The sequence below is a fragment of the Bacillus sp. JK74 genome, from assembly GCF_053663395.1.
Genome location: NZ_JBSJQB010000003.1, coordinates 1 through 56,200, shown reverse-complemented (window position 1 = coordinate 56,200; position 56,200 = coordinate 1). Strand labels below are relative to the sequence as shown.

55 protein-coding genes, 21 tRNA genes, 1 rRNA gene, 1 riboswitch and 1 other annotated feature (1 of these 79 cut by a window edge) are annotated in these 56,200 nt (G+C 45.7%); of the genes, 17 read left to right on the top strand and 60 right to left on the bottom strand.

Going from position 1 to position 56,200, the window contains the following annotated elements; all coding sequences use genetic code 11:
• Both leuS and ACWJJ5_RS10425 read right to left on the bottom strand, forming a co-directional pair.
• On the bottom strand, positions 1-2,078 hold the 5' portion of the coding sequence (gene leuS, locus ACWJJ5_RS10430) for a leucine--tRNA ligase (protein WP_003152297.1). The gene continues 337 nt to the left of window position 1, outside the view; 2,078 of the gene's 2,415 nt are visible here — the first part of the coding sequence; it begins with the start codon at positions 2,076-2,078; the stop codon falls past the left edge of the window.
• A 109-nt stretch (positions 2,079-2,187) separates the two neighbouring features.
• Positions 2,188-2,401, bottom strand: a binding site (T-box leader).
• A gap of 102 nt (positions 2,402-2,503) precedes the next feature.
• Entirely contained in the window at positions 2,504-2,839 is a 336-nt protein-coding gene (locus ACWJJ5_RS10425; RefSeq protein ID WP_015418038.1) for a DUF4257 domain-containing protein, read from the bottom strand.
• 389 nt (positions 2,840-3,228) lie between these two features.
• Between ACWJJ5_RS10425 and ACWJJ5_RS10420 the strand changes: the two genes are divergently transcribed.
• Complete coding sequence (locus tag ACWJJ5_RS10420) at positions 3,229-4,014, top strand: STAS domain-containing protein (protein WP_070082239.1); 786 nt, start codon at positions 3,229-3,231, stop codon at positions 4,012-4,014.
• A 40-nt stretch (positions 4,015-4,054) separates the two neighbouring features.
• Here the strand turns inward: ACWJJ5_RS10420 and ACWJJ5_RS10415 are convergent, their stop codons facing one another.
• The 15 genes from ACWJJ5_RS10415 to ACWJJ5_RS10345 all read right to left on the bottom strand — a co-directional run bounded on the left by ACWJJ5_RS10415 (position 4,055) and on the right by ACWJJ5_RS10345 (position 19,195).
• The gene (locus ACWJJ5_RS10415; protein ID WP_014305612.1) at positions 4,055-5,239 is read right to left on the bottom strand and encodes an MDR family MFS transporter; all 1,185 of its coding nucleotides are present in this window, start codon (positions 5,237-5,239) and stop codon (positions 4,055-4,057) included.
• 195 nt (positions 5,240-5,434) lie between these two features.
• Positions 5,435-6,145, bottom strand: coding sequence for a YwaF family protein (locus ACWJJ5_RS10410; protein WP_077722726.1), 711 nt, complete (start codon positions 6,143-6,145; stop codon positions 5,435-5,437).
• A gap of 107 nt (positions 6,146-6,252) precedes the next feature.
• Entirely contained in the window at positions 6,253-8,193 is a 1,941-nt protein-coding gene (locus tag ACWJJ5_RS10405; RefSeq protein WP_015418041.1) for an FtsX-like permease family protein, read from the bottom strand.
• Positions 8,190-8,945, bottom strand: a complete 756-nt coding sequence (locus ACWJJ5_RS10400; RefSeq protein WP_015387828.1) for an ABC transporter ATP-binding protein — start codon at positions 8,943-8,945, stop codon at positions 8,190-8,192. Before ACWJJ5_RS10400 ends, ACWJJ5_RS10405 begins: the two co-directional genes overlap by 4 nt.
• 102 nt (positions 8,946-9,047) lie before the next feature.
• Positions 9,048-10,052 carry a sensor histidine kinase gene (locus ACWJJ5_RS10395; RefSeq protein WP_015418042.1) on the bottom strand — a complete coding sequence of 335 codons (1,005 nt, stop codon included), beginning with the start codon at positions 10,050-10,052 and terminating at the stop codon, positions 9,048-9,050.
• Entirely contained in the window at positions 10,045-10,740 is a 696-nt protein-coding gene (locus ACWJJ5_RS10390; protein ID WP_014305616.1) for a response regulator transcription factor, read from the bottom strand. Before ACWJJ5_RS10390 ends, ACWJJ5_RS10395 begins: the two co-directional genes overlap by 8 nt.
• A gap of 63 nt (positions 10,741-10,803) precedes the next feature.
• Positions 10,804-12,114 (bottom strand): ABC transporter permease, encoded by a 1,311-nt coding sequence (locus tag ACWJJ5_RS10385; RefSeq protein ID WP_077722727.1) that lies wholly within the window; start codon positions 12,112-12,114, stop codon positions 10,804-10,806.
• Positions 12,104-12,799, bottom strand: a complete 696-nt coding sequence (locus ACWJJ5_RS10380; RefSeq protein WP_003152281.1) for an ABC transporter ATP-binding protein — start codon at positions 12,797-12,799, stop codon at positions 12,104-12,106. Before ACWJJ5_RS10380 ends, ACWJJ5_RS10385 begins: the two co-directional genes overlap by 11 nt.
• Before the next feature lie 15 nt (positions 12,800-12,814).
• A complete protein-coding gene (locus ACWJJ5_RS10375; protein ID WP_454021490.1) occupies positions 12,815-13,798 on the bottom strand; it encodes an ABC transporter permease in 984 nt (327 codons plus the stop codon).
• 36 nt (positions 13,799-13,834) lie between these two features.
• Positions 13,835-14,821 carry an ABC-2 transporter permease gene (locus ACWJJ5_RS10370; protein ID WP_167860362.1) on the bottom strand — a complete coding sequence of 329 codons (987 nt, stop codon included), beginning with the start codon at positions 14,819-14,821 and terminating at the stop codon, positions 13,835-13,837.
• A gap of 15 nt (positions 14,822-14,836) precedes the next feature.
• Entirely contained in the window at positions 14,837-15,823 is a 987-nt protein-coding gene (locus tag ACWJJ5_RS10365) for an ABC transporter permease subunit (protein WP_052586459.1), read from the bottom strand.
• Positions 15,817-16,695, bottom strand: coding sequence for an ABC transporter ATP-binding protein (locus tag ACWJJ5_RS10360; RefSeq protein WP_003152276.1), 879 nt, complete (start codon positions 16,693-16,695; stop codon positions 15,817-15,819). The genes ACWJJ5_RS10365 and ACWJJ5_RS10360 overlap by 7 nt, the downstream gene beginning before the upstream one ends.
• Positions 16,688-17,080, bottom strand: coding sequence for a GntR family transcriptional regulator YtrA (gene ytrA, locus ACWJJ5_RS10355; RefSeq protein ID WP_003152275.1), 393 nt, complete (start codon positions 17,078-17,080; stop codon positions 16,688-16,690). Before ytrA ends, ACWJJ5_RS10360 begins: the two co-directional genes overlap by 8 nt.
• Before the next feature lie 347 nt (positions 17,081-17,427).
• Positions 17,428-17,700 (bottom strand): YtzC family protein, encoded by a 273-nt coding sequence (locus ACWJJ5_RS10350; protein WP_003152272.1) that lies wholly within the window; start codon positions 17,698-17,700, stop codon positions 17,428-17,430.
• 382 nt (positions 17,701-18,082) lie between these two features.
• Positions 18,083-19,195 carry an ArsR/SmtB family transcription factor gene (locus tag ACWJJ5_RS10345; RefSeq protein ID WP_237587088.1) on the bottom strand — a complete coding sequence of 371 codons (1,113 nt, stop codon included), beginning with the start codon at positions 19,193-19,195 and terminating at the stop codon, positions 18,083-18,085.
• A 423-nt stretch (positions 19,196-19,618) separates the two neighbouring features.
• On the opposite strand from ACWJJ5_RS10345, the gene ACWJJ5_RS10340 reads away from it, so the two are divergent.
• The 4 genes from ACWJJ5_RS10340 (at position 19,619) to ACWJJ5_RS10325 (ending at position 23,236) form a co-directional block, all read left to right on the top strand.
• Positions 19,619-21,286, top strand: a complete 1,668-nt coding sequence (locus ACWJJ5_RS10340; protein ID WP_454022389.1) for a DHA2 family efflux MFS transporter permease subunit — start codon at positions 19,619-19,621, stop codon at positions 21,284-21,286.
• A gap of 86 nt (positions 21,287-21,372) precedes the next feature.
• A complete protein-coding gene (locus ACWJJ5_RS10335; protein WP_003152268.1) occupies positions 21,373-22,341 on the top strand; it encodes a TIGR01212 family radical SAM protein in 969 nt (322 codons plus the stop codon).
• Positions 22,338-22,919, top strand: a complete 582-nt coding sequence (locus ACWJJ5_RS10330) for a tRNA (mnm(5)s(2)U34)-methyltransferase (protein WP_007613246.1) — start codon at positions 22,338-22,340, stop codon at positions 22,917-22,919. Before ACWJJ5_RS10335 ends, ACWJJ5_RS10330 begins: the two co-directional genes overlap by 4 nt.
• A gap of 122 nt (positions 22,920-23,041) precedes the next feature.
• Positions 23,042-23,236 carry a hypothetical protein gene (locus tag ACWJJ5_RS10325; protein WP_021494493.1) on the top strand — a complete coding sequence of 65 codons (195 nt, stop codon included), beginning with the start codon at positions 23,042-23,044 and terminating at the stop codon, positions 23,234-23,236.
• A gap of 17 nt (positions 23,237-23,253) precedes the next feature.
• On the opposite strand, the gene ACWJJ5_RS10320 is transcribed toward ACWJJ5_RS10325, so the two are convergent.
• The 3 genes from ACWJJ5_RS10320 to ACWJJ5_RS10310 form a co-directional block, all read right to left on the bottom strand.
• Positions 23,254-24,063, bottom strand: a complete 810-nt coding sequence (locus ACWJJ5_RS10320) for a glycerophosphodiester phosphodiesterase family protein (RefSeq protein ID WP_436335136.1) — start codon at positions 24,061-24,063, stop codon at positions 23,254-23,256.
• Between the two features lie 103 nt (positions 24,064-24,166).
• Positions 24,167-25,246: a tetraprenyl-beta-curcumene synthase family protein gene (locus ACWJJ5_RS10315; RefSeq protein ID WP_278071947.1), complete on the bottom strand. Its 1,080-nt coding sequence runs from the start codon at positions 25,244-25,246 to the stop codon at positions 24,167-24,169.
• Between the two features lie 20 nt (positions 25,247-25,266).
• Positions 25,267-26,046 carry an alpha/beta hydrolase gene (locus ACWJJ5_RS10310; protein WP_003152261.1) on the bottom strand — a complete coding sequence of 260 codons (780 nt, stop codon included), beginning with the start codon at positions 26,044-26,046 and terminating at the stop codon, positions 25,267-25,269.
• 46 nt (positions 26,047-26,092) lie between these two features.
• Here ACWJJ5_RS10310 and ACWJJ5_RS10305 point away from each other — a divergent pair, with 46 nt between their 5' ends.
• The gene (locus tag ACWJJ5_RS10305) at positions 26,093-26,608 is read left to right on the top strand and encodes a gamma carbonic anhydrase (RefSeq protein ID WP_025853382.1); all 516 of its coding nucleotides are present in this window, start codon (positions 26,093-26,095) and stop codon (positions 26,606-26,608) included.
• Positions 26,609-26,783: 175 nt separating this feature from the next.
• On the opposite strand, the gene alaP is transcribed toward ACWJJ5_RS10305, so the two are convergent.
• The 3 genes from alaP to metK all read right to left on the bottom strand — a co-directional run bounded on the left by alaP (position 26,784) and on the right by metK (position 31,636).
• The gene (gene alaP / locus ACWJJ5_RS10300) at positions 26,784-28,187 is read right to left on the bottom strand and encodes an alanine permease AlaP (RefSeq protein ID WP_014418695.1); all 1,404 of its coding nucleotides are present in this window, start codon (positions 28,185-28,187) and stop codon (positions 26,784-26,786) included.
• A gap of 204 nt (positions 28,188-28,391) precedes the next feature.
• Positions 28,392-30,290: an asparagine synthase (glutamine-hydrolyzing) gene (gene asnB / locus ACWJJ5_RS10295; RefSeq protein ID WP_003152255.1), complete on the bottom strand. Its 1,899-nt coding sequence runs from the start codon at positions 30,288-30,290 to the stop codon at positions 28,392-28,394.
• Positions 30,291-30,433: 143 nt separating this feature from the next.
• Positions 30,434-31,636, bottom strand: a complete 1,203-nt coding sequence (gene metK, locus ACWJJ5_RS10290; protein ID WP_003152253.1) for a methionine adenosyltransferase — start codon at positions 31,634-31,636, stop codon at positions 30,434-30,436.
• A gap of 169 nt (positions 31,637-31,805) precedes the next feature.
• A riboswitch (SAM riboswitch) is annotated at positions 31,806-31,945 on the bottom strand.
• A gap of 197 nt (positions 31,946-32,142) precedes the next feature.
• Between metK and pckA the strand changes: the two genes are divergently transcribed.
• Positions 32,143-33,726, top strand: a complete 1,584-nt coding sequence (gene pckA / locus ACWJJ5_RS10285) for a phosphoenolpyruvate carboxykinase (ATP) (RefSeq protein WP_077722730.1) — start codon at positions 32,143-32,145, stop codon at positions 33,724-33,726.
• A 42-nt stretch (positions 33,727-33,768) separates the two neighbouring features.
• Here pckA and ACWJJ5_RS10280 read toward each other — a convergent pair whose 3' ends face one another.
• Positions 33,769-34,011 carry a DUF2584 domain-containing protein gene (locus ACWJJ5_RS10280; RefSeq protein WP_003152249.1) on the bottom strand — a complete coding sequence of 81 codons (243 nt, stop codon included), beginning with the start codon at positions 34,009-34,011 and terminating at the stop codon, positions 33,769-33,771.
• A 57-nt stretch (positions 34,012-34,068) separates the two neighbouring features.
• Positions 34,069-34,842, bottom strand: a complete 774-nt coding sequence (locus tag ACWJJ5_RS10275) for an alpha/beta hydrolase family protein (protein WP_015418056.1) — start codon at positions 34,840-34,842, stop codon at positions 34,069-34,071.
• A gap of 138 nt (positions 34,843-34,980) precedes the next feature.
• On the opposite strand from ACWJJ5_RS10275, the gene ACWJJ5_RS10270 reads away from it, so the two are divergent.
• Genes ACWJJ5_RS10270 through ACWJJ5_RS10260 form a run of 3 tightly spaced genes read left to right on the top strand, consistent with a single transcriptional unit; the run spans position 34,981 to position 37,566 of the window.
• Positions 34,981-35,985, top strand: coding sequence for an ABC transporter substrate-binding protein (locus ACWJJ5_RS10270; protein ID WP_077722731.1), 1,005 nt, complete (start codon positions 34,981-34,983; stop codon positions 35,983-35,985).
• An 11-nt stretch (positions 35,986-35,996) separates the two neighbouring features.
• Positions 35,997-36,779: an ABC transporter ATP-binding protein gene (locus tag ACWJJ5_RS10265; protein ID WP_003152246.1), complete on the top strand. Its 783-nt coding sequence runs from the start codon at positions 35,997-35,999 to the stop codon at positions 36,777-36,779.
• Positions 36,754-37,566 (top strand): ABC transporter permease, encoded by an 813-nt coding sequence (locus tag ACWJJ5_RS10260; RefSeq protein ID WP_014418698.1) that lies wholly within the window; start codon positions 36,754-36,756, stop codon positions 37,564-37,566. Before ACWJJ5_RS10265 ends, ACWJJ5_RS10260 begins: the two co-directional genes overlap by 26 nt.
• A gap of 35 nt (positions 37,567-37,601) precedes the next feature.
• On the opposite strand, the gene ytkD is transcribed toward ACWJJ5_RS10260, so the two are convergent.
• The 3 genes from ytkD to ACWJJ5_RS10245 form a co-directional block, all read right to left on the bottom strand.
• Entirely contained in the window at positions 37,602-38,081 is a 480-nt protein-coding gene (gene ytkD, locus ACWJJ5_RS10255; protein ID WP_003152244.1) for an RNA deprotection pyrophosphohydrolase, read from the bottom strand.
• Positions 38,082-38,213: 132 nt separating this feature from the next.
• On the bottom strand, positions 38,214-38,618 hold the full coding sequence (locus ACWJJ5_RS10250; protein WP_003152243.1) for a phage holin family protein: 405 nt from the start codon (positions 38,616-38,618) through the stop codon (positions 38,214-38,216).
• A gap of 151 nt (positions 38,619-38,769) precedes the next feature.
• Entirely contained in the window at positions 38,770-39,207 is a 438-nt protein-coding gene (locus ACWJJ5_RS10245) for a Dps family protein (RefSeq protein WP_003152242.1), read from the bottom strand.
• A gap of 124 nt (positions 39,208-39,331) precedes the next feature.
• Between ACWJJ5_RS10245 and ytzI the strand changes: the two genes are divergently transcribed.
• The gene (gene ytzI, locus ACWJJ5_RS10240) at positions 39,332-39,481 is read left to right on the top strand and encodes a YtzI protein (protein ID WP_003152241.1); all 150 of its coding nucleotides are present in this window, start codon (positions 39,332-39,334) and stop codon (positions 39,479-39,481) included.
• Here ytzI and ACWJJ5_RS10235 read toward each other — a convergent pair.
• The gene (locus ACWJJ5_RS10235; RefSeq protein ID WP_070082248.1) at positions 39,478-39,921 is read right to left on the bottom strand and encodes a FixH family protein; all 444 of its coding nucleotides are present in this window, start codon (positions 39,919-39,921) and stop codon (positions 39,478-39,480) included. The genes ytzI and ACWJJ5_RS10235 overlap by 4 nt on opposite strands.
• A gap of 114 nt (positions 39,922-40,035) precedes the next feature.
• Complete coding sequence (locus ACWJJ5_RS10230; protein WP_003152237.1) at positions 40,036-40,509, bottom strand: S-ribosylhomocysteine lyase; 474 nt, start codon at positions 40,507-40,509, stop codon at positions 40,036-40,038.
• A gap of 124 nt (positions 40,510-40,633) precedes the next feature.
• Between ACWJJ5_RS10230 and yidD the strand changes: the two genes are divergently transcribed.
• Positions 40,634-40,861: a membrane protein insertion efficiency factor YidD gene (yidD, locus tag ACWJJ5_RS10225; protein WP_003152235.1), complete on the top strand. Its 228-nt coding sequence runs from the start codon at positions 40,634-40,636 to the stop codon at positions 40,859-40,861.
• Here yidD and ACWJJ5_RS10220 read toward each other — a convergent pair.
• A complete protein-coding gene (locus ACWJJ5_RS10220; RefSeq protein WP_003152233.1) occupies positions 40,858-41,427 on the bottom strand; it encodes a beta-class carbonic anhydrase in 570 nt (189 codons plus the stop codon). The genes yidD and ACWJJ5_RS10220 overlap by 4 nt on opposite strands.
• A gap of 118 nt (positions 41,428-41,545) precedes the next feature.
• Positions 41,546-41,794, bottom strand: a complete 249-nt coding sequence (locus tag ACWJJ5_RS10215) for a type B 50S ribosomal protein L31 (RefSeq protein ID WP_003152229.1) — start codon at positions 41,792-41,794, stop codon at positions 41,546-41,548.
• A 197-nt stretch (positions 41,795-41,991) separates the two neighbouring features.
• Between ACWJJ5_RS10215 and ACWJJ5_RS10210 the strand changes: the two genes are divergently transcribed.
• From ACWJJ5_RS10210 to ACWJJ5_RS10200, 3 genes are read left to right on the top strand one after another with little or no spacing between them, the layout of a single operon-like run.
• A complete protein-coding gene (locus tag ACWJJ5_RS10210; protein ID WP_102422720.1) occupies positions 41,992-43,323 on the top strand; it encodes a cytochrome ubiquinol oxidase subunit I in 1,332 nt (443 codons plus the stop codon).
• 21 nt (positions 43,324-43,344) lie between these two features.
• On the top strand, positions 43,345-44,385 hold the full coding sequence (locus tag ACWJJ5_RS10205; protein WP_102422715.1) for a cytochrome d ubiquinol oxidase subunit II: 1,041 nt from the start codon (positions 43,345-43,347) through the stop codon (positions 44,383-44,385).
• 57 nt (positions 44,386-44,442) lie between these two features.
• Positions 44,443-44,601, top strand: coding sequence for a DUF1540 domain-containing protein (locus ACWJJ5_RS10200; RefSeq protein ID WP_007408842.1), 159 nt, complete (start codon positions 44,443-44,445; stop codon positions 44,599-44,601).
• 373 nt (positions 44,602-44,974) lie between these two features.
• Here the strand turns inward: ACWJJ5_RS10200 and menC are convergent, their stop codons facing one another.
• The 6 genes from menC to ACWJJ5_RS10170 all read right to left on the bottom strand — a co-directional run bounded on the left by menC (position 44,975) and on the right by ACWJJ5_RS10170 (position 52,475).
• Complete coding sequence (menC, locus tag ACWJJ5_RS10195) at positions 44,975-46,090, bottom strand: o-succinylbenzoate synthase (protein WP_353575200.1); 1,116 nt, start codon at positions 46,088-46,090, stop codon at positions 44,975-44,977.
• The gene (locus tag ACWJJ5_RS10190; protein WP_094247628.1) at positions 46,087-47,550 is read right to left on the bottom strand and encodes an o-succinylbenzoate--CoA ligase; all 1,464 of its coding nucleotides are present in this window, start codon (positions 47,548-47,550) and stop codon (positions 46,087-46,089) included. Before ACWJJ5_RS10190 ends, menC begins: the two co-directional genes overlap by 4 nt.
• 87 nt (positions 47,551-47,637) lie before the next feature.
• Entirely contained in the window at positions 47,638-48,456 is an 819-nt protein-coding gene (menB, locus tag ACWJJ5_RS10185) for a 1,4-dihydroxy-2-naphthoyl-CoA synthase (RefSeq protein ID WP_003152221.1), read from the bottom strand.
• A gap of 58 nt (positions 48,457-48,514) precedes the next feature.
• Positions 48,515-49,339, bottom strand: a complete 825-nt coding sequence (gene menH, locus ACWJJ5_RS10180; protein ID WP_071391457.1) for a 2-succinyl-6-hydroxy-2,4-cyclohexadiene-1-carboxylate synthase — start codon at positions 49,337-49,339, stop codon at positions 48,515-48,517.
• Entirely contained in the window at positions 49,327-51,063 is a 1,737-nt protein-coding gene (gene menD / locus ACWJJ5_RS10175) for a 2-succinyl-5-enolpyruvyl-6-hydroxy-3-cyclohexene-1-carboxylic-acid synthase (RefSeq protein WP_167860368.1), read from the bottom strand. Before menD ends, menH begins: the two co-directional genes overlap by 13 nt.
• Positions 51,060-52,475, bottom strand: coding sequence for an isochorismate synthase (locus ACWJJ5_RS10170; protein ID WP_167860369.1), 1,416 nt, complete (start codon positions 52,473-52,475; stop codon positions 51,060-51,062). The genes menD and ACWJJ5_RS10170 overlap by 4 nt, the downstream gene beginning before the upstream one ends.
• Positions 52,476-52,757: 282 nt before the next feature.
• On the opposite strand from ACWJJ5_RS10170, the gene ACWJJ5_RS10165 reads away from it, so the two are divergent.
• Together ACWJJ5_RS10165 and ACWJJ5_RS10160 are read left to right on the top strand one after the other, a co-directional pair.
• Positions 52,758-53,477, top strand: coding sequence for a TraR/DksA C4-type zinc finger protein (locus tag ACWJJ5_RS10165; RefSeq protein ID WP_003152213.1), 720 nt, complete (start codon positions 52,758-52,760; stop codon positions 53,475-53,477).
• Positions 53,478-53,632: 155 nt separating this feature from the next.
• On the top strand, positions 53,633-54,103 hold the full coding sequence (locus ACWJJ5_RS10160; protein WP_353575201.1) for a TspO/MBR family protein: 471 nt from the start codon (positions 53,633-53,635) through the stop codon (positions 54,101-54,103).
• Between the two features lie 36 nt (positions 54,104-54,139).
• On the opposite strand, the gene ACWJJ5_RS10155 is transcribed toward ACWJJ5_RS10160, so the two are convergent.
• From ACWJJ5_RS10155 to rrf, 22 genes are all read right to left on the bottom strand, one after another.
• Positions 54,140-54,211, bottom strand: a tRNA-Glu gene (locus ACWJJ5_RS10155).
• A gap of 3 nt (positions 54,212-54,214) precedes the next feature.
• Positions 54,215-54,305: transfer RNA gene (locus ACWJJ5_RS10150), tRNA-Ser, on the bottom strand.
• 3 nt (positions 54,306-54,308) lie between these two features.
• Positions 54,309-54,383 (bottom strand) — tRNA-Asn (locus tag ACWJJ5_RS10145).
• A gap of 10 nt (positions 54,384-54,393) precedes the next feature.
• Positions 54,394-54,470: transfer RNA gene (locus ACWJJ5_RS10140), tRNA-Ile, on the bottom strand.
• A 15-nt stretch (positions 54,471-54,485) separates the two neighbouring features.
• Positions 54,486-54,559: transfer RNA gene (locus tag ACWJJ5_RS10135), tRNA-Gly, on the bottom strand.
• 8 nt (positions 54,560-54,567) lie between these two features.
• Positions 54,568-54,643: transfer RNA gene (locus tag ACWJJ5_RS10130), tRNA-His, on the bottom strand.
• A 20-nt stretch (positions 54,644-54,663) separates the two neighbouring features.
• A tRNA-Phe gene (locus ACWJJ5_RS10125) sits at positions 54,664-54,739 on the bottom strand.
• A 10-nt stretch (positions 54,740-54,749) separates the two neighbouring features.
• Positions 54,750-54,826, bottom strand: a tRNA-Asp gene (locus ACWJJ5_RS10120).
• 6 nt (positions 54,827-54,832) lie between these two features.
• Positions 54,833-54,909, bottom strand: a tRNA-Met gene (locus ACWJJ5_RS10115).
• A gap of 19 nt (positions 54,910-54,928) precedes the next feature.
• Positions 54,929-55,021, bottom strand: a tRNA-Ser gene (locus tag ACWJJ5_RS10110).
• Between the two features lie 7 nt (positions 55,022-55,028).
• Positions 55,029-55,105, bottom strand: a tRNA-Ile gene (locus tag ACWJJ5_RS10105).
• 2 nt (positions 55,106-55,107) lie between these two features.
• Positions 55,108-55,184, bottom strand: a tRNA-Met gene (locus ACWJJ5_RS10100).
• 19 nt (positions 55,185-55,203) lie between these two features.
• Positions 55,204-55,276, bottom strand: a tRNA-Ala gene (locus ACWJJ5_RS10095).
• A 4-nt stretch (positions 55,277-55,280) separates the two neighbouring features.
• Positions 55,281-55,357: transfer RNA gene (locus tag ACWJJ5_RS10090), tRNA-Pro, on the bottom strand.
• 17 nt (positions 55,358-55,374) lie between these two features.
• Positions 55,375-55,451, bottom strand: a tRNA-Arg gene (locus tag ACWJJ5_RS10085).
• Between the two features lie 9 nt (positions 55,452-55,460).
• A tRNA-Leu gene (locus ACWJJ5_RS10080) sits at positions 55,461-55,546 on the bottom strand.
• A 19-nt stretch (positions 55,547-55,565) separates the two neighbouring features.
• Positions 55,566-55,640 (bottom strand) — tRNA-Gly (locus tag ACWJJ5_RS10075).
• A gap of 9 nt (positions 55,641-55,649) precedes the next feature.
• Positions 55,650-55,733: transfer RNA gene (locus ACWJJ5_RS10070), tRNA-Leu, on the bottom strand.
• A gap of 10 nt (positions 55,734-55,743) precedes the next feature.
• A tRNA-Lys gene (locus ACWJJ5_RS10065) sits at positions 55,744-55,819 on the bottom strand.
• Positions 55,820-55,856: 37 nt separating this feature from the next.
• A tRNA-Thr gene (locus ACWJJ5_RS10060) sits at positions 55,857-55,932 on the bottom strand.
• A gap of 29 nt (positions 55,933-55,961) precedes the next feature.
• Positions 55,962-56,037: transfer RNA gene (locus tag ACWJJ5_RS10055), tRNA-Val, on the bottom strand.
• Between the two features lie 23 nt (positions 56,038-56,060).
• Positions 56,061-56,176, bottom strand: a 5S ribosomal RNA gene (gene rrf / locus ACWJJ5_RS10050).
• Positions 56,177-56,200 lie beyond the last annotated feature (24 nt).

The window sequence follows — 56,200 nt, the reverse complement described above, 5'->3', positions numbered from 1 at the left end:
AGTTCATTCGCTTTGTAAGCTTCATTAATGAAGACCATCAGCTGAGAAATGCCCGTGTTAAAACGAAGGGCTTCGAAGTTTTCTGTCACTTTCATAACCGTTTCATGATAGACGCGCTCAAGAGTTTCGCCCGCGCCTTCTGTCACTTTACCCGTCAGCTCGCCGTTTTCCTCGATAAACAAACGCCATACGCGGTCAAGGAAGCGGCGCGCTCCGTCAAGACCTGATTCAGACCAGGCGATAGATGCGTCAAGCGGCCCCATAAACATTTCGTACAGGCGAAGCGTATCTGCTCCGTGAGACGCCACAATTTCATCCGGATTGACGACGTTTCCGCGGGATTTACTCATTTTTTCATTGTTTTCCCCGAGAATCATCCCTTGGTTATACAGCTTTTGGAACGGTTCTTTCGTCGGCACGACACCGATATCATAGAGGAATTTATGCCAGAAACGAGCGTACAGAAGGTGAAGCACGGCATGCTCCGCCCCTCCGATGTAAATATCAACGGGCAGCCATTTATCCAATTTCTCAGGTGAAGCGAGCTGATCCGGATTTTTCGGGTCGATAAAGCGGAGGAAATACCAGCAGCTTCCCGCCCATTGCGGCATCGTGTTCGTTTCTCTTCTGCCTTTTCTGCCCGTTTCAGGATCAGTGACTTCCACCCACTCTTTAATGTTAGCAAGCGGTGATTCACCTGTTCCGCTCGGTTTGATCTCATCGGTTTTCGGCAGAATCAGCGGCAGCTCTTCCGCCGGAACGGCTGTTGACGTGCCGTCTTCCCAATGAATGACCGGAATCGGCTCGCCCCAATAGCGCTGGCGGCTGAACAGCCAATCACGCAGACGGTATGTCACTTTTTTCTCACCGTTTTTCGTTTCTTCAAGCCAGGCGATCATTTTTTCAATCGCTTCCGCTTTATTCAGTCCGTTCAGAAAGCCGGAATTGACATGTTCTCCGTCTCCCGTGTACGCTTCTTCTTCCGTGTTTCCGCCTTTTACGACTTCTTTGACAGGCAGGCTGAACACTTTTGCGAATTCAAAATCACGTTCGTCATGCGCCGGCACGGCCATTACAGCGCCCGTTCCGTAAGAGGCGAGGACATAATCCGCTATCCAGATCGGCAGCTTTTCCCCGTTTGCAGGGTTTACGGCATATGCACCTGTGAAGACGCCCGTTTTTGTTTTCGCAAGATCCGTCCGTTCCAGGTCACTTTTCGCCTGAACTTCTTTAACATAAGCGTCTACCGCTTCTTTTTGTTCAGGCGTCGTGATGGCCTCCACAAGCTCATGCTCAGGAGCCAGTACGGCATAAGCCGCGCCGAACAGCGTGTCCGGTCTTGTCGTAAACACCGTAAACGTGTCATCAGTGCCGTCGATCGCGAAATGCACGTTTGCGCCTTCTGAGCGTCCGATCCAGTTGCGCTGCATGTCTTTAATGCTTTCAGGCCAGTCAAGTTCTTCTAAATCTTCAAGAAGCCTGTCCGCATAAGCGGTGATTTTCAGCATCCATTGTCTCATCGGGCGGCGTTCAACCGGATGGCCGCCCCGCTCGCTTTTGCCGTCAATGACTTCTTCGTTCGCAAGCACCGTTCCGAGCGCCGGGCACCAGTTGACCGGCACTTCGTCTACGTATGCGAGCCCTTTTTCGTACAGCTTGGTGAAGATCCATTGCGTCCACTTGTAATAGTCCGGATCAGTCGTATTGATTTCACGATCCCAATCATAAGAAAATCCGAGTGATTGGATCTGGCGGCGGAAATTATCTATATTTTGTTTTGTGAACTCAGCCGGATCATTCCCCGTGTCAAGCGCGTATTGCTCGGCAGGAAGCCCGAACGCGTCCCATCCCATCGGATGAAGCACATTGTACCCTTGCATGCGTCTCATGCGAGAAAGGATATCGGTTGCCGTATAGCCTTCCGGATGTCCGACATGAAGGCCGGCTCCTGAAGGATACGGAAACATGTCAAGCGCGTAAAACTTCGGCTTGTCATTCTCTTCACTGACGGCGAACGTTTTATGATCCAACCAGTAATTCTGCCATTTCTTTTCTATTTTTTCGTGCTGAAAACTCAACGTAAAAACCTCCTTCTGATTGAATACGGCGTATGTAGTCCAAGTATTGACGGGATGAGGAAGATTATATTCAGATTATTCTAAAACTAAAAAAAACTCCCTCATCCCTAAAAGGGACGAGAGATTTTTGTTTCCCGCGGTACCACCCTCGTTAGCGCGGTTTTAAGCCGCACTCACTTGATACTTTTAACGCAGTTATGCGTCAGCGGTTTTGCCGCTGCAACTCTGAGGCGAGTTCGGAAACAGACTTGATTGACTTGCACCGGCCGTCAACTCTCTGAGTGCGAAATCTGCTTCTTACTGCTCCTCTTCACTGTTCTTATCGCTACCGTAATCTTACCTGTATTTTATAGAATTCTGTTCATAAGTGCAAGCAGGTTTGTATACAATGGGAATGTACCCGGAACGGGTCGTGAGCGGGGATATTATTTTGATGGAGGATTTTTTTGCTGGTGTGGTTTTGCTTCGGCCGAATCACTGTTTTGTTCTCTGACAAAATCAAAGCTCCTGAGAACAGCTTCTCCGCCGTAGCCTGCGATTATGGATAAGATGACGAGTTGAATTCCTGAATCGGGGTCAGCGGATAAGACAAGTAAGATGGAAGCAGCCATTCCGATAAAACCATCTTCCAAAAAACCGAGATAGATAAACCGCTTTGTCATTCTGGGTTTCTCCAGCCTGCCTCTCTTTTTCACATGACCGAGAACCCCCATGATGCCTCCAATTACACAAGCAATTATTACCTGATGCAGCATCTTCATCACCTTCCTAAAGCCCTTATTTAGTAAAGCGACTTCAGGCCATCCAGCCCCCTTACGAATACGATGATTTTCGATATCTACATACCGGCGATTGAACAGGAATGTAAAAAGCTTGTTTCTTCCATTATATGTGAACACATGATCGGTAAGCTTGATGCATTAGATTCATTTTTCACCCAGTGACAATGACCTAGTCACTTACTTAGCGATGATGTGCCTTCCCCTTATATATTCAGTGTATATGAGGACAAGCCCGAATGACAAATTGCAAACTTCGGCTGCTTGAATCAGAACATATGTTATGCTACGGTTACTGTAGATTCATTTAAAAAGGGGAGAAACAACGGCTGAAAAAAGCGCGCAGCTTTACGGCCAAAAGGGGGTTTTACATGGCTGACTCAAATGTATTCGGAAAACTGGAGCAGCTGGAGCTTATCAAAAAGGCGCTTGATCACGCACGCATCGGCGTGGTGATTACAGACCCCTCTCTTGAGGACAATCCCATCATATATACAAATCAGGGATTTATGGATATGACAGGCTACGCTTCCGAAGAGATATTAGGTAAGAACTGCAGATTTCTGCAAAGCAAAGAAACCGACCGTCAACAAGTCGCGAAAATAAGAAAGAGCTTAAACCAGAAAGAAAAGATCACGGTGCGGCTGAAAAATGTCAAAAAAGACGGCACCCCGTTTTGGAATGAACTCAACATTGATCCTCTGTATGTTGAAGACAAGCTCTATTTTGTCGGTTTTCAAAAAGACATTACAGAGCAGAAAGAATACGAAAAGCTCCTGGAGGATTCCCTCACAGAAATCACGACGCTGTCAACACCGATTGTTCCGATCCGAAACGGCATCTCCGCCTTGCCGTTAGTGGGAAACTTAACGGAAGAACGATTTGATTCAATTGTGACAACTTTGACGGACATATTAACCGCATCTAAAGATGATTACTTAATTATAGACTTATCAGGTTTGGCCGAGGTAAACGAACAGACGGCAGACCAGATTTTCAAATTGCATCACCTGCTTAAATTAATCGGCACAGAACTGATTATCACCGGGATCAAGCCTTCCCTCGCCATGAGAATGAATCAGCTTGATGCCAGCTTTTCTTCATTAAAGACGTATTTAAACGTTAAGGACGCCGTCAACGTGCTTCCGGTCGTATAAACAAAAAAATCCCGCCGAAACAGCGGGATTTTTTATGTCGTCATCGCACTTGGACGTTTTGTTTATTAACGGTTTTCAGGCGTTTGTCGTACAGCACCGTCGCTGCGATGCTGACAACAAGAAGCACCATCAGGATCAACAGCAGCACGCTCATGCCGTACTGATCAACCAGCACGCCGCCAAGGAGCGGCCCGATCATTCTGCCGCCCGTCGCCGCACTGTTGACAAATCCTTGGTAAAACCCTTCTTTCCCCTTAGGCGCAAGCTGATTGGCAATGGTAGGCACGGCAGGCCAGACAAGCATTTCTCCGACGGTTAAAATCACCATTGCGGTGAGGTACATCGGAAATTGCTTGGCGCTAAGAAGCACGCCGAACGAAACGATAAAAATACAAAAGCCGATGACCATCTGCGTTTTTAACGCGCCTGACCATTTTTTCAGAACAGCTCCTATGAGAGGCTGTCCGGCGACAATTAATATTCCGTTTACGGTCCAGAGCACACTGTATAATGAAAGCGGCATACCGATGCTTTGAGTATGTGACGCAACGGTTGTGGACCACTGCGAATAGGCAATCCACCCGAGAACATACCCGCCGCTCAATATGAGAAGCGCCGTAAATTTCGTTCTGCTGCTGACAGGCTCGTAGTCCAGAACAGAAACCTGGCTCGCATTTCCGGTTTTGATATTTCGAAACCCGAAAAATACGATAAGGAAAAACAGCACATAAAGCAAAGCATTGGCTAAAAACACGTACGTAAACGAGTATGCTGCAACCATCCCGCCGAGTGCCGAGCCCACGGCGACACCTGCGTTCTGAGCTACATAAATCGCATTAAAAGCTCTCCGCCCGCCTTCTTTCCATACCGCTCCCGCCATGGCGTAACTGGCCGGAAACACGATACCGGAACCGAAGCCGACAATGATGAGCAGCCAAATATAAACGGGCCATTGGTGAAACAGAACGAGTCCGAGAAGACTTGCCAATGTGATCATAATGCCCAGCATAATGGATTTGAATCCGCCGATTTTATCAAACAAAAATCCGCCGCATAAATTCCCCGCCACACTGGCCCCGGAATTCAGCATCAGAACAATCCCCGCAACAGTCAGCGATTTCCCTAAATGATTATGAATATAGATCGTATTCAGCGGCCACAAAAAAGATGCGCCCGTCACATTGATAAACATTCCGATGATTAATATCTTCAAAGCGCGCGGCATACCGATCCCCCTCTCTCTATAAAAAACCCCATGAAAAAACGGAAACCGCAAGCCGCGGCTCCGTATCGATCACGTTATCATAGCACATTCATTCTATCGCCGCGGACGTCTTTTTTCAACATCAGAATCTGAAAAAAATAATGCCGGAATGTTGAAAAAATTACAAATGATTGGATTCGCAAAAACAGACCGGCTTCATGCTCTTTTCCTCAGCAGCCAAAACGGAATATACAGAATGAAAAAGCTCAATATCACCGCCGCTTCCATTGATAGAAGATACCACGGCCAAGGTCCGAAAACATTCAGAAGCGAAGCGGTCTTCGGTTTTTTCATTAAATATAGATAATTTGCATTCAGCACACGATCAATAAAAAAGACACACGCCCCGTACAGATTTACGATCAGCACCGACACCCACAGCCCGCGCGCCGACGGTCTGTACTTTTCTGCAGCGGCCATGAATAGACAGGTAAGAAAAACACAGCCGTGGGAGACGAAAAACACGATGTACCGAAAATGCGGGAAAGAATACGCCCCTAAATCAGGTGTTGCCATCGCCTGTACGGCGCTGCCCAAACCGGCAAAATAGAGGAAGGCGAACAGCTTTTTGCTTTTTGTCATGACCATCAGCATCGCCAAATAGACGGAAAGGTCGCTCAGCTGCAGCGGCAGAGCTGTTTTCAGCGACCATGCATGATGACAAAGCAGCCATATATGATAGCTGATCTGCGACACGGCAAGGAGAATGAATAGTACATAGCGGATCATGCGGCTCTGGTTGAGCTTTTTCCGGAATACGATCACGCCCGCCCCCAGCAATCCGATGATCAACAGCGTGAAAATGTGTTCCTTGGAAAAAAGATGAAAGGCCCCTGTTTCAGATTTCAATTGAAAATACTTCTGCATAAGGCTCCCCCGTGCGAAAAAATGACGTATGTCTATTCTTTTAAAAATCGCTTTCTTCTATTCATACAAAAAAAGCCTCCGCTTATGCGGAGGCTCCTCAACTTGTTTTACAAGGCGGATTGAATGACCTTTTTATAATACAGCACCGACAGCATGCCGAAGATGGAGTACAGCAGCGTATACAGCGCCATGACGATGATCATCGGCGTCCACACTTCCGTTCCGAATAAAAACCATCCTGACTGAACGGCAAAATAGCTGTGGAACAGCCCGAGAACGAGAGGAATCCCGAAATGATACGCCTGCTTCCGGCGGATGCCTTTCAGCAGATCTCCCGTTGTGAAGCCGAGCTTCCGTAATATCGTATAATCAGCCTTCTCATCCTCACACTCGCCCATTTGTTTAAAATAAAGGATACAGCCTGAGGTAATCAGAAAGGTTAATCCTAAAAACCCGACAATAAACATGATCAGCCCCATGTTTTTCTTTTGCGTGTCAGCCGTTTCAAATTGTGAAAGCGCGCCATCTGAATAGTGCTGCGCCTGAAACAGACCATCAGCTTTTTGGATGTCCTCTTCTCGTTTGAGTGTAATGCCGAAAAACCGATTTGATTTTCCCTGGATGGACGGGTCGATATCTTTCTCGATCCGGTCGAATACCTGCTGCGTGACGATAACGGTCGGCAGCCCTCCGCTTGTAAATGTATATGACAGGAGGAAGTCGTTCTTCAAGCCCTTATACGCCAGCGGTATTTTATCCGTTTTGCCGTTTATATCAATGGAACCTGACGTTTTCAGGTCGAGAAATCTTTTCATCATATCATTATATCCGGTAAACACGGCTTCTCCGTCAGAAAGCTCCGTCCCTTCTGCGTCTTTCTCGCTTATAATCGGCAGCGCCAGGCTGGACGGGTCTTGTTTAAAGCTTTTCATGTCGCCGTTTATGATGTTCTTCATATTGACACCGGCTTGAATGGTCTTGATTGTTTTTACTTTGTGTTCAATTCCGTTTTTCTTCAATAAAGCGGTAAATGAGTCAGTCTCCTTTTGGTTATCAAACGCAAAGTCCGCAGCTGTATTTTGCTCAGCCGATTTTTCCGCGGAGTAGTACGAGATATAGCTTAAAGACAGTAAACCGATTGCCAGCGCCGAAAGAGTCGTAATAATCGTCAGCAGCACGGCGTTTGACTTCATCCGGAACATGATGGATGACAAAGACAGCACTTCACTGACATTCAGATACCCGCCTTTTGATTTCCGGATGAGATTTGCCAGAAAGCTGACCGAACCTTTATAAAACAGATAGGTTCCGATAATGACCGAGCCTAGAATAAACACCATGGCCGAAAACAGTTCATTCATGCTCGTAAAACTGCCTCCGAATAAATCCGCGGACACGGCATAGCCGGCGATAATGGCCGCAATACCGACAACGCCGATCAACATCTGCACCCAAGAAAGCCGTCTTATGCCGCTTTCTGACGATGACGCGGTTTTAAATAAAGACAAAATGCTTTGCCGTTTAATAAATAAGTAATTCATCATCATAATCAGCACGTAAATTGCCCCGAACACAATTAACGTCTGAACGAGCGCCTTGCTTGAAAAAAACAGTGAGACAGAGGCTTTCACACCGACTGTATGAAACAGCATCATCATACATAATTTCGAGAGGGAAAAGCCGGCGAAAATACCGATCCAAATCGATCCGAAATACAAAATGAAATTTTCTGCGCTGAGTATGCGGAAAATGTGCATTTTCGTCATGCCGATTAATCGGAATAAGCCGATTTCCCGGCCGCGCCGTTTAATAAAAATGGTGTTGGCGTATAAAAGAAATACCGACACGATCGCCACAAGCAGTACAGAGGCGGCCCGGATTGCCGCCGCTCCTTTTATGGAGCTTTTCATTTCATCAAGCGCAGGATCGTATTGCATCGTGACAAACGCGAAATAAAGGGCGGCGCTGAACACCAGCGCAAAAACGTAAAGGTAATAGTTTTTCATATTCTTTTTCAGGTTCTGGAAGATCAAATGATGAATACTCATGCCTGAACCCCGCCCAATACACTTTGCGTTTTCATAATATCCTGAAAAAAGTCCGGTCTGTCCTGGCCGCCTTTATTCAGCTGTGTATACACACGGCCGTCTTTAATGAAAACCACACGTCCGGAATAGCTGGCGGCAACTGGATCATGCGTCACCATCACAATGGTGGCGCGGCGTTTTTGATTCAGGCGGCTGAGTTTATTCAATAAATCCGTGGCAGCCTTTGAATCGAGCGCTCCGGTCGGCTCATCAGCAAAAATAATGCCCGGCTCGTGAATAACAGCTCTTGCGGCAGACGTCCGCTGTTTTTGCCCGCCGGAAATTTCACTCGGATACTTATGTCTCAAATCATAGATCCCAAGCTCCTCTGCCGTCTCGGCAAATCGCAGGTCCGCCTCTTTCTTAGACATTTTCGTAATGGATAACGGAAGGAGTATGTTTTCCTTCACGGTCAGCGTGTCCAATAAATTATAATCCTGAAAAATAAAGCCGAGATGCCGTTTTCTAAATTCGGCAAGCTGTTTTTCTTTCATGGATGTAATCTCCGTCTCGTTCAGTTTAATGGTGCCCGCGCTCACTTTATCAATGGAGGAAAGCACATTCAAAAGGGTCGTTTTCCCTGATCCTGACGGGCCCATAATGCTGACGAATTCCCCTTTGTGAATCTGAAGATCAATTCCTTTCAGCACCTCTTGTTTATTCAGCTTGTTTCCGTAGCTTTTTTGGATATTGCCTGCTTCTAAAATCATCACGTTATGATTCTCCTTTTACATTGGTTATCTTTATTTTAAAAACAGAAGCCGTTTTTTTCGTTTGATTAAGCGAACAAAAGAGAAAAGCATGTGACACTTTTGTCACACGCTGAACATGCTGACGGCATCGTTCTGTTTCGGAAACACCAAGGTAAAAACCGTGCCGCTTTCCGGCTCAGAGCGCACGCTGATTTGGATGAGAAGAGGAGCCGCGGCTTTTTGAGCCAAATACAGGCCCATCCCCGTTGACGCGTGATCTCGTCTCATTCGCGTCGAGGTAAATCCTTTTTCAAAAATGCGCGGAAGATCTTTGGGCTCGATGCCGATGCCGCGGTCTTCAATATCGACATGCACCCGGCCGTTTTGTTCATAGCTTTTTACGGTAATGTCATCCGCTTCACTGTATTTGACGGCATTGCTTAACAGCTGCCTGATGATGAAGGAAAGCCATTTTCCGTCACTGTGAACGTCCGGTGAATCAAGCTGAATGTCAAACCCGATCCCTTTTTGTATGCACCATGATTGCAGATTTTTAATTTCTTTGAAAACGAGCGGTCTGAGCTGAATGCGCTGGAATGATAAATCATTTTCAATAAAGGACAATCGTTTCTGATGAAGCTGCTGGTCCAGGAGATGGTGAATCCGCAGCCATTCATACAGCAAAGGGGCTTTCAGCGGCTGTTCATCAAGGCGCTCGATCATGAGATGCATCGCTGTCAGCGGTGTTTTGACCTCGTGAATCCATGACATCAGGTCATCCTTTTCATGCTCTGACGCCGCCTGAAGATCAAGTGAGCTTTTTCGTAATTGCTCTGTCTGCCCTTCAATGCTTTCTTCAACGATAGACTCAAACGGACTGTCAGGCGCTTTAAGATAAGACATGTCTAAATTGGCGTCCCACTCTCTTAAGCTTTTATAATAGGCGGTCTCTTTCCGATAGCGGAACAAGAGAAATACAAGAAACACAAGAAGCGACAGGTAAACAAAATACAGCACTGAAAGAAACGGAATAGACGGATCAATATATGCCGCAAAAAGGAGCACAGCCTGCTGCAAAAGAAACATCGCGATCCAGCTTTTTCTTTCGAGCAGAAATGATTTAATCATAAAGACCGTCTTCTTCCTTTGCGATGTATCCCTGCCCGACCTTGGTTTCAATCATTTTCCCGATGCCTAATTGATCGAGTTTTTTCCGCAGCCGGTTGACATTCACCGTCAGCGTATTATCACTGACGAAACGCTCATCATTCCATAGGCTTCTGATGAGTTCTTCCCGGCTGACGATTTTATTTTTCTGTTCAGCCAGCAGTTTTAAGATCAGCATTTCGTTTTTGGTCAGTTCGACCGAACCGTTTTTACGGCTGACCGTGTTGGTTTCTGTGTCAATGACCGCCCCGCACCATCTTTTCATCAGCGCCGGTTCTGTGCCGTATTGGTGCACACGGCGGAACACGGCCTGTATTTTCGCGATTAACACATCAAAGTGAAAAGGCTTCTGAATAAAATCATCTGCCCCGAGCTGCATCGACATGACCATATCCGCGGGATGATCGCGCGAGGACAAAAAGAGAATCGGCACGTTTGATTGGGAGCGTATCATTCTGCACCAATGAAAGCCGTCAAATTTCGGCAGCTGTACGTCAATGATCACCAAATCAGGCTTGATTTCGGTAAACTCCCGGATGACCCGGCTGAAATCCTTTATTCCGTGCACCGCAAATGACCAGCCCGTTAATCTCTCTTTCATCTCGTGAAACAAAGTGTTATCGTCTTCTATTAACAAAATGTGAAACATGGTATCCGCCCTTTTCTGATAGATAGAGGAAAAACCGGCTGATGTCCAGCCGGCTTTTTTCCTTTACAGTTCTCTTCTTAATGCGGTCAGAACGTTGGTTTTTGTCGCTTTGCGGGCCGGATTCATACCGGAAATTACCGCGACCCCCGCACAAATGACAACTGCGATCACAACGAGGCTGAGCGGGATATAGGAGAAGGTATAATGAAGATCTTCAGCTCCGGTATTTCCCCCTACCGCTTTCAAGATAACCGGCACAGCCAGATTGACGGCAAAACTCACTCCGTAAGAAATGATAATCCCGATGACAGAACCTAATATCCCGATATAGGCGCTTTCCATCAGGAACATTCTGCGGATGATGGACGGGCTTGCGCCGATCGCTTTCATAATCCCGATTTCCTGCGTTCGTTCCGTCACCGCCATCGTCATCGTATTGAAAATACCGATGGCAGAAATCACGACGGCGATAAAGCCGACAAAGATCAGGCCGATTTTAAAGACGAGGAAAAACGTGTTGACGCCCTTCAGCTCGGTTGTGACAGATCTGACATAAAAGCCGTCATCCGTGAGGTCATGGGTAAGCTGATCGACATGATCGAATTTGTCTGCATACACATTGATGCTTTTTTCCGCATTTCCATTCTTCAGATCCAAGAATGTCGAGAAGTCTTTCTTGAATTGATCACTCACAAAAATATTTGTATCCTCCATCCAATCTTGGGACGGTTTTTTTGTAATTCCGACTACTTTGAAGTCGTACGTTTTCGTTTTTTCAACGTCTCCGTCTTTGTTTGTTTTGGAGATGCCCAGCTGTATCGTTTTATTAAGCAGGTCTTTCGTATAGCCTTTTGGTTTTTTCACCTCCGACATGTCGCCTTGGTGATCCTTTAACTCTTTGTCGTAAGCGTCAGCCTCTTTTTTCGTCAATAGGTTCTTTGCAAAATCATAGCCGACCACGATTTCATTCTCTGTGCGGGCGACTCTTCCCTGATCAAGCTCCATATTGGCTTTGACTTCATCTTTCATGTTTGTCAGCACAATGGCTGAATCTTCATTTGTTCGATTTCCCAATGACGCTTTGTTCGGTTCATACACTTGGGTTCTTTCAACGACAGACTTGACATTTTTATACTTTTCCAAGTCTGATTTCTTCACGGCTTTTCCGTTCTCTTGGCCGAGCACATTGATTTCCGTAACAATCTGCTGGCTCATGGTAATGTCTGTAATCGTTTTTTGGATGCCGAATCCGACGGAAGCCAGCACCACTAAAAACGCGCACGCCATTGTCGTCGCCAGCACCGTCATGAAAACACGCAGCCGGTTTTTCTTCATATTTCTTCTGATAAAGTGAATCTGATCCTTAAATCTCAACAGTAACGCCCCCTTTTAATACACCGTCATGCAGCTGGAATTTTGAATGCGCGATCGAAGCGACTTCATCGTCATGCGTAATGATGACAAATGTAATCCCGCGCTCCCGGTTCAGCTGCTGAATTAATGCAAGCACCTCAAGTTCCGTTTCTGAATCGAGGCTTCCCGTCGGCTCATCGGCTAAAATAATTGACGGATTTAAAATGAGGGCTCTTGCGATACTGACACGCTGCTGCTGGCCGCCTGACAGCTCATTCGGATAATGATTCGCATGATTTTCAAGTCCGACCCGTTTCAGCATATCCGCGACTTTCTGCTTGCGTTCAGACGGTTTGACGCCTTTTAAGGCAAGCGGCATTTCAACATTTTCATAGGTTGTCAGACTCGGAATGAGCTGAAAGCTTTGAAAAATAAAGCCGAAATGCCCGAGGCGGAACTGCGCCCACTCTTTTTCATTGAAACCCGTCACATCAGTGCCGTTAATGACGATACGGCCCTTCGTCGGCGCTATGTATCCCGAAATTAAATTCAGAAGCGTTGATTTTCCGGAACCGCTCCGCCCGACGATACAGGCAATTTCCCCTTTTTCAACGGTCAAAGAGACATCCTTCAGTACCGGAACCTCACTCTCTCTGCCTTTCCTGCCGATTTTAAATGAATGATCGATATGCTGTACCTCTATCACGTACACCACTCCCCCTTATATCTGTTTCGTTTTTTTATAGATGAAGTAATAACTGATGAAAAACCCGATAACCGCACCGATGAGCATGCCGAATATGTAACCGGTATACGAACCGTTATAAGCATATCCGCATACCCCCGCACTTCCCATCATACTGAGCGACATGACGAGCACTTGAATGATGCGTTCAATGTGTTTGCTCAGGATAAAATGTCCGCTTCGTTCACTCGGCATTTTCAGGAAATTCACATAGCCGAATAGATAGAAACAAAATCCCATTAATGCGGAAATAAACAATGCGTGTTTCATGTAATACATCCATGATGTATGGATGTAAGCGGCAGGCATGAAATAGATCAGAAATCCGCTCCAAGGGAAATCAATATCCGGCACAGCCTGCCTGCCAAAAAGGAACTCGGCGTTTAACAGGTAAATCGTCATAACCACGATCGGAAAGACGGAAACCGTGAACGCTGTGATCAGCTGCGCCGCTAAATTGCCCGTTATCGTGCCGGCAGCTGTCACTAGTGCATAAATCATCAAGCTGATGACCAGCATCCCTGCGCTGAATGATTGAAAATGATGGACAGCGTCAGGTGTAAGCGCTAGAAACAATATGTCGGATACTCCGTAAGAAACAAACTGCGAGCCGGCTAACACGGCTGCTCCCAAGAAAAACTTCGTATGAAATATCCGGCTTCTCGAATACGGAAGACTCAGTGTAAACATCCTTTCAGCCCGGCCTGCTCTTATCAGAAAAAGCCCCATAACAACCGGCGGAATGAAATGAAGCCCAATCAAATTCCGATAATTGCTGTAATCGATGCTGAATGTACAAACTGACCCCGGGTACAGCTGAAGTGCACGTAAACAATCCTTATAGTGAAAATACTCATTTATAATTGCCAAAGGGCCTAAGATAGATAAGAACCCCGCTGTAAGCAGCAGCAGCGTCTGCCGCTGCTTCCATTCTTTATAAAGCAAACCGCTAATCGGCACCTTGCCTTCCTCCAAACTGCTCATTTTCAAACGGATCTACATATGCTTTGACTTCCTGTAAACCGTAAAATAACTGATGAAAAACCCGATAACCGCGCCGAAGATAATGCCGGCTAAATAGCCGAACATCGTGTCTGTGACCCCATATCCGAAAACACCGAAACCCATAACGGCAAACGCAATCACCAAAATCTGCACCGGACGGTCCAATTTTCTCCATAGAAAGAATCTGCCGTTCCGTTCATTCGGATGTTTCAGAAAGCTGACGTAACCGATCAGATAAAAGACAAGACTCATCACCATCGGAATGATTAAAACCAAATCCCTTTCTCTGATCCATTCGTTAAACACATATCCAATAGGGGTTACAAATATAAAAAGACGGGATTCGATATAACTGCTGATAAAAGAAAATTGATCTCCCACACTAACACCGAAAACGACCTCCAAATTCGCGGCCGGCAGACCGATGAGTAAAAAAGGCAGAATCGTTACGGTAAACGCCGTTAACAGCTGGGCGAATATATGTCCCGTTATTGCTCCGGATGCCATTAACAAGGCGTAAGCCATAAAACTGATGACAATCATTCCGATTGAAAAATGATCAAAATCGTACGTATGGCTCGGTTTCAGCAAAGATATCAGCAATGACGCCGCTCCATAGCCTATCGCCTGAGGAACAACAATGACTGCCCCGCCGAGCCAGAATTTAGTCTGAAAGATTTGGCCTCTGCTGTAAGGCATGCTTAACAAAGCATCCATCGTTCCCTTTGTCCGTTCCAAGCCTAATAAGAAGACAGCAATGATGACACTCACAATCCAGCTGAAGGAAAGAAGCGACCCATTCGTATAACTCACGGTAAATTCACAATATTGCGGATCCAGATAATTCAAACGTCCTTGGTATGATAAATAGTAGTAATAAATCATAAAAGGGTTTGCCGCTATTAAAAAAATACCGCTCAACAAAAACAACCACTGATTTTTCTTCCATTCTGTGTACAACAATCCCTGCGGTATCATTCCGGTCCTCCTTTCTTACACATGCTTCGTTTTTTTATATATGGCAAAATAACTGACCAAAAATCCGACCGCTCCTCCGACCAGCATCCCGGCCACATACCCTGTCATCGTCTGTCCCGTCGAGTACCCCGCCAGGCCAAAACCGAGAACGGCGATGATGATCACCACAATCTGAATGGGCCGGTCAAGCTGTCTCCAGAGAAAAAAATGGCCGTTCCGTTCCACCGGCTGCCTGACATAGCAAAAGTACCCGATGGCATAAAATACAATGCTCATCACTGCCGGAATGATTAATATATACTTGCTGGCAGATACCCAATCTGTATCCATGTACATGATCGGATTCAAATATTGAAAAAGATTGTATACTTTGATATAAGCATCCACTGACGGCATCAGCTCATACATGCCGGCTCCGAAGATGACTTCTACATTGGACAGCGGCAACGTAATGATCAGGTATGGTGATATCGACACGGCAAACGCCGTTAACAGCTGGGCGAACGTATTCCCCGTTAAGCAGCCTGCGCTCGCGACCAATGTAAAAGCCAAAACACTCACAATAATCTCTCCGACGCTGTAATGGTGGAAGAAATATACGCGCTCAGGCTTTAACAGAAGAATGAGCAGCTCAGCCAGCCCGTAGCCGATCACCTGAGCGCCGGTAATGACCGCCGCCCCGAGCCAAAATTTAGTGTGAAACACCTGAGCGCGGGAATAAGGCAGACTGAAAAGCGCATCAATGGTTCCTTTCGTACGCTCCAGTCCGAATAAGCAAACCGCCAAAATCACAGCGGGCGCCCAGTTTAAGTTCAGCATTCCGCTATCCAAAGAATTCACATAAAACTTACAATATGCTCCGTGGGTGTCCAGACAGCCTTGATAAACCAGATAGGTATTTAACACTTCAAATGGATTGACCGCCGCTAAAAAAATGCCGACCATCACAAGAACAGTTCGATTCTGCACCCATTCCCTGTACAGCAATCCCCTGTCTACCATCTCCGGTTCCCTCCAAACTTCGCGATGAAAACTTCTTCTAAGTTCACAGGAAGCTCGTTCCATACTTTAGGCTGCAGCTCTTGCAGAAAGTTCTTTTTCTTCTCATCGTTCTTTTGAATCAGCACCGTATAAAACACACCGGCATGGTCGAGAATCGGTATATTTTGTTCCCTGATCTTCAAGGCGACGTCCTCTTCAAATGCCATTTGGATTTTCATGTACTCTTCCTTCATATCATCCAAGTCCATCACATTCGTCAGCTGATTTCCTTCCAAAAACCCGATCCGGTTGCACATTCGCTCAATATCTTCTAAACGGTGTGAGGTAATCAGAATGCTCGTTTCCCGTTCAGCCACTTCATCCACCATAAGCTGAAGCACGTCATGACGCGTTACGGCGTCAATTCCGTCCGTCGGTTCATCCAAAAGGATAAGAGCCGGGCGTGAAGCAAAGGCAAGGACGAGCGCAAGCTGTTTTTTCAGGCCTGTGGATAATTCACGGTATTTCTTCGTTTCCGGAATGCCGTACCTGTTCATCAGCTCATTGGCGTAAGTCACATCAAAATTCGGATAGATTCTGCTTACAATCGCAACAAGCTGTTTATATGTATACTTGTCATAAAAAGGATTTTCAACAGGCATATAAATGATATTCTGTTTGACTTTCGGATGACGCTTTATTTCCACCTGATTAAATAAAACCGTCCCTTGATCCGGAAGCAGAATCTGCTGAATGAGCCGGAGCAGTGTTGTTTTCCCTGATCCGTTCCGCCCGAGCAGCCCGAAAATTTCCCCTTTTCCGATGGTGAGCGAAATATCTTTGAGCACTTCTTTACCGTCTATCGTTTTTGAGAGATTCCGCAATTCAATCATGATCCTTGCCTCCTTTCACATCAGCGCTGATTTCCTTTATCCATTCCTGCAGCTTCTCCAGCTCAACTCCCGCGTAATGGGCATCGATGATGAGCTGTTTCAATTGCTCTTTTATCATCGTCATCTTCCCTTCAACCAATGTCGTTTTTGCATTCTCCGATATATACGTTCCTCTTCCCCTCAGCGTTTCAATGACACCATCGCGTTCGAGCTCCTTGTACGCTTTGCTGACTGTGTTCGGATTGGCGATAATAATCGTTGCCAATTCCCTGACAGAAGGAAGTTTATCCCCCGGCTTCATGATCCCTTTTAAACAAAGCTCTTTCAATTGCTGTATGATCTGCTCATAAATCGGAGTTGAGCTTCTCGGATCGATTTGAATCATTTACTTCCCTTCTTTCTTTTACGAGCTGCTCTCTTTCTTTAAATGTTCTGCCATTGAAAACCGATGACGACAAGAACGACAAACAGACTGCTGGCCAAAACCGAGGCGGCGATAATAAGAGGCACATCTTGTTTTACGGATCTTTTGTTTTTCATGAAAGTTCCCCTTCCCTATGCTTAACATTTATATGTCGATTTCATTTTTTGAGTGTTTTATGTGTATTACATCAAGTAGTACACGTAATACAATAAACACACTCAGGCCTATTGTCAATTCTTTTTTAAAAGAAATACAAAAAAACCCGCCGGGATTCCGGCAGGTTTGCTGAACCATTTGAAACGGCGCGGTCAGTAATCAAAATTACGCTGCAAAATCATATTGTTTTGCAAAGTCTGCAGCTGCAATCTCATTCTGTAAAGCTGCTCTCTTTGCTGATCATTCGCAGATAATGACAGCTTGTTTAATTCATTCACCGCGTTTTCAAGCATCATTTGCGCTTCACTGTACTCATTATCATTATAATGCTCTTGTTTTGAAGCGGTCATAAATTGCTCATTCGCAAATTCATACGCCTGTTCGCTTCTTTGGAGATGTTCATCTACTGATTGTCTTGTTGCCATTAAACAGTCCTCCTATTGATAATGTCATATCAATAGTATTTCTTATTCCAAATAAATTCTCACAAGAAATATCAGGTAATTCATTCACAAGACAGAGATGGCATAAAATACGATTAAATGTAAAACTTAATCAAGACAGAATGAAGTCTTTATAAAAAGCCTTCATTTTAGAACGCTAACTTAATTCTTCTTTTATTAAAAACATTATAATTTTTCCACATCACCCACAAGATCTTCGGTTCGCTTTAAATTGTTCACCATCAAATTATCTTTTTTGTGTAAAACACCCAGGATTCATCAGATTTTTTAGGTATCCAATTCATTAGACGATCGTTTTTATTAGCTTTAATTATCATCCCGAAACTAACACCAACTATAAAACTTACTCATCCCCATCTAAGACTGGAACAGCTTTAAATTTTTTCAACAAACCGTTCAAAAGTGAATCGAATTTTGAAGAATTAAGATAATAGTATGTTTTATTTTGATTTCTCGTACTCTCAACTAAACCTTGCAATGTCAAAATTCTCATATGGTGTGAAATCGTTGCGTTGGTTAAATTTAGCTGTTCAGCAATCTCATTAGCATACATTTTTTTATGACTAAGTAAGATTAATATCTTGAACTTACTTTTATCCGATAAAAGCTTCAAAAAATCAATGATATGATTAATCTCTGCTTTCTCTAATGTATTTTCAAAAATTTTATCAACTTTATAACCAAGTCCAACATAAATGTTATCTTCACTTTTCGTAATAGTTGCAGTGTAAGGTAAAAGTGTTGGATATATATTAATATAATTACAAGATAAGTATTCCTTACCTTTTAACGTACTGATTATCTTTTTTGGAAAATCTATATTTATGTTTTTTAATTGATTCATCCACTCTTCTCTGAATTTAATTAAATTATAAATCGCCTCGTTAAGATAACCATTCACCGACATTAATTTGCTGCAAAATTGATCTACATAAGTTTTAGGAGATTTCATTACCTTAAATATGATCCACTTGTATTCGGGCTTTATATTTAGATTATTAAGTAGCTCAAATAAACTTTCCCTATCATTTAAATACTGTTGGGTAGATGTTTCGGTTTTAAGATCTCCTTGTAAATAAATTAGAGACTCTAAAATATTTTTTCTTATCTCTTCTTCTGTAACTGCAGACAAATAATCAATAATTTCAAAAAAATCTTTCGTGTAAATTTGTGGGATTTTAAAAAATGTTGTGGCTAAACAAAAAATATTTGCATTCCTAACATCTTTGTAGTCGCAAAAGCTGCCAAAATAAAAATTTAAAAACTCACTATCTAACTCTTTTATTCTTTTAAGATCATCTAGTAATACAAAATATTCATTATCTAAATTCAAACCCAATTTGGTTGTATAATCTTTGAAGAATTCCTCGTGTTTTAAGAATAGAATAGAGGATATCTTGTCAAAGAATTCTGAAACACTGTCATTTATTATTAACCGCACTTTTTCACACCCCATAAAGTCTTTTTCCACAAAGGAAAACGTTGTACTATCTTCATGCCAGACATTTTACATTTTTAATATTATCAATCAAAAGGAAACTTTCAAAGAATATTCATTTCTAATTAGCACTTACCTGACTGAGCATTATCATGAGCAGTCCTAGATTTATTAGACTTGCTTCACCTCATGCTAAGTATTCTCCTCATGTCATACTCTTCAGAAATCCTTAATCATCTCAGCTAGTTTACAGGTCCATTTAAGCTCTTAGTGAGTTATTTCAAGTTACAAAATTGTTGAATTATAAAAATATGATTTCGAGATAAGTGGATGAAAAAACAATTTATGAATAATATTGACACCTCTTAAGATTGCATTTATCATGTTTTTAGATATATATCGAATTTTAATTTAGATTAATATCTGATGGAGGTTGTAATTTTGAATTTCAAAAAATTAATTATGTTATCTGCATTATTATTAGGTACATTCATTTCGGTAATGGACACCACTATAGTAAATATTGCCTTACCTAAGATGCTGGATTACTTTTCGAGCAACCTTTCTCAAGTAGCTTGGGTGGCTACAGGTTATACTTTAGCTTTTGCAGTTTTATTAGTAGGTGCATCAAAGCTGGCAGACCATTTTGGAAGAAAAAAAGCTTTTATGTTTGGATTAGCACTTTTTATTTTGACATCAGTTATTGCCTGTTTGAGCACTTCAATTGAAATGCTTATCACAATTAGAGTGATTCAGGGATTATCTGCTGCTTTCATTGTGCCAGTTACAATGCCTATTGCTTTGGCCATCGTTCCTCAAAATAAAAAAGGATTGATCATTGGAATCTGGGGGGCTTTCTCAGGATTAGCAGCTACTTTAGGACCTGTACTTGGAGGATTATTAACTGAAAACTTTAATTGGCAAGCTATCTTCTTCATAAATATTCCTTTAGGCCTGATTTCTCTTTTTTTAGCAGCATTTTTTATTACTGAGAGTTATGATGAAACAGTGAGTAAAAAAATTGATTACATGGGGATTCTTATTTTATCCGGAGCTCTCTTCTGTTTAACCTTTGGCTTTGCAAAAGTATCTGATTTAGGCTGGTCATCACCATTAATTATCTCTCTTTTCGTAATCTCTGTATTATTATTCTGTTTGTTTTTCTTTATTGAATCTAAAATTAAAAACCCGATGATTCCCTTATCCATGCTGAAGATACGTACGTTTAGTTTCAGTTCTTTCACCCTCTTTATGCAGGGCCTTGGATTAACAAGCGGTACCCTTATTATTACTTTACTCCTCACGAATTTAATGGGAAAAACTGAATTAGAAGCGGGGTTAATTGTTTCTACATTAGCTCTATCATCTATGTTTACCTCTGTACTTTCTGGAAAGCTATCTGATAAACTCGGGGGCATTTGGCTTTCGGGTCTAGGTATGCTCGGTTTAACAATCACAACATATTTATATGGATACATACGATACGACAGTTCTGTAACAACGGTAATTATTCTGTTATGTTTGACCGGCTTAGCTTTAGGGCTTGTGATAGGACCGGCAATGAGTTCAGGGATACGGCTTATTCCTCCTGAGAAAGTAGGTATTGCCTCAGGTATTCTTAATATGATGCGGACAGTTGGACAAGCGCTAGGCATTGCCATACTTACATCTGTGCTTACAATGAATATAAATGATCACACAGCTTCTGCAAAAAAAGAAGCCATAACAATTGTGGAAAACAATCAGGTTTTTGATAAAAATGCAAAAAACGAGATAATAACTCACTTAAAGCATTCAGACAGTAAAGGTTTCGATCGAAGAAAAAGTATTGCTGAATTAAACAAAAAAGAGGAAGAAATTCTTTCTATAACCCCGGATCCATATAAAGAAAAGGTACAAAAAAGTTTCAATACTCAAAAGAAGGAAGTTATCGCTATCCAGAAAAAAATTTCAAATTTATATAATGAAAAAATAAGTGACAGTTTTAATAATACATTCAAATTAGGCAGTGTAATTCTTATTTTAGGAATTATTTTTGCATTGTTCAGTGATATTTCTCCAAAACGATTAAAACAACAACAGAAAAACCAGGTAGATATTACGCCTTGACCGTTCCATAATTGTTTCATTGTTCCGCTCCATCATTCATGCTACAATTTTAGGATGCATCTGATGTGAGGGAGGCTTTTTGAACATTGAACGAGAATAACCCTTTTCCTTATTCAAATACGGAAAAACGGTACCATACATTAAATTATCACCTGCGGGAGCATTTCGGGCATAAAGTGTTTAAAGTCGCGCTTGACGGCGGTTTTGACTGCCCGAATCGGGACGGCACGGTTGCACACGGCGGCTGCACATTCTGCAGCGCGGCGGGCTCCGGCGATTTTGCCGGCAACCGGGCCGATGACTTACTCACGCAATTTCACGATATCAAAAACCGTATGCACGAAAAGTGGAAAGACGGCAAATATATCGCATATTTCCAGGCGTTCACGAATACGCATGCCCCGGTAGAGGAGCTGCGTGAAAAATTCGAATCCGTCCTCAAGCTTGACGGTGTTGTCGGCATGTCTATCGCGACCCGTCCGGACTGCCTGCCGGACGATGTCGTGGAATATTTGGCAGAACTGAATGAGCGGACCTATTTGTGGGTTGAACTCGGGCTGCAGACCGTGCATGAGCGGACCGCACTCCTGATCAACCGCGCCCATGATTTTGACTGCTATGTTGAGGGTGTCAATAAACTGAGAAAACACGGCATCCGCGTTTGTTCCCATATCATTAACGGGCTTCCGCTTGAAAACAGGGACATGATGATGGAGACGGCCAAAGCCGTCGCTGATTTGGATGTGCAAGGCATTAAAATTCACCTGCTTCACTTATTAAAAGGCACACCGATGGTGAAGCAATATGAAAAAGGAAAGCTGGAGTTCCTTTCTCAAGAAGAATATGTAAGTCTTGTATGTGATCAGCTCGAAATCATTCCCCCGGAAATGATCGTTCACCGCATTACGGGAGACGGGCCGATCGAATTAATGGTCGGGCCGATGTGGAGCGTCAATAAGTGGGAAGTACTGGGCGCCATTCAAAAAGAGCTGGAAACACGGGGAAGCTATCAAGGAAAGCTCTTCAGAAAGACCGGGGAGGAGACCGCCCTATGACCTTGATGCACATCCTCCCTTTCAGTAAAGAATTGCTGAAGTCCGCCGCACAGGAAGGTGATATCACGGTTGACGCGACGATGGGCAACGGACATGATACATATTTTCTGGCCGGCCTTGTCGGTGAGACAGGACATGTCCATGCCTTTGATATTCAAGCGGACGCACTCGCTAAAACGAAGGAGCGGCTCGGTGCCGACTTCGGCCCGCGCGTCACGCTTCACCATAAAAGCCATGATCAAATAAAGGCATCGCTGCCTGAAGATGCGCACGGTCGTGTGGCTTGCGCCGTCTTTAATCTCGGCTATCTGCCAGGCGGCGATAAAAGCATTACGACAAACGGTCACTCAACCATTTCCGCGATCGAACAGCTCCTTGAACTGCTGAAGGAGAACGGGCTGATCGTTCTCGTTGTGTACCACGGGCATCCTGAAGGCAAGACGGAAAAAAGTGCATTACTGGAATACTGCAGCAATCTTGATCAGGAAAAAGCCCGCGTGCTGAGCTACGGCTTTCTCAACCAGCGGAACGACCCGCCGTTTATTATAGCGATTGAAAAGAAATCTGCCGGCAAATAAAGAATCGGCCTGTCATAAGCGGGCCGATTCTTTTTGTGTTTACTTTTCAAGAAAAATCAATTACTATGAAATAATGGAAAAAAGTTCACCTTTTAAGTGTAACGTCTGGGAGGAGCGGCAGTTTGAATATTCTTCGCATCATATTTTCAAGTGTTCCCTATGTGATGTTTGTCATCATTTTATCAAGACATTTAGGATTTGAGTTCGCGAAAACCTATTACTGGTGGTTTGCTGCATTTTTTGTCATCGGGCTGATCGGCAAATTCGCAATGCACCTTGCGGCAAAAAAGAAACCGTTTAAAAAAGAGACAGCGTAAAATGCGCATGTCTCTTTTTATTTACTGTTTTGCAGCACGCTGCGTGTATAAGCGGGATTGTTCGTAAAGACACCATCTGCTTTTTGTTTCAGCATAATAGGCGTCAGCGTATGCTCGTCTTCCTTATCAAAAAACACGTGCACTTTCATCTTATTGTGATGAATGCGCTTCACGACTGCTTCATTTGCCAATTTGGCGTTGAGCCCGACTGTATCAGCATACGTTCTGATTACTTGCAGCTGCTTATCATTTATCTCCTCAGCCTCGTGATCTTTTAATAATCGAACAAGAGGAATTTTTTTATTCATAGAACGAACTTTCTTTAAGCTCTTCCCGCTAAAAGACTCAATGACTGCTTTATGGCTGGAAATCAGCTTATGTTTTTGTAATATGTCAATCAGTTTCTTTTCCATCACCAGGCTGCCGTTGCTTTCTCTTGTCTCAATATAGTAATTGGCAGTTTGTCCGAATTTCTGGATGATTTCTTCTAATGTTAAAATCTTTTCTCCTTTTCCCGCATTCAGTTTCTTAATCTGAGCCAAAGACAGATCATCTGTCATCCCTTTACCATCTGTTGTCCGATCTACCGTTTTATCGTGAATCGCAATCAGACGGCCGTCCTTCGTCTCCCGTAAGTCTATCTCAATATAATCTGCTTTGTCTTTAATCGCACGTGCATAAGACAAAGCGGTATGTTCCGGCTCAATCGCAGAAGAGCCCCTGTGCGCTATCAAGACAGGATGATAGCCGGCGGAAGCATGGATGACGGAGCAGCCTCCGGAAATGGAAAGTAATGCTATGACCGCTAAATACTTTAATTTTTTCATAAAATTAAAGTATCATATTCTGCAGGCGCAAACAATGTTTCATTCTTCACGTCATAAATAAAAAAACTGCGCCGTCAATGTACACGAGAGGCGCAGTTCCCCATTACGAACTTTTCGTCCAAGCCATCTTCTGAAATTTGCGGTAGGCTCTTCCGTTGATATAAAAGAAAAATGACGTTTTTCCGCTTGCCCTGATCAGCTTTCGCGCGAGGCGGCCCATTTCTTTTTGGCCGGCGACTTTGTCATCGGATAAATAGACGCCGAGCAGCCCCCTGTTGATCAGCCGGTGAAAATTTTCATGCGGAATGCCTTGCAAATGTTCATCCGCTTTTTCAATAAAATGCTGCAGTCTCTGCATCATTTCTTCATGAGACTGATAATACGTACAGAAATTCAGATCGCCTTCAAGCAGATCTTCTTCCTGGTCAATTAAATAATCGAGCAGTATGTGCAGCCCTTGTATGTACGGAAAATAACTGCTGCGGATTTTCTCAGCGGTATGTTCGTTAAAATCAGGCTGGAATGAGTAAGCAACGAGACAGAAAATGCCTAACGTCGATCCGGCGCAGGCCGAGAACTCAAACCACTCCATTTCCGGAAGCTGTGACCGGTACTGCTCAAACCAGGCTTTAAGCCTCGGAACGCGTTCATGCTCAACGACATGCTTATGAACCTGAAGATCGCAATAATAATCACACAGCTCAAGCAAATAAGGTTTAATGATATCGTAATGTTCTATTGACCCGAGCACCCGCTGGCATGTTCTGACCAGCTCATGAAGATAACCGCCGTCATCCCGCTCCTCTCTGTACTGATAGTACGGCCGCACCTCGGCTCCGACCGTCAGCGCGTCACGCATGGAAAGATGAAGCATGCGGAAGTCCTTGGGATCAAGCGAGGTGCTGCGGTCGCACAGATTGTCCAGATAATCACTGATTGTCTGATACGCGATGATAAATTGCACGCATTTCTGTTTCTGCTCTCCCGAAAGCAGGGCTAAAATGCCGCCTCCTTCACAATGAAACGACTTATCGCGGATACTTGCGGCCGCCTGCTGCCGCAGTTCGGTATTTTTAATGGAATCTGATTTTTCCCGCCACATGTTCAATTCCTGATGAACGAGCGGAAAAATTTCCCGATACACTTTTGCCATAAGGTTAAAAGGATGTTCCGGTACTGTCAACATATGCACCCCCAGCGAATTCAAATATACTGATCTGTAAAGGCTTTTGCCGCCTTAAACACAGTTTCTCTTTCCGGTTCATTAAAAATTTCATGATAAAGCCCTTCCCATTCCCGGTACGATTTATTATGGGAAGCCACACCGGAAAACCATTTGCGGACCTTCATTTTATCGACGATTTTGTCATCACCGCCCTGCATAAGCAAAAGCGGCACCTTTAAAAACGCATCAGTCGGCACCATAGCGGCATCAATGGTTTTTAAAAGCTCTCTGTACCATCTTACGGATACCTTCGTGACATATAAAGAATCGTTTTGATCCGCTTCAATCATATCCGCATTCCTCGTTGCCATATCAGGTGATAAGCCGGAATCCACTCTGAGGGACGGAGCGAGGACGTTCAGTCCTTTAGACGCAAAATCAAGGACTTTATTGACTTTTATTTGCAGACCCAGACAAGGTGATGATAAAATGAGTGCCGTAATGCGGGGATTTCTCTGCTGCTTAAACCATTCTATCGCAATCAGTCCGCCCATGCTGTGGCCCAAAAGGAAAACGGGCGCTTCAAGCGTTCTCGCTTTATCAATCCATATATCTACTTCATCAATGTATTCTTGGAAAGAGCGAATATGCCCTCTGGCGCGGGTCGACGTTCCCTGACCGGGCAAATCGCCCATCACCACGTTATATCCGGAAGATCTCCACATTTCAACGAGCCATTTATAACGCCCGTGGTATTCGCTCGCCCCGTGGATAATGACAATGGTACCGACGGGCCTGTCTGCTTTCCAAGTCCACATGCAGTTCACCTCTTACATAAATTTAGAGAAAGAAGGATGAGACATGATAATCTACCCTTATAAACAATTTACGCCGGACATACATCCTGAAGCGTTCATTGCGGATAACGCCGTCATAACGGGCGACGTCGTGATCGGAGAACAATCGAGCATCTGGTTCTCGGCAGTCATCCGGGGGGATGTTGCGCCGACAAGGATCGGAAAAAGAGTCAGCATACAAGACTTGAGCTGTCTGCATCAAAGCCCGAACCGCCCGCTTCTTATTGAAGATGACGTCACGATCGGCCATCAGGTTACACTGCACAGCGCAATCATCAGAAAGAATGCTTTAATCGGTATGGGCTCCGTCATTCTTGACGGGGCGGAAATCGGAGAAGGCGCGTTTATCGGCGCCGGAAGTCTCGTTCCTCCGGGCAAAACCATTCCTCCCGGCTGTCTTGCGTTCGGCCGGCCCGCAAAGGTTATCCGCCGGCTGACAGAAGAAGACATACGGGACATGGAAAGAATCAGAACGGAATATGTTGAAAAAGGCCGATACTATAAAACAATGCAAGAGAAATAAAAAAGATCAGCTTTGTTTTACTACTGTACCATTTTTCAAAATATTATTTAAGTAAAAACCATTTGCATTCTCCCGATTGTCAGGAAACAGAAGCAAAATGTTCAGGAATTTGTTTTATTCTTCCCCCTTTTACCCGATCCTATGAAAAAAGAGCCCATTTCAGCGGGCTCTTTTTTTACGCTTTTTCGGCGAATGTCTGTCCGTTTTCCAGATCTATGTCTTTTCTTTTATGGAAACCTTTCCCGTAATAGGCGGCTAATAATATGCCGAACCAGACAGGACCGATGATGACGGCCACCCTGGTCTCTGCATCAAAAGCCATCAGCACAACGACAAAAGCCAGAAATGCCAGCGAGATATATGAGGAAAAGGGGTATAAAGGCATTTTATATTTGAGTTTTTTCCGTTGTTCCGGCTGTAAGCTTTTACGGTATTTCATTTGGGAAAGCAAAATAATCGACCATGTCCAAATTGCTCCGAACGTCGCAATGCTCGTCACCCACGTAAACACTTTCGCCGGCACCACGTAGTTCAGCAAAACGCCGATGCACAACGCGCCCGCTGAAACCAATACCGCTTTTCCCGGCACACCGCCTTTTGTGACCGTTCCGTATGCTTTAGGCGCTTCATTTTGCTCCGCCAGATTGAACAGCATACGCCCCGTGCTGAAGATCCCGCTGTTGCAGGAAGAAAGAGCCGCCGTCAATACGACAAAATTAATGATTCCGGCTGCAGCTGGTATTCCGATTTTTTCAAATGTCAAAACAAACGGGCTCCCGCCTGAACCAATTTCCTGCCACGGATAAATTGACATAATGACAAACAAAGCTCCGACGTAAAAAATGAGAATGCGCCAAAAAACAGTATCTATGGCCCGCGCCAATGATTTTTCCGGATTTTTGACCTCACCGGCTGTGACACCGATCAGCTCAATCCCGAGATAGGCAAACATGACCATCTGAAGCGACAGCAGCACCCCTTTAATCCCATTCGGGAAAAAGCCGCCGTGGCTCCATAAATTGCTGATTCCGAGCGCAACGCCTCCGTTTCCGAGACCGAATACGATCATCACCAGACCGATCGCGATCATTGACAGAATCGCCAATACTTTAATGAGTGCAAACCAGAATTCAAGCTCACCGTACGCTTTGACCGCCAGAAAGTTGACAGCCGTCATAATGACGAGTGCACAAAGCGCCCAGATCCATGACGGCACGTCAGGGAACCAGTAGCCCATATAAATGCCGACCGCGGTGATTTCCGCCATGCAGGTAACGACCCATAAAAACCAATAATTCCAGCCCGTTAAAAACCCGGCAAGCGGACCGAGATAATCTCTGGCATACCGGCTGAACGAGCCGGCTACAGGCTTTTGAATCGCCATTTCCCCCAATGCCCGCATAATAAAAAACATAATCAGTCCGCTGCAGGCGTAAGCGGCTAAAATCCCCGGCCCGGCAAGCTTTATGGCAGAAGCTGACCCGAGAAACAGCCCGACTCCAATCGCGGCGCCCAACGACATAAGCGAGATATGCCGCTCTTCCAAGCCGCGGTGAAGCGTTTTTTCTTTGTTTTGCATAACTCTCCCTCCCCCTGATTTTGACAAAGAAACAACAAACCGAGACGAAATAGCCAGAAAACTCTTTCCGGAATCTACCCGATTAGTCCTATTATAACCTTTTTCTGAATATTGCGTAATACTTTGTCGAAAACAGAGCGGAATAGACGGTTTACAAAAAACAATAAAAAAAAGGCTTTCGATAACATCGAAAGCCCTTTTGGATTAAACGAAAATGACTTCTTTCGGCTGATGATTCAGCTCTTCCGGCACCAATCTTTTCTCGACATTGATGCTGTGCCAGATCATGAAGATCAGCACGGTCCAGATTTTGCGGCTGTTGTCCGCTCTGTCGGCACAATGATCTTCCAGAAGCTGAAGGACATAATCCTTTTCAATATAAGCATCTGTTTCACTTTCGCGAATGATGTTGCGAACCCATTCGTTCATTTCATTTTTCAGCCAGTGGCGGATCGGCACAGGGAAGCCGAGTTTTTTGCGGTTAAGCACATGATCAGGCACTACCCCTTCAGCAGCTTTGCGCAGAAGGTATTTCGTCGTGCCGTTTTTCGTTTTCAGTTCATCCGGAATTTTAGAGGCCACGTCAAACACGACTTTATCAAGGAACGGCACGCGCAGTTCCAATGAGTTGGCCATCGTCATTTTGTCAGCCTTTAACAGGATGTCGCCGCGCATCCACGTATGGATGTCAACATACTGCATTTTATTAATGTCGCTGTATGAACGGCTTTCCGTAAAGTACGGCTTCGTGACATCACGGTATGAAAGCTCTGGATTGTAATGTTTGAGCAGCTGTTTTTTCACGGGCTCTTCAAAAATCTTCGCATTACCGATATAGCGCTCCTCAAGCGGTGTGCAGCCGCGGACTAAGAGGCTTTTCCCTCTCATTCCTTCAGGCATGACGGACGCCACATGAAGAAGCATTTTTTTCAGACCGGACGGAATGCGTTCAAACGGTTTAAGCGACAGCGGTTCGCGGTAAATATTGTACCCGCCGAACAGCTCGTCCGCGCCTTCCCCGGATAATGCAACCGTTACATGCTTTTTCGCTTCTTTCGCGACAAAGTACAAAGGAATCGCCGCCGGATCTGCAAGCGGGTCATCAAAGTGCCAGACGATTTTCGGAAGCTCATTCATATACTCCTCAGGAGAAATGACTTTGCTTATATTTTCAATCCCGAGCGCGGCAGCCGTTTCCTTCGCTACGTCAACTTCACTGAAGCCCTGCTGCTCAAAACCGACGGAAAATGTTTTAAGGCTCGGGTGAAATTCTTTCGCAACTGAGACGATAAAAGAAGAGTCAATACCGCCGGATAGAAACGAACCGACAGGAACGTCACTTCTCATGTGAACTTTGACAGAGTCAAAGATTGCGTCTCTGACTTCTTTCACCAATTTATCTTCATCAGACTGAACAGGCTTAAAGTTCGCTTTGAAATATGTTTTAAACGCGATGTCGCCTTCCGGGCGGATCGTAAACTGGCTGCCCGGCTCGACTTTTTTCACTTCAGCGTCAAGCGTGCTCGGTTCAGGAACGAATTGGAAAGACATATATTGCTGTAAAGAAGCTGTATCAAGATCAATACCGTTTTGAGCGGCCATTAAACTCTTTCTTTCAGATGCAAAATATACTTTGTCCCCGATGGTTGTGTAATACAGCGGTTTAATTCCGAACGGGTCTCTCGCGCCGTACATGACGCGGTCAGCCTTGTTCCAGATTAAAAACGCAAACATTCCGCGAAGCTTTGAAGCGGCTTCTTCTTTATAATGACGGTATGTCGCAAGGAGCACTTCGGTATCGGAATCTGTATTGAAAGTGTAGCCTTTCGCTTCAAGCTCTTCTCTCAATTCAATGTAGTTATAGATTTCGCCGTTAAAAATGATCCAATATTTTTCGTCTTCATATGATAAAGGCTGTCCGCCGTTTTCTACGTCAATAATACTGAGCCGTCTGAAGCCGAATCCGACGTGCTCATCATGATAATACCCATCGCTGTCAGGACCGCGGTGAACGATCATTTGGTTCATTTGTTTGATTAGCTCTTCTTGATCTGCGGTTTGAGTTAATGGATGCTTATTAAAAACACCGACAAATCCACACATAGTATAGCCTCCATAAGTGTAATTTTCTAATTGGACCCCCTTTTTATAGACGCTTTGTTACGCCATTGGTTTCACGCTATGTAAAAAATAAGCATGGCAGCATCTACAAAAAGGGAAAGCCGCTTAAGTAAGCGGCTATAAAATTATTCTCCTAGTGCTTCTTTGCGAAGCGCATCCGCCTTGTCAGTACGCTCCCAAGGAAGATCCACATCATGACGTCCGAAGTGGCCGTAAGCAGCTGTCTGCTTATAGATCGGGCGGCGCAGATCAAGCATTTTAATAATGCCGGCAGGTCTCAGGTCGAAGTTATTCCGTACGACTTCGATCAGTTTTTCTTCAGAAGCTTTTCCTGTATCAAATGTATTGATGGAAATAGAAACAGGCTGTGCCACGCCGATTGCGTATGCAAGCTGCACTTCACAAGAATCAGCAAGACCTGCTGCCACGATGTTTTTCGCTACGTATCTCGCAGCGTATGCCGCAGAACGGTCTACCTTCGTCGCATCCTTACCGGAGAATGCGCCGCCGCCGTGACGTGCATATCCGCCGTATGTGTCAACGATGATTTTACGGCCGGTAAGACCCGCATCACCTTGAGGTCCGCCGATTACGAAACGTCCCGTAGGGTTGATGAAGTATTTTGTTTCTTCATCGATCAGTTCCTCAGGCACAACAGGGTTAATGACATGCTCTTTCAGATTGCGCTGAATCTGCTCAAGCGTAATTTCCGGGTGGTGCTGAGTTGAAATGACGATCGCGTCGATGCGGACCGGCTTGTTGTTTTCATCATATTCAACGGTAACTTGCGTTTTGCCGTCAGGGCGAAGGTACGGAAGAATGTCTTCTTTGCGGACTTCGCTCAAACGGCGGGCTAATTTATGCGCCAAAGAGATCGGAAGCGGCATAAGCTCTTTCGTTTCGTTACACGCATAACCGAACATCAGGCCTTGGTCTCCCGCTCCGATTGCTTCGATTTCAGCATCGCTCATTGTGCCTTCACGCGCTTCAAGAGCCTGATCGACACCCATTGCGATATCCGCAGACTGTTCATCAATTGATGTTAAAACAGCGCAAGTCTCCGCATCAAATCCGTATTTAGCGCGTGTGTAGCCGATTTCTTTAATCGTTTCACGGACTGTTTTCGGAATGTCAACGTATGTTGATGTAGTAATCTCTCCGCTTACCAGCACAAGTCCTGTCGTTACAGATGTTTCGCAGGCCACGCGCGCGTTCGGGTCATTTTTTAAAATCTCATCTAAGATACTGTCAGAAATTTGGTCACAGATTTTGTCCGGATGACCCTCAGTAACAGATTCAGATGTAAATAGTCGACGGTTTTTACTCATTCACTTTTCCTCCTGAAAAAAGATCTTTTGCAAGACCTTCTCATATGATACGGAACTCGCTCCCTCTTAATACAATGTCATACTATATCAGAGAATGTTAATTGGCATATTTTATGAAATAAAAAAACCTTTTCCACTCGAGGAAAGGGTTTGGTCTGTGTGCCTTTCACTCTTATCGCTCAAGGAAAATATTAAACCTTGCATCAGGTTAGCACCTTGGTTTCCCACAGTGTTTTCACCTGCTTTTTTACAGAGAAACCGGTTGCTGGGCTTCATCGGGCCTGTCCCTCCGCCAGCTCGGGATAAGAGTATCCGCTCAATGAAATATCTTATCGTAAAAGGGCGGAAAGTGTCAATATGAATTAAAGCGATTGCGCGCCTTTATTTCGGGAAGCAATGGAAAAACACAAACAAAAAACCGCAAATAGTATAGACTATTTTCAGATATATGTTATACTAATTCCACATTCAGCGAAATACAAATAAACCGGCAAAGGAAGGTTTTTATGAAATTAGTTGATTTAACCGCAGATCTTCAAGCATTACTTGCAAGTCCGAATGTGCATCATAATTTATCGGCTCCAAAACTTACCGAAAAAGTAATCAGCCGAAATGAAGGAACGCTGACATCAACGGGCGCCGTACGCGCCACCACCGGCGCATATACAGGCCGGTCACCTAAAGATAAATTTATCGTCCGTGAACAAAGCACAGAAAATCAAATTGATTGGGGCGCGGTGAATCAGCCCATTTCTGAAGAGGCGTTTGAAAAGCTGTACGCCAAAGTCGTCAGCTACTTAAAACAGCGGGATGAACTGTTTGTGTTTGAAGGATTCGCGGGAGCGGATGAAAAATACAGACTGCCGATTACGGTCGTAAATGAATTTGCGTGGCACAATTTATTCGCGCGCCAGCTGTTTATCAGACCGGAAACGGATGAAAGAGACCCGCAAGCGCAGCCTTTCACCATTCTCTCAGCTCCGCATTTTAAAGCAGACCCGGAGACGGACGGCACGCATTCGGAAACATTTATCATTGTCTCTTTCGAAAAGCGCGTCATTTTAATCGGCGGCACCGAATACGCCGGAGAAATGAAAAAATCAATATTCTCCATTATGAACTTCCTGCTTCCGCAGCAGGATATACTGCCGATGCACTGCTCAGCCAACGTCGGTGAAAAAGGCGATGTCGCCCTGTTTTTCGGCCTTTCCGGCACAGGGAAAACGACGCTTTCAGCCGATGCGGACCGCAAACTGATCGGAGATGACGAGCACGGCTGGTCAGATTCCGGCGTTTTCAACATTGAAGGCGGATGTTACGCTAAATGTATCAATCTGAGCGAGGAAAAAGAACCGCAGATTTTTCGTGCGATCCGCTTCGGGTCTGTTCTTGAGAATGTCGTGCTTGATGAAAAAACGGGTGAAGCGGATTACGACAATTCCTTCTACACGGAAAACACAAGAGCCGCATATCCGATTGAGATGATCGGCAATATCGTGCAGCCTAGCATTGCCGGCCATCCGCAGGCGATCGTCTTTCTAACGGCGGACGCATTCGGCGTGCTTCCTCCGATCAGCAAACTGACGAAGGAACAGGCGATGTATCACTTCTTAAGCGGCTACACCAGTAAACTCGCGGGAACCGAACGCGGCGTGACATCTCCGCAAACGACTTTCTCGACGTGCTTCGGTTCACCGTTCCTTCCGCTTCCGGCACATGTATATGCCGAAATGCTCGGGCGTAAAATCGACGAACACGGCGTTCAAGTCTTCCTGGTCAACACAGGCTGGACCGGCGGAGGGTACGGAGTCGGAGAACGGATGAAACTTTCGTATACAAGAGCGATGGTCAAAGCCGCTATTGACGGCAGACTGAACCAGACTGACATGACGGCAGACAGCATTTTCGGCCTGCACAGTCCCGTTCATGTTCCGGGCGTGCCGGATGAAGTTCTTCAGCCTGAAAACACATGGAGCGATAAACAAGCATACAACGAAAAAGCGCTGTTTTTAGCCAATGAGTTTAAAGAAAACTTTAAAAAGTTTTCCCATGCAGACTCGATTGCCAAAGCCGGCGGACCTCTCGTGTAATCAAAAAAGCCAAGGGCGTTTATGCCCTCGGCTTTTGTTTTTTCAGTTTGTCGAATGAAGCGAAGTGAGTCTGTATGTAATGCTTGTCCGGCCGTTCGCCCATTCGAGCTTTTGGACCTCGCCGGTGCCGGATTTCTCTCCGGTTTTCGTTTTGCGCACGTCCATCGGAATATCAAGAGGATAGACGCGGTAGCCCTCTTTCTCCAATAAAAAGATATTTTCCTCTATCCGTTTTTCATTGCCTTTTGTCACAATCATGGTATTAAATTCAACAGGCATTCCCAAAATGAAAATCCCCTTTCATTCTCTTATTCTTTATTATCATATCATAAATCAGGCATCTTACCGTGTCTTCATCCATTCCGCCAGCCGCCGGACAATGCGTCTGTTTTCCTGCGGCGGAAAATAATGCGTAAAACCGCTGTAATACCAAGTTTCCACCGGTTTCCCCGCCTCTTTCAGCTTGTCCTCGATCATTCGGGCGTGTTCGATCGAAACATTCTCATCATTCTCTCCATGGATGAGCAGCACAGGGGCCTGAATGCGGTCTGCTTTTTCAAACGGCGAACGCCATCTGTATTCATCCGGCACCTTTTTCGGCGTGCCGCCGATCACCCGCTTCATCATCCGCCGCATATCCTTCCGCTCTTCATAAGTAAGCACCATATCGCTCACACCGCCCCATGAAACGAGTGAAGCCGCTTGATGCCCCATTTCAATCGCGGTCAAAAGCCCCATGATTCCGCCCCGGGAAAAACCGAAAATATGCACCCGTCCTTCCCTGACGTTCGGATGCTCCCGAAGAAGGCGGAAAGCGGAAAACGCGTCCTCTCTGTCCTCTCCCGCAAAATCTTCATTTCCCTCGCCGCCCTGGTTGCCTCTGTAATAAGGCGCAAACACGACAAAGCCTTGGGAAGCGAATTGAACGATTCTTCCGGGGCGTACCATGCCGACATTTTTTATGCCGCCGCGCAAATATAAAAAACCGTCATATGTTCCCGGCGCCGCAGGTTCGGCAAGGAGCCCCTTTACCTTCAGACCTTCTGACTCATAGCATACCGCAAAGAGGCGGACATGCGGACTCGGAGACGGGAACCTTTTCTTTTCTACCAGCAAAACAATGCGCCTCCTTATATCATCAGTTTTTTATTCTTTCCCAACGTGAATATGGGCACTCACACATTTTTTATACCCATCATACGATATGTAAAGCAGAAAAGGTTATTTTAACGCTTAAAACAAGGAGGTTACACCGTGAACAAATGGCTCAAAGCGGGCTGCGTTTTTGTCATATGCGCCTTTTTCCTGCTCATTCTTCCGGCTTGCAGACAGGAAGAAAGTCTGACAAAAGTAAAGGTGGCGGAAGTCACACACTCCATCTTCTATACGCCTCTGTATGTCGCTGAAGCAAAAGGTTTTTTTAAAAAAGAAGGGCTCCAAGTGTCACTTCAAACAACATGGGGCGGAGACAAAACGATGACATCGCTTTTGTCAAACGGGTCAGACATCGCGCTGGTCGGTTCTGAAACATCCATTTACGTGGAGGCGCAGGGAGCAAAAGATCCGGTCATCAACTTCGCGCAGCTGACACAGACGGACGGCACATTTCTCGTGTCGCGGAAGGATGAGAAATCATTCAAATGGAGCGATTTAAAAGGAAAAACATTTCTCGGCCAGCGAAAAGGCGGCATGCCCCAAATGGCCGGTGAGTACGTCCTGAAAAAGAATCACATAGAGCAGAAAAAAGACATTAACCTCGTTCAAAACATTGATTTCGCCAATATTTCCAACGCATTCGCATCCGGAACGGGTGATTATGTGCAGCTGTTTGAACCGACGGCATCCCAATTTGAAAAAGAAGGCATCGGTCATATCGTCGCATCCTTCGGAGAAGCTTCCGGCCAAGTGCCATACACAACCTTTATGGCAAAAGAAAGTTATTTGAAAAACAATGAAAAGACGGCGGAAAAATTCACCCGCGCCATCTATCGCGCCCAGCAATGGGTGGAAAGCCATCCGGCCAAAGACATCGCAAAAACGATTCAGAAGGAATTTGCCGATACAGACCCGGCCATTATCGAAACATCGATAGAGCGCTATAAAAAACAAAAGTCATTCTCTGCAGACCCAGTTCTGCAAAAGGATGAATGGGAACTGCTTCAATCTATTATGGATGAAGCCGGAGAGCTCCCGAAACACATTCCGTACAGCAAACTCGTCAACACAAAAATCGCCAAAAAAGTCACCTCAGAACAATAGGAGGAACATGAATGTCTTTTTTACATGTGGATCATGTAACACATACTTATTTCTCGCTGAAAGAAAAGACAACCGCCGTGAAAGATATACATTTTCAGATTGAAAAAGGGGATTTCATCTCCTTTCTCGGGCCGAGCGGATGCGGAAAAACAACACTCCTGTCCATTCTGGCCGGCCTTATCACCCCTGCGCAAGGCCGGGTGCTGATCGAAGGAAGCGTGCCGAACCATAAAGAACACCAAATCGGTTATATGCTTCAGCAGGATTATTTATTTCCTTGGAAATCAATTGAGGAAAACGTGCTGCTCGGTTTACACATTTCAAAAACATTAACAGAAGAAAAAAGAGCTGAAGTTCTCAGCCTTCTGCCTAAGCTCGGATTAATCGGCGTTGAAAAGAAATATCCGAAAGAGCTCTCAGGCGGAATGCGGCAGCGGGCGGCACTTGCCAGAACTCTTGCGCCGGACCCGGGACTGCTGCTCCTTGATGAACCGTTTTCCGCGCTGGACTTTCAAACGAAGCTTTCTTTGGAAAACCTTGTCTTCAGAACATTAAAGGATTTTCAAAAAACCGCCGTGCTCGTCACCCACGATATCGGTGAAGCCATCGCCATGAGCGATACGATCTATTTATTTTCGAATCAGCCGGGCACCATCCATCAAATATTCACCGTGCCTAAGGAGCTCGCGGCTTTAGATCCGTTTGACGCGCGTCAGGATCCGGCCTTTCAGCCGCTGTTTCAAACCATATGGAAGGAGCTGAATTCCCTTGAAAAACAGCAGCGGCACGATTGAACAGCTTCATCAGCAGTTTAAGAAAAGACACCAAAAAGAAAAGCTCCGGATCCGTGCGTATCAGGCCGCCATTTTCATCGTATTTTTTGCCGGATGGGAAATATCGAGCAGGGCGGGCTGGATCGATCCGTTAATCTTCAGCTCACCCTCCGCCGTTTGCAGGCTTTTAGTTGAAAAGATTGCGGACGGATCCCTTGCGGCGCACATCGGCGTAACCTTAGGAGAAACCGTTCTCGGCTTTTTGCTCGGCACGCTTCTCGGCACATGCCTCGCCGCTCTGTTATGGTGGTCAAACAGGCTCGCCCGGGTTTTAGACCCGTACCTCGTCATTTTAAACGCGATGCCGAAGGTCGCACTCGGACCGATTCTCATCGTGGCACTCGGACCGAATTTCACAAGCATTGTCGCCATGGGAGCAGTCATCAGTGTCATTATCACGACAATCGTCGTCTTTACGGCTTTTCAGGAAGTGGATGAAAACTATATTAAGGTGATGAAAACATTCGGAGCGAAAAGAAGCATCATGTTTAAAGAAGTCATTCTGCCGGCATGCGCCCCCGCGATTATTTCCGCGCTTAAAGTGAACGTCGGTTTATCCTGGGTCGGCGTCATCGTCGGAGAATTTCTCGTTTCCGAAAAAGGTCTGGGCTACATGATCATTTACGGATTCCAGGTCTTCAATTTCACTCTTGTATTCTTAAGCCTTCTGATCATCGCGATTTTTGCGACATTGATGTATCAGGGAGTCGAACTGTTAGAAAGAAAATGGACGAAAGGAAAAATATAAAAAAGACCCGTGCGTAAGCGCCGGGTCTCCGTTTTTTATGATTGAAATACGCCGTCCTCTTTCAGCTTTTTCAGACTGATCGGAAGCACCGAATCTTTCATAATGAAACTGAATTTTTTATTTCGGGGGAGATTCTCCGGCAGTTCGCTGAACAGCACCGGCCCCTTTGTTTCAAAATAGTCAGCCTGTTTTTCAAGCTTTTCAATATCGGCAAAATAAATATTCTTCACGATTACCTTTTCCCTGCCGAGAACTTTATACTGTCCGACGTACTTCAGATGTCTTACCGCGGCGCCGGTTTCTTCTTTCACCTCGCGCAGGGCCGCTTCCTCCGCACATTCCATCGGCTCCACTTTTCCGCCCGGAAATTCAAACCCCCGGTCTTCGTGCTCAGTCAAAAGCCACTTATCTCCATATCGGCATATGACCCATACATGCTTCGGGCTGTCTGAAAAAGGCTGGTGTTCAAAGGAGAGCTGAACAGTATTCTGATAATAGTCTTTAAACTCGTACATGTTTATCCCTCTAATCCGTTCCTTCATATCTTCCATACATCATACCACAGTTGCGTTTGTTCGGAAGCCCTTTATCAAAAATTCAGAGGAAAACCATCCTACCCGCTAGTATAGCCTCCTTTGAAGCAAATGTTACGGTTTGCGCTTGAATTTATTTTTCAGGGTATCCAATAGGTCGACGAGCACCTGCGGAACCGGTATGCCCAGCGAGCTTGCCGTAATCACGATCTGAACCGATTCGTATAAGATATAAAACATAATAGCCAAATTGCGGATGGCGCCTTCTGAATGAAGCAGCTGATCAAAAAAATGGCAAACTGAGACTAATGCCAGGGTCACGATTTTTTTGACCAGCCGCGCAAAAAGCTTTCTTGCGCTCAGCTGCTGCAAAAGAGATTCTTTTAAGCTTGTACTGATAAACTCAATCGCCATGACCGATAGCAAAATCAGAAACGAATACTGAAAACCGCCAAAGAAAAACCCCGCTGCCGACACGATCACTGCAAAAAACGAAAAGATGCCAAAGTCTTTGCCCACTTGATCCAACATCCTTTCACAGAAACGGCCTTACATTATTCTATGAAAAGTGAATGGAACGGACTGGATTTTTCAGAAAAATGGACAACACCTCTCTTCGGCAGCCAAATAAAAGACCGAGTGCTTTATAGCCCCGGTCTTCCCTTGTTGATTATCCTAAATACGCTTTCAGCATCCAGTTATGTTTTTCGATATTCTGGTGAATGGCAAGCAGCATATCTCCGGTCGTTTCGTCTCCGACCTCATCTGCGAGATCCATGCCGCTTTTCAGCTCTTCCGCAATGACAGTGAAATCATCATAAATGTTCTGTACCATTTGTTCTGCGCTCTCATTGCCTTCCGCCTCTTTTATAGAAGCAGTCTTCAATGATTCCGTCATTGTGCCGATCGGCTTGCCGTTCAATGCCAGCAGACGTTCTGCCAGATCGTCAATATATGTAGCCGTTTCGTTATACAGCTCCTCGAACTTTTCGTGCAATGTGAAAAAGTCCTTCCCTTTGACGTACCAATGATAGTTATGTAATTTCACATACATGACCGTCCAGTTTGCAACTTGTTTATTGACCGCTTCCAATAGTTTTTCTGACATGCCTATCTTCCTCCTTTGATTTACTATTGATATACCCTATATATCGTGTGTTAAAACATAAATTTTTAGCCCTTGATTTTACGGATGGAAAATATGTTATGATTTGTTAAAAAGGAGGGATTTCATGCTGCTTCTTCTGAGCTTCGGCTTTCTTATCGTGCTCGCCGTGCTGCTTTTATCCATCTGGTCGACTGTAAGAGCTTATAACGTAAAACATACGATTGACCCGCCGGAGGACGCATCAAAAGGCTTGACGGATAAAAACAATCCTTAATGATGATGCGTCTGTTCCTCATGGCCGGAGGAATCATCGGCAGCTTCAGCATCCCCGACACGCACTTTTACAGTCGGCATATTATGCTGCTGTTTTGCCGTTACGTGGGATTGAACGGTATACACACCCTCTTCATCAAATTCAGTCCGCAGGTGATACGTCCCTTTTTCCTCCTTGGCCTTGCTTGTTTTGCTGCTGCCTTTTTTTCCTTCTTTCCATACTTCAAACTTGACTTCATCCGCATCCGTGACACGCTTGCCGCCGTAAAAAACCTCCGCCTTGTATTCCGTTTTTTCATGCAATGCTGCCGTTTCCGGTCCTGTAAGCTTGACCTCAAGCGCTTTAGGCTCCTCATCCGCGGCGGTTTTGTCCGAATTGCCCCCGCAGGAAGATAATAGAAATACCATACCGCACATACCTGCCAATACAGCCCGTTTCATCCCATCACTCCTTCATGTTTGCTTCTATTTTAGCAAACGCTTACACATAAGGTGTGACATTTTTTAGAAATATGTAAAAAAGCCTTTTTGCATGTCAGCAAAAAGGCCTGTTTTTTATCCGAACACTTTCAGCAAATCTTCTTTATCTTGTGACAGCCAGAAACGCATCAGCCGTTTCGCGCCTTCTAAATCATGAAGTTTCGCCTGGCCGCACTGTTTTTCGTTGGCCGCCGGAATCTCCGTAATATCGATGGCTTCTTTCAGCGTAGCGTCTAGCAAGTCTACAATTTCTTCCGCTGTCGGCTCGCCGCTGACAACAAGATAATAGCCTGTCTGGCAGCCCATCGGTGAGATATCTATGATGTCGAAGTGATCGTATTTCTCAGAATGTGTGCGAATCGTAAACGCAAGCAAGTGCTCAAGCGTATGAATCGTATCCGGCTTCATCGCCTGTTTGTTCGGCTGGCAGAAGCGAATGTCAAACTTATTCACGACGCCGTCTGTTCCGACTTTATGCACTCCGCAATGTCTTACATACGGAGCCACAACCGCATTATGGTCTAGCTCAAAACTTTCTACTGAAGGCATAATGGCACTCCCTTTTTTTCAGAATATGCATCCATTATAACACAGTTTTCCGATAAGAATTGTGGCGGAAGCTTTTCAATCTGAAATTTTTTTTCTATACTAGCATCAGAAAGGTGGTTTTTTAATGAAAACCATAATGATTGCGCTCATCCGCGGATACCAGAAGTTCATCTCTCCGCTGACGCCGCCGTCATGCCGCTTTTATCCGACGTGTTCGCAGTACGGAATCGAAGCCGTCAAGACTCACGGCGCATTAAAAGGCGGATGGCTGACACTGAAGCGGATTTTAAAGTGCCACCCTTTTCATCCGGGCGGTGTTGATCCCGTACCGGACAAAAAACAAAAACATTAGTCCATATGCTGGTAGCCGTCGATCACCAGATCAAGTTTACCGGTTTCAGGATCAATCACCAGACCGTGCACCGGGACATTGTCAGGGAATAGCGGATGGTGTTTAATGACGTTTACGCTGTCTGTAACACTCGCTTCTACTGAATCAAAGCTTTTCAGCCATTGATCAAGATCAACACCTGAGTGCTTCAGCATGTCAATCCGCTCTTTCGGAATACCGCGGTCGATAATTTTATCAAGCATATCCTCGCTGTTGATTTTGCTCATGCCGCAATCATGGTGGCCGATAACGCAGACTTCATCAGCGTTTAATTCGTATACGGCCACTAAAAGGCTGCGCATGATGCTTCCGAACGGGTGGGCGACAAGCGCGCCGGCACTTTTAATAATTTTCACATCGCCGTTTCGCATGTTCATCGCATGCGGAAGCAATTCTACAAGACGTGTGTCCATACAGGACAAAATCGCCATCTTTTTATCCGGGAATTTAGATGTTTGGTATTTTTCATAATCTTTGTTTTTAGTGAACTGCTCATTAAATTGCATGATATCGTTTAGAAGACTCATCTTGGTGTTTCCTTTCTGCTTTTTTATTCACAATATAACATAAGGCGGGTCATTTCGTCACTCCCCGCACGAGATGATAAAGTGCTCAATAAATAAGACAAACCCTATTGGGCTTGTCTTATTTCCCCATATTGTATTTTTTGTTGAACTGTTCGACTCTCCCGCCTTTTTCGTTGAATTTTTGGCGGCCCGTATAAAACGGATGCGTATCTGAGCTGACTTCCACTTTAATCAGCGGGTATGTTTTTCCGTCTTCCCACTCTGCCGTTTCCTCTGACGTTTTCGTAGAATGGCTTAAAAAGCGGTAGCCGCTGTTCACATCTTGAAAAATCACTTGATGGTTATCCGGATGAATATCTTTTTTCATGGTGATCTTCCTTTCTTAAATCGTAATAATTACGTTTTATTCTAAACCTTAAATAGGCGCTTGTCAATCATATATGCCCTGATCCCTTGATTTCTAAACCCTGTACATATATGGAATCGGAAGAATAATCTAATCGCTTCAGCAAATAATATAACCACATTACATAAAACGGTAATTTAGAAAGGCGGTTTATGATCGTGGATGATTTAGTATTAGCCAGAAGTCTGTTCGGGACAACAATGGGCTTTCATATTATTTTTGCGACGCTTGGTGTCGGCTTGCCTCTGATGATTTTAATGGCCGAATTGATTTATCAAAAAACAAAAGATCCGCATTATGCCATTATGGCGAAAAGGTGGACGAAGGCGCAGGCTGTTCTGCTCGGCGTGGCGATACCGACCGGAACGATCGCGGGTACACAGCTTGCCCTTTTGTGGCCCGGATTCATGGAGGTCATCGGCAGGGTGATGTCACTTCCGTTTCAGATTGAAATTTATGCTTTCTTTATCGAAGCGCTGTTTATGTCCATTTATGTCTACGCCGCTGATCGGCTGACTCCGGCGATGCGCATCATTGCCGTTATTTTCGTTTTGATCGGCGCCGCGGCATCCGCCGTCTTAATCACAAATGTTCACGCATTTGAAGGAACGCCGGCCGGCTTTAAAATTTTAAACGGCAAAATCACTGACGTCGAACCGTGGGCAGCGTTTTTTAATCCAAGCTTTTTCACCACCGCGGGCCATGTCGTTCTGACGGCTTTCATGACCGGTGCATTTATCGTCGCGTCAGTAGCGGCTTATAAAATGCTGAGAACGAGAAAACAGGAGCAGGTATACCGCTTTCACCGAAAAGCGCTGCTGCTCGCCTTAACGATCGGCGGAATCTTTTCCATTATTGCTTCTTTAAACGGACACGAATCAGCTCAGCTTCTTTACGAATACCAGCCTGAAAAGCTTGCGGGCGCAGAAGGGCTGTTCGAAACAAGATCACACGCTCCGCTTGCGATCGGCGGTTTTACCGATCCAAAAGAAGAAAAAGTAAAATGGGCGATAGAAGTGCCGTGGGCTTTAAGCTTTTTGGCTGCAAACAGCTTTGATACCGTCGTTAAAGGGTTGAACGCGTTTCCGAAAGACGAGTGGCCGCCTTTATTCATCCATACACTGTTTAACGGAATGGTCGGCATCGGAATGCTGCTCATTTTATACTCCATCATCGGCATCGTATGGAGAAAAATCTTAAAGAAAGACAGCTTTCCGACTTGGCTTTTGATTTTATTTTTAACCGCAGGACCGCTCAGTCTGATCGGAATTGAATTCGGGTGGATATTCGCTTGTACGGGACGGCAGCCATGGGTGATTTATCATCTGCTGAAAACATCAGATGTCGTCACCACAACCGGTTCAATCGGCTTGCTGTTCATCCTGTTTACGGTGGTTTACGCCATTTTGGCGGCCGCAGTCATTTATGTGCTGCTTTATTATTTCCGCAAACATCCCGTTGAGGAGGATGTAAAAGCGGCGGAATCTTAACAAAGAAAGGGCTGAATTGAAATGGACATTACCATGGACGCTCTCATCGCGATATCAATCGTATGGGGCTTCGTGTTTATCTACGCGGTCATGGCAACGATGGACTTCGGAGCCGGCTTTTGGTCGATGATTTATTTAAATAAAGAACAAACAAAGGCGACAAACATCGCCAACCGTTATTTGTCCCCGACATGGGAAGTGACCAACGTCTTTATCGTCGCAATCGTTGTCGCCCTTTTCAGCTTCTTTCCCGGGGCAACCTTCGTGCTGGGGACCGTTTTATTGATTCCGGGGAGTATCATTCTGCTGCTTTTAGCGATCCGCAGCGGCTTTCTCGTCTTCTCCAATACGGCGAAGGAAAGAAAAATCATGAGATATATCTCCGGAATTTCAGGCTTCATTATTCCTGCCGTGCTGATTTTGGTCCTTCCGGTCACACACGGGGGATTTATCGACAAGACGGGCGGAGTGTATCACTTAAATTTGGCAAATGTCTTTACAAGCCCTAATGCGTATGCGTTTATCGGCTTTGCCATTTTAAGCACTTTGTTTTTATCTTCGCTGCTTCTGGCTGACTTTTCAAATGTTGCGGAAGAGGAGCATGCGTACCGCATCTACAGACGGAGCTCTTTAATAACAGGGCCGCTGTCACTTCTTTTTGCCATCTTCATTATGGTGACATTACACTCTGAAGCCGGCTGGCTGTATACGGGGATGATGAAAGACAAGACATGGCTCATCCTGTCTGTCATTACATTTATTATTGCGGGCGCGGCCCTGTTTCTGCCGAATAAACGCTTCGGCCAGAACATCGGCAAACCGAGAATCGCCATGATCGCCATTGCGCTGCAATATTTCCTGGCAAGCTATGCGTACGGACGGGCCCACCTTCCTTATATGATTTATCCCGATATTACGGTCATGTCTGGATTTACGGAGCCGGCAACCTTCAAGGCGCTGTTTATGACGTATATCGTCGCTTTCATTATTTTGTTTCCCGGGTTTTATTTCTTCTGGAAGCTCTTTATGAAAGACAGACGTTATATCCGCCAGGAGGAATAACAGAAATCAGAGCGGTTCATACTAATGGCGTACCTTTTATCTTGGAGGGGAGCCAGCATGGACCAAAAAATTCTGTGTGAAGTCAATAACTGTTCATATTGGGGCAGAGGAAACAAATGCACGGCCGACGCTATTTATGTGGTCAGCCATACAGGCGAAACCGCTGAAAAAAGTGAAGAAACGGATTGCAAAACCTTTAAACCGCATGATTTATAAAAGAAAAGAGCTGTTTTATACAGCTCTTTTTCATTTCCGCCGCAAGCATCCCTGAACCGGAGAAAACCGCGCGGATGAGAAGCATGGCAGAAAGGCGGTTCGGCGGCAAATATAGGCGGCGGCATGCGATACAATCAGTATCGCATTCATGACAAGCACAGAATTTTTTATCAAGATGTACATGTTTGCCCCAGCCGGAAAGCAGCACCTGCGATGTAAAGCCGACACTGTTTGAAGAATAAAAAAATCATCGCATTTGCCTATTAAAAAAACCGGCTGATACAGCCGGTTCAAACGGGGGAAGGGGTGATAATGAACAGTTTCAATATAACAGCAGCATACAGGCAGCTCAACTCGCTGAAATGTCTTTTTATCAGTTGTTTGTCGTAAAAACGTCCATTTGGGTGACGTATTTTCTCATTATTTCCTGATTGACTTCAACACCCAGTCCGGGACCGTCCGGGACAGAGATGAATCCCTCTTCGATACGGATGTCGGGAGTGACAATATCCTCCTCCCAGTATCGGTCTGATGAGGAAATATCACCCGGTATTGTAAATTGCGGCAGCGAAGCAAGCGCGACTGTCTGCGCTCTCGAAATGCCGGTTTCAAACATTCCGCCGCACCAAACCGGCATGTGATGCTCTCTGCATAAGTCATGTATTTTTAAAGCCTCTGTCAGGCCTCCTACACGCGCCGGTTTTATGTTAATGATTTTACAGCTCCCAAGCTCAATCGCCCGCCTTGCATCATCATATGAGCATATGCTTTCATCAAGGCATACCGCGGTTCTTAAGTGTTTCTGCAGGTGGCGGTGATCGACAATATCATCTGCCTGAAGCGGCTGTTCTATCATCATGAGCTGGAATTCATCCAACTCTTTCAGCCTGCTGATGTCTTTCAGTTCATAAGCCGAGTTGGCATCCGCCATCAGCGGCACGTTCGGAAAACAGCTGCGGATGGCTCTGACCAGATCAACGTCATGGCCGGGCTGAATTTTTATTTTTATACGTTGATAACCTTCTTTTACGTATTGCTCAATTTCCCGAAGCATCTCATCAGCCGAAGCCAGACCCACCGCCACGCCGGCGGGCACTTTATCTCTTTTGCCCCCTAAGGCTTCTGCGAGAGATATCCCCTTTTTCTTGGCATATAGATCCCACACGGCTGATTCAAGCCCCGCTTTTGCCATGCGGTTCCCTTTGAAACGCGCGAGACTGTCAGGCACTTCTGACGGATGGAAAAACTCGCGGCCTACGACATTTGGGATAAAAAAATCTCTCAGCATATGCGCGCATGTCTGAATCGTTTCTTCTGTATACCACGGAGAAGAAAACGCCGATACCTCCCCCCAGCCGGTTCTCCCGGTTTCATCGATCGCTTCCACGATCAAAAATTTACGGTCCTGCAGCGTTTCAATACTTGTTTTAAACGGTTTTTTCAGCCTCATACTTACATGATAAAGGGTGATTTTTTCAATCTTAATCATGACAATTCTCCTTTACGAAGCTCATTCAGCCGATGCCTCATCAGTTTATTGGACGCATTCCGCGGGAGCTCGTCAACCGTGAAAAAAGCAGCCGGTATTTTATATTTTGCAAGCCGCTCACGGCAAAAAGCGGTCAGCTCCTCAGAACTGACAGAAGAAGTCAGCACGAGAAAAGCATGCGGCACTTTCCCCCACTTCGGATCTTCGGCTCCCGAAACACCAGCCTCCGCTACAGCCGGATGGGCAAGAAGCGCCGCTTCCACTTCTGCCGGGTAGATGTTCTCTCCGCCTGAAATGATGAGGTCCGACCGCCTGTCCAGCACGTATAAAAACCCTTCATCATCCAAATAGCCAAGATCGCCCGTTTTAAACCATCCATTATGAAAAGCGGCCTGGTTCGCGTCGTCACGATGATAATACCCTTTCATTACATTCGGGCCTTTCACCGTAATTTCACCATGTTCAAACGGCGCACAAGGGTTTCCGTCTTTTTCAATTCTAATTTCGCATGAAAACAGCGGTTTACCGGCCGAGCCGAGCTTGTCCATACTGAATTCCGGAGAAAGCGTGACAATCTGTGAGCAGGTTTCAGTCAAGCCGTAAGATTGGAATACCGGAAATTGTTTCCTGCGGCATTCTTCAAGGAGCGACAGCGGTGCCGGACCCCCGCCAAGCAGAATGCAGCGCAGTGATTCAGGACATTGTTCAGTTTCCGCAAGCAGGCCCGAGAGCATGGTCTGCACCGCTGAAATGATCGTGACCTGATGGGAGCTGATGCTGTCCAGCACATCAGTGACAGAAAATTTTTGATGAAGCACGACAGGCATGCCGTAAATGACCGACTTAAACAGCGCAGACAGTCCGCTGATATGAAACAGCGGCAGCGCAATAAGCCAGCGGTCCCGCTCCGTGACCCCCAGATTCAGCGCAGACGATACAGCGCTGGAATAATGATTACCGAAAGTCTGCTGCACCCCCTTCGGCCTTCCCGTTGTTCCTGACGTATACATAAGAGTCGCCGTATCATCAAGCGTTACATAAGCTTCCGGCTCCATGTCACCCGCCTCTTCAGCCTGCAGCTCGTCCACATCTGCGGTGGCGACCGCAGATTCATATTCTTCGCGGCAAAAACCGTCCTCCGTTAATAAAAGCTTTGCCTGTGAATCTTCGAGCTGAAACAACCGTTCCTGTTTTGAGAGCTTCGTATTCAACAGCACAGCTTCCGCCCCTAATAAGAAGCAGGCGTGAACGGCATAAACCATTTCCGGTCTGTTAGAAAGCAAAATCGCGGCCCTGTCTCCTTTTTTAAGCGAGCAGTATTTGGACAGCCGCGCGGCCATTTGTTTAGAAGCATGATATAATTCTCTGAATGTCATCTGTTTGTTTTCAAATTTGAGAGCGATTCTCTCCGGTGTCAGCTGAGCCCTTTGAATGAGCCAATTCGGCTGTTCTGTCAGCATGTTATCATCTCCGAGGTAAAAGTACTGTTTTTGAAAAGAAAACAGCTTGGACCAGAGCGGCTCAAGCTGTTTCGTAGTGTCATCTGATCACGGAAAACGAGGGAATTGACCGAAATCGGGACTGCGTTTCTCTTTAAAGGAATCACGGCCTTCTTTCGCTTCGTCAGTCGTGTAATAAAGAAGCGTTGCATCTCCTGCAAATTGCTGAATTCCGGCGAGGCCGTCTGTATCAGCGTTAAATGCCGCTTTAAGGAAACGAAGGGCTGTAGGGCTTTTCTCAAGCATTTCTTCACACCATTTAATTGTTTCCTCTTCAAGTTTCTCTAATGGGACAACCGTATTGACAAGCCCCATGTCGAGCGCTTCCTGCGCGTTGTATTGACGGCACAGGTACCAGATTTCACGGGCTTTCTTATGTCCGACGATACGCGCCAGGTAACCTGAGCCGTAACCGGCATCAAAGCTTCCCACTTTCGGGCCGGTTTGACCGAAAATCGCGTTATCGGCCGCAATCGTTAAATCACAGACGATATGAAGCACATGGCCTCCGCCGATGGCATAGCCTGATACCATCGCTACGACCGGTTTAGGAATCACGCGGATCAAACGCTGAAGATCAAGCACATTCAGACGCGGGATCTGATCGTCTCCGACATATCCGCCGTGACCGCGGACTTTTTGGTCTCCGCCTGAACAGAATGCTTTATCTCCCGCTCCCGCAAGAACGATGACACCAATATTAGAGTCATCACGCGCACAAGCAAATGCGTCAATCATTTCTGATACCGTCTTAGGAGTAAATGCGTTATGTACCTCCGGGCGGTTAATTGTTATTTTTGCAATACCGTTATACGTCTCGTACAGGATTTCATCGTACTGACGTTCACTTTTCCATTCTGCAGCCATTGATATGACCTCCTTCATTTTTGCCTGAGTCCGGCCGAAAAGCTATTTTCTTTATGCTTTACAAGCCGTATAAAAACTCACTTACTATCTTACCAAAAATTCGCGGCTGTTCCACATGTACCGTGTGCCCCGCCTGTTTGACAACCTCTATTTTACTTGATGGGAGCAGGTTATGCACCTTTTGATTAATAGCGCAAAACTTTTCATCCCATTCACCGCATATAAGCAGGACGGGCGCCTTGATGCGGTGTAATGCCTCCCACCAGGAAGGCTGTGAGCCCGTCCCCATTCCGAGCAGGCTTCCTGCAAGTCCGGACGGATTATTCTTCAGCCTGCCGGCACGGATGGACGCCTTTACGCTGTCCGGCAGAGAAAGCTGCGTGGCAAACAACGGAATGCTCTCCCAATAATCAACAAACGATGTTATACCTTCCCACAATATAAAGTCAGCAAGCTTCCGGTCTGACTGAATCCGCTTTTTGCGTTCCTGAAGCGTGCTGAGGCCCGGGGTTGTACTTTCCAAAACAAGCGCTGACACCCGATGCGGAAATGCCTGTGCAAAGGAATACGCAAGTCTCCCCCCCATAGAATAACCAATAAGTTTCACTTTGTGAAGTTTTAATTGATCAAAAACGGCGGCAAGGTCCGCAACCTGCCGGCTCGCACTATACCTTGCCGCTTGCACAGGCGCGTCTGTCTCCCCGTGACCCAGGCAGTCAATCATCACCATTCGCTCGCCGGGAAACATGCCGCGTAAAAACATCCATGATTCTTTGCTGCCCGTAAATCCATGCAGACAAACAATAGCTTCAGACGATTCGTGTCCGCTATCAGCAGCACGATAGCATACGCCGTCAGCCGTTTTAACTGTTACAGTTTCCATTCTTTTTTCACTTCCCGCACTGCGGCCTGCAGCAGATCACGATGGAATTGAACTCTTGATGTCCGATCTGTTTTCAGCTCGATTATATGAAGTCCGGGCTTGTCCGCCTGCGGCTGATACGCATCCTTAAATGCCTCCCATGTCTCAGGACAAGTATACGTCCCGCCGTACAGTGCGGCGGCATGCCGGAAATCAAGACCCGTCGGCGTACCGAACAGTTCTTCAAAATGAGTCTTATCAGATGCCTGCGGCAAAAACGAGAAAATCCCGCCGCCATCATTGTTTATTAAAATAACCGTAAGCGGAATTCCAAGTTTTTTAGCCGCTAACAGCCCGTTTAAATCATGGTAAAACGATAAATCTCCAATGACAAGCGTGACAGGAGCTTTTGTACCTTCACACAGCCCCATAGCCGAGGAGACAACTCCGTCAATGCCGTTAGCACCACGGTTGGCATAGACACGGAAGGAACGATCTTGTTTTTCAAAGAAAGTATCCACGTCGCGGATCGGCATGCTGTTGCCGACAAAAATCGAACTGCCTTCAGGGACAAGGTGCTGAAGCTGACGATATACATTTCCTTCAAATGATAAATCATCCATGCTCGCGGCCTGTAAATGACTCCGGAACCGCTCATTGACAAACTGCCATTTCTCAAGCCATCCGGACGGCCGTTTTCCGGTTTCAGCTGAACGGACCGCTTCCAAAAACACCGACGGATGGCAATGAATCATATGCGCGCCGGCCTGGGTGGGATCTCTCCATCCTCCGTCTTCATCGACGATAAACTGCTCAATGGCAGGATCATCTCTGAGCCATAAAAAGAGCGGTTTGGAAACCGGCATCGGGCCGAAGCGGATCACAGCGTCAGGGCGCAGCGCCTCTTTTATTTCTTCATCTTTTAAGAACGAGTCATAAGCATCAATAATCAGCGTCTTATCATGCTCCCCGTTTCGGAGGTTTGAAAGCGGATCAGCCAAAATCGGGAACTGAAGCATCTCGGCAAGCGCGATGATTTGCTGCTTTTCTGCTTCACCGTGAATTTCGCCGCAGACGATCATACCTCTTTCGGTACCCGCGAGACGCTCTGTAATATGACAGAGCGCGTCTTGATCAGCTGACTGCATCCCTGTTGTGACTGATACGTGCTTCCCCTTTCTCATTCTTTCAAAAGGTCCGGCTGATAAATCCGGCATCAAAGGCTCTCTGAGCGGCACATTGATATGGACTGGCCCCATCGGGCGCTTCCCGGCCTCACTTACGGCTCTGCCGGCCAATGTTCTGATATAGCTCAGCATTTGAGGATTTTCCTCAGGCAGAGCCGAGTCTGTGAAAAACTTAACAAAGTTACCGAACAGAAAATGCTGGTTAATCGCCTGAGGCGCCCCCACTTCCCTCAATTCATGAGGCCGGTCAGCAGTCAGGACAATAAGAGGCACTCTTGAATAATGAGCTTCAATCACGGCCGGATAGAAGTTAGCCGCTGCCGTTCCTGACGTACAAATCAGCATGACCGGACGCTGGCGGGCTTTTGCAAGACCGAGTGCGAAAAAACCTGCGGATCGTTCATCAATCTGTATATGGACTTGAATATCCGGGTGGGCCGCCGCCAAAACCGCCAGGGGAGTTGACCTCGATCCCGGGCAAACAACCGCGTCGGTGACACCAGATAGAGCGAATTCATCAATAAAACTTCCGATATAATGTGTAATCGGGTTTGTCAAAGCCTTTCACCTCCTAAAGCAGAGATCATCGGCTTTAGTTTAATTTGTGTTTCTTCATATTCTGATTGCGGATCTGAATCTTCAACAATACCGCAGCCTGCGAAAAGCCGCGCACTTTTGCCTTCAATCAGCCCTGATCGGATAGCCACGACAAATTCTCCGTTTTCCCTGCCGTCCATCCAGCCGATCGGAGCCGCGTACCATCCGCGTGTCATCGGTTCAATATCAGCGATAACTTCAACAGCTTTCTGCTGGGGAGCTCCGCCCAATGCCGGAGTGGGATGCAGCTTTTCAATTAAATCAAACAGCGAAGCGGACGTTTTCAGATGGCCTGTGATCGGCGTATATAGATGCTGAACACTTTTTGTTTTATATAATTGCGGACCTGCAGGCTTTTTCACATCGCTGCAGCTCGACAAGAAAGAATCGTGTATCATCTTAACCACAAAATCATGTTCCGCGAGATTTTTTTCGTCATGCAGCAGCTCTTTGCCGAGACGGTCATCTTCTTGTTGATTTTCTCCGCGCTTAATTGAACCTGCCAGACAGGTGGACATAACGTCTTTGCCGGATTTTTTGATCAGCCGTTCCGGTGATGCGCCGACAAAGCATTTATCTCCCTGCTCAATCGCAAAAACATAGCTTGTCGTTTGGTCCGTCAAAAGCTTGCGGACAACGCTCTCCGCCGGAATAGGCCCATCATATGACAAAACGACTTCCCTTGCCAGCACGACTTTATCATATTGATTTGCCTTCATATCATTTGTTGCTGTTTTAATGGCTTCAAGCCAGTTTTCCACATCAAGTTCTTCCGCTTTTGTTAAAACAGGATATTCTTCATACTGAATTGAAGAAACTGCAAAAGCTTCTGAAAAAGATTTCAGACGTTTCAGCGTATCTTCTGCCTGATTACCGTCTGCCGCCCATTGATTGACGGTTAAATAATCACCATCTGCCGTCTTTGTCAGCATGAGTGAGGGGATAAAGAACAGCCCTTCTTCGAACCCGTTCCATTCGTCTCCTCTCTCTTCAGCGGGATTAAATGAAAAACCGCCGAATAAGACAGGGCCGACCGCGGTATGCGCCGCCTCTTCTTCTTCATGAATATGAAAAGCCGTCTTTTTAAAGCGCTCCCATTGTTCAAAAACGTCGTGATAACGTTTTCCATTTTTTTCATTCGATTGGAACAGCGCTTCTGTGCCAAGACCGACTATTGTTAATTCACTACCGGGTTCTGACCAAAAAAATCGTTTGCCTTTATATTTTTTTGCTCCGTCTTTGAAAAATGATAGAGGGTCTAAAGACGCAATACGTCTTGAATAGCTCAATAAGACAGCATGGTTGACTTGTTTGGCTTTATGTAATGCATGATCTGCTTCCTCTCGGAACGTATGCTGCACCGTTGTCACCATGAGACATTCCTCCATAATCCGTTAAATGCTTTTAATACAATACACCTGTGATGAATTTGTGTCAAACACACAGATTTGAGCACGACAAAATGCCCGCATTTCTTATTATAAACCTTTTTGCGCAAATGAATAAAGAAACAAACTTGAATTTTCTTTCCCCACTCTCGGCAATCACTGTATCCTTTTACTTCCCCGTGGGAAAATGACTATTTTTATCCACCATTTTTCTGCGCAAAAACGTTCATACTAACAGTAAGCATCACATAGAAACGAGGGATTGATGTGCTTACAAACGAACAGATCACACACTTAAAAAAAGAATTGGAAGAAGCCAGAGATGATATTTTAAGCCGCTTTAAAGAAAATGATCAATTTCAGTTAACTGATGAATTCCCGTATCAATCATCCGGCGAATTGTCTTCCTATGACAATCATCCCGGCGATCAGGCGACCGAATTATACGAGCGGGAAAAAGACCTGGCTCTGCTCGACCATGAACGGGAGCACCTTCGCGATATTGATTACTCTCTGAAACAAATTGAAAACGGCACATACGGCACATGTGAAGTCAGCGGCAAGGACATTCCTTATGACAGACTCGAAGCTCTGCCGACGGCTACGACATTGGCGGAATATTCCTCGCAGGATGCCGTTTCCAAAGACAGGCCGATTGAAGAGGAAACACCGTTCGGACAGTTTGAATTTGATGATGATGAATCAATCCGGGCGGCTTACGATAGTGAAGATGCTTATCAGGATGTTGAGGAATATGGAAACTCAGAAACGCCTCAGGATTTAGAAGATCCGCCGCTCAGCTATGGGGATATGACAATGAACTCAGAAGAAAACATCGGCTATGCTGAGGATTATGAAAACTTTATCGCGACAGATATTACCGGAAAAAACATTTCCGTGTATCCAAGCAAAGCACACGAAAAATATGAGCAGGAACTGGACGAAGAAGGAATTATGACGACCTTTGGCGATCTTCATGCTGATTAAAACCCCGGCCTGCCGGGGTTTTTGAATACAAATAGATGGTTTGCTGCATTTTCACACTGAAAATTCATATACTTAATGGTGCATGGATCTTTAAAAGGTTTGATCTTTCCAAAAGAGGGAACTAACGTATTGACATTGAATGGCGGAGGGAACAAATGAAAAAGAAGTATATCGGTGCAATTATTGTATTTATCATTACATATGTCTTGTTTTCTTTAGCAGGGTTTCTCTTTCCCATCGACCGGGAATGGTACGATGCGCTGCAAAAACCTGACTGGACGCCGAGCGGATCATTGATCGGCATCATATGGGCGGTTTTGTTTGCGCTTATTTCGCTCTCAGCAGCCTTGATATACGCAAGGTTTTCATGTAAAGAATCCAAAGCTTTTTGGGTGATGCTCCTCATCAATTATATCGTGAATCAAGGATTCAGCTATTTTCAATTCACACAGAAAAATTTGCTTGCTGCATCTATCGATTGCCTGCTTGTGGCTGTGATAACACTCATTCTGTTGCTCATTGCCGGTAAATACAGTAAAGCTTCAGCCTGGCTTCTGGTTCCTTATTTATTATGGAGCGCTTTTGCCACATACCTGTCTTTTACCATTTACGCTATGAACGCATAATAAAAAACCTTGCATAGTATGCAAGGTTTTTTATTATGACCCGTACGGGATTCGAACCCGTGTTACCGCCGTGAAAGGGCGGTGTCTTAACCGCTTGACCAACGGGCCTTATGGCGGAGAAGGAGGGATTTGAACCCTCGCGCCGCTTACACGACCTACACCCTTAGCAGGGGCGCCTCTTCAGCCACTTGAGTACTTCTCCGTATGGCTCCACAGGCAGGATTCGAACCTGCGACCGATCGGTTAACAGCCGATAGCTCTACCACTGAGCTACTGTGGAAAAATCATCATGGTGGGCCTGAGTGGACTCGAACCACCGACCTCACGCTTATCAGGCGTGCGCTCTAACCAGCTGAGCTACAGGCCCATGACAATATAAAAATGGAGCGGGTGATGGGAATCGAACCCACGACATCAGCTTGGAAGGCTGAGGTTTTACCACTAAACTACACCCGCATGTTGTTTGGGGCGATTGATGGGAATCGAACCCACGAGTGCCAGAGCCACAATCTGGTGCGTTAACCACTTCGCCACAACCGCCAAAACAATATTAAATTAAATGGTGGCTCGGGACGGAATCGAACCGCCGACACACGGATTTTCAGTCCGTTGCTCTACCAACTGAGCTACCGAGCCTTTTTATAAATGGCGGTCCGGACGGGACTCGAACCCGCGACCTCCTGCGTGACAGGCAGGCATTCTAACCAACTGAACTACCGGACCATTTTTTGGTTGCGGGGGCAGGATTTGAACCTGCGACCTTCGGGTTATGAGCCCGACGAGCTACCGAACTGCTCCACCCCGCGATGATAATTAAATTAGATATGGCGGAGGAAGAGGGATTCGAACCCCCGCGGGCTTTGACACCCCTGTCGGTTTTCAAGACCGATCCCTTCAGCCAGACTTGGGTATTCCTCCGTATAAGTGGTGGACCTTGTAGGACTCGAACCTACGACCGGACGGTTATGAGCCGTCTGCTCTAACCAACTGAGCTAAAGGTCCAATGGTAGCGGCGGAGGGGATCGAACCCCCGACCTCACGGGTATGAACCGTACGCTCTAGCCAGCTGAGCTACACCGCCAAAAACAATTAAAATCAAGTGGAGCCTAGCGGGATCGAACCGCTGACCTCCTGCGTGCAAAGCAGGCGCTCTCCCAGCTGAGCTAAGGCCCCAAAATGGTCGGGAAGACAGGATTCGAACCTGCGACCCCATGGTCCCAAACCATGTGCTCTACCAAGCTGAGCTACTTCCCGTTTTTCAAAAGTATGTATGGCGCGCCCGAGAGGAGTCGAACCCCTAACCTTTTGATCCGTAGTCAAACGCTCTATCCAATTGAGCTACGGGCGCAACAATAAGTGCCGAGGGCCGGACTTGAACCGGCACGGTAGTCACCTACCGCAGGATTTTAAGTCCTGTGTGTCTGCCAATTCCACCACCCCGGCATGGATGGTATAGTATAGTTGGAGCGGAAGACGGGATTCGAACCCGCGACCCCCACCTTGGCAAGGTGATGTTCTACCACTGAACTACTTCCGCGTTTGGCAATGCGGATGAAGGGACTTGAACCCCCACGTCTGTAAAGACACTAGAGCCTGATTCTAGCGCGTCTGCCAATTCCGCCACATCCGCAAGAAAAACATGGTGAGCCATGAAGGACTCGAACCTTCGACCCTCTGATTAAAAGTCAGATGCTCTACCAACTGAGCTAATGGCTCTTATTACAAGAGACTTATATAGTATAACATATAAAAGTGGTGCCGGCAAGAGGACTTGAACCCCCAACCTACTGATTACAAGTCAGTTGCTCTACCAATTGAGCTACACCGGCCTAATACGCCAACTTATGTATGATAGGAATGGTGGAGGATGACGGGCTCGAACCGCCGACCCTCTGCTTGTAAGGCAGATGCTCTCCCAGCTGAGCTAATCCTCCGTATATTACACTTACGTGTAATGGCTTGGCGGCGTCCTACTCTCACAGGGGGAAACCCCCGACTACCATCGGCGCTGAAGAGCTTAACTTCCGTGTTCGGCATGGGAACGGGTGTGACCTCTTCGCTATCGCCACCAAACCATTGAGAGTGTTCTCTCAAAAC

What these genes read in the sequence shown, in the direction of transcription:
- ACWJJ5_RS10425 (WP_015418038.1), bottom strand. Translation starts at nt 2,839, where the DNA reads ATGAAGATGCTGCATCAGGTAATAATTGCTTGTGTAATTGGAGGCATC.
- ACWJJ5_RS10420 (WP_070082239.1), top strand. Translation starts at nt 3,229, where the DNA reads ATGGCTGACTCAAATGTATTCGGAAAACTGGAGCAGCTGGAGCTTATC.
- ACWJJ5_RS10415 (WP_014305612.1), bottom strand. Translation starts at nt 5,239, where the DNA reads ATGCCGCGCGCTTTGAAGATATTAATCATCGGAATGTTTATCAATGTG.
- ACWJJ5_RS10410 (WP_077722726.1), bottom strand. Translation starts at nt 6,145, where the DNA reads ATGCAGAAGTATTTTCAATTGAAATCTGAAACAGGGGCCTTTCATCTT.
- ACWJJ5_RS10405 (WP_015418041.1), bottom strand. Translation starts at nt 8,193, where the DNA reads ATGAGTATTCATCATTTGATCTTCCAGAACCTGAAAAAGAATATGAAA.
- ACWJJ5_RS10395 (WP_015418042.1), bottom strand. Translation starts at nt 10,052, where the DNA reads ATGATTAAATCATTTCTGCTCGAAAGAAAAAGCTGGATCGCGATGTTT.
- ACWJJ5_RS10390 (WP_014305616.1), bottom strand. Translation starts at nt 10,740, where the DNA reads ATGTTTCACATTTTGTTAATAGAAGACGATAACACTTTGTTTCACGAG.
- ACWJJ5_RS10370 (WP_167860362.1), bottom strand. Translation starts at nt 14,821, where the DNA reads ATGATACCGCAGGGATTGTTGTACACAGAATGGAAGAAAAATCAGTGG.
- ACWJJ5_RS10365 (WP_052586459.1), bottom strand. Translation starts at nt 15,823, where the DNA reads ATGGTAGACAGGGGATTGCTGTACAGGGAATGGGTGCAGAATCGAACT.
- ACWJJ5_RS10360 (WP_003152276.1), bottom strand. Translation starts at nt 16,695, where the DNA reads ATGATTGAATTGCGGAATCTCTCAAAAACGATAGACGGTAAAGAAGTG.
- ytrA (WP_003152275.1), bottom strand. Translation starts at nt 17,080, where the DNA reads ATGATTCAAATCGATCCGAGAAGCTCAACTCCGATTTATGAGCAGATC.
- ACWJJ5_RS10350 (WP_003152272.1), bottom strand. Translation starts at nt 17,700, where the DNA reads ATGGCAACAAGACAATCAGTAGATGAACATCTCCAAAGAAGCGAACAG.
- ACWJJ5_RS10345 (WP_237587088.1), bottom strand. Translation starts at nt 19,195, where the DNA reads ATGGGGTGTGAAAAAGTGCGGTTAATAATAAATGACAGTGTTTCAGAA.
- ACWJJ5_RS10330 (WP_007613246.1), top strand. Translation starts at nt 22,338, where the DNA reads ATGACCTTGATGCACATCCTCCCTTTCAGTAAAGAATTGCTGAAGTCC.
- ACWJJ5_RS10320 (WP_436335136.1), bottom strand. Translation starts at nt 24,063, where the DNA reads ATGAAAAAATTAAAGTATTTAGCGGTCATAGCATTACTTTCCATTTCC.
- ACWJJ5_RS10310 (WP_003152261.1), bottom strand. Translation starts at nt 26,046, where the DNA reads ATGTGGACTTGGAAAGCAGACAGGCCCGTCGGTACCATTGTCATTATC.
- alaP (WP_014418695.1), bottom strand. Translation starts at nt 28,187, where the DNA reads ATGCAAAACAAAGAAAAAACGCTTCACCGCGGCTTGGAAGAGCGGCAT.
- asnB (WP_003152255.1), bottom strand. Translation starts at nt 30,290, where the DNA reads ATGTGTGGATTTGTCGGTGTTTTTAATAAGCATCCATTAACTCAAACC.
- metK (WP_003152253.1), bottom strand. Translation starts at nt 31,636, where the DNA reads ATGAGTAAAAACCGTCGACTATTTACATCTGAATCTGTTACTGAGGGT.
- pckA (WP_077722730.1), top strand. Translation starts at nt 32,143, where the DNA reads ATGAAATTAGTTGATTTAACCGCAGATCTTCAAGCATTACTTGCAAGT.
- ACWJJ5_RS10265 (WP_003152246.1), top strand. Translation starts at nt 35,997, where the DNA reads ATGTCTTTTTTACATGTGGATCATGTAACACATACTTATTTCTCGCTG.
- ytkD (WP_003152244.1), bottom strand. Translation starts at nt 38,081, where the DNA reads ATGTACGAGTTTAAAGACTATTATCAGAATACTGTTCAGCTCTCCTTT.
- ACWJJ5_RS10245 (WP_003152242.1), bottom strand. Translation starts at nt 39,207, where the DNA reads ATGTCAGAAAAACTATTGGAAGCGGTCAATAAACAAGTTGCAAACTGG.
- ytzI (WP_003152241.1), top strand. Translation starts at nt 39,332, where the DNA reads ATGCTGCTTCTTCTGAGCTTCGGCTTTCTTATCGTGCTCGCCGTGCTG.
- ACWJJ5_RS10235 (WP_070082248.1), bottom strand. Translation starts at nt 39,921, where the DNA reads ATGAAACGGGCTGTATTGGCAGGTATGTGCGGTATGGTATTTCTATTA.
- ACWJJ5_RS10230 (WP_003152237.1), bottom strand. Translation starts at nt 40,509, where the DNA reads ATGCCTTCAGTAGAAAGTTTTGAGCTAGACCATAATGCGGTTGTGGCT.
- yidD (WP_003152235.1), top strand. Translation starts at nt 40,634, where the DNA reads ATGAAAACCATAATGATTGCGCTCATCCGCGGATACCAGAAGTTCATC.
- ACWJJ5_RS10220 (WP_003152233.1), bottom strand. Translation starts at nt 41,427, where the DNA reads ATGAGTCTTCTAAACGATATCATGCAATTTAATGAGCAGTTCACTAAA.
- ACWJJ5_RS10215 (WP_003152229.1), bottom strand. Translation starts at nt 41,794, where the DNA reads ATGAAAAAAGATATTCATCCGGATAACCATCAAGTGATTTTTCAAGAT.
- ACWJJ5_RS10205 (WP_102422715.1), top strand. Translation starts at nt 43,345, where the DNA reads ATGGACATTACCATGGACGCTCTCATCGCGATATCAATCGTATGGGGC.
- ACWJJ5_RS10200 (WP_007408842.1), top strand. Translation starts at nt 44,443, where the DNA reads ATGGACCAAAAAATTCTGTGTGAAGTCAATAACTGTTCATATTGGGGC.
- menC (WP_353575200.1), bottom strand. Translation starts at nt 46,090, where the DNA reads ATGATTAAGATTGAAAAAATCACCCTTTATCATGTAAGTATGAGGCTG.
- ACWJJ5_RS10190 (WP_094247628.1), bottom strand. Translation starts at nt 47,550, where the DNA reads ATGCTGACAGAACAGCCGAATTGGCTCATTCAAAGGGCTCAGCTGACA.
- menB (WP_003152221.1), bottom strand. Translation starts at nt 48,456, where the DNA reads ATGGCTGCAGAATGGAAAAGTGAACGTCAGTACGATGAAATCCTGTAC.
- menH (WP_071391457.1), bottom strand. Translation starts at nt 49,339, where the DNA reads ATGGAAACTGTAACAGTTAAAACGGCTGACGGCGTATGCTATCGTGCT.
- ACWJJ5_RS10170 (WP_167860369.1), bottom strand. Translation starts at nt 52,475, where the DNA reads ATGGTGACAACGGTGCAGCATACGTTCCGAGAGGAAGCAGATCATGCA.
- ACWJJ5_RS10160 (WP_353575201.1), top strand. Translation starts at nt 53,633, where the DNA reads ATGAAAAAGAAGTATATCGGTGCAATTATTGTATTTATCATTACATAT.